Below are 54,972 nucleotides of genomic sequence, written 5' to 3' on the forward strand. Positions count from 1 at the left end.
GCGGCCAGGCCCTCGTGCAGGCGCACGTACCCCCAGTCGGCGGTGCGCCACAGCGGCGTCAGCGGCCGGCCGAGCCGGTCGGCCCAGCACAGCGCCGCGCCCCGCGCGAGCAGCACCTCGCGCACCTCGCCGGTCCACCAGGAGTCGTGCCGCGGCTCCACCGCCACCCGCACGCCGGCGGGGAAGCAGCCCAGGCAGCGGTCCAGCAGGGCGGGGTCGGCGCGCAGCGTGGGCGGCAGTTGCAGCAGGACGGGCCCCAGCTTCTCCTTGAGCGCCCCGGCGGCGGCCATCAGCCAGGCGACCGGCTCCTCGGGCTCGGTCAGCCGCCTGATGTGGGTGAGGTAGCGGCTGGCCTTGACCGCCATCACGAACCCGCCGGGAGTGCGCTCGCGCCAGGCGGCGAACGTCTCCGGCGAGGGCAGGCGGTAGAAGGCGTTGTTGCTCTCGACCGTGGGGAACTCGGCCGCGTACGTCTCCAGCCACAGCCGCTGCGGGACCCCCTCGGGGTACAGCACGCCGCGCCAGTCCTTGTACTGCCATCCGGAGGTGCCCACCAGCGTCGCCACACCCGGCTCCTACCCTGCGCCGGGTGCGTTACTGTCGCAGTCCCGGAAGCCTAGGAGGAGCTTTCACGCGATGGGCGCCGATCATTTCCACGGCCACGGTCACGGCCACTCCCACGGCGTGGCCGCCGCGCCGCCGTCGCGCGGCGCGGTGGTGGCGAGCCTGGCCGTGCTGGTGCCGCTGGCCCTGGCGACGCTGGCCTGCCTGGTGTGGCTCTGGCCCGCGGGGCAGGCGGCGCCGGACGGCCAGGACGGGCGGGAGGGTCCGGCGGTCGAGCGGGTCGAGGGCACGGTCGTCTCTGTCGCGCTCAGGCGCTGCCCGGCCGTCCAGGAGGGCATGCCGGTGCCCGACCCGGCCACCTGCGGCAACGCCACCGTACGGGTCGGCTCGGGGCCCGACCTCGGCCGCGACGTCACGCTGCGGCTGCCGGGCGGGCCGGGCGCCCAGCGGTTCACGGCGGGCGACGACGTGCTGCTGCTGCGGGACGGCGACGGGAAGTACCAGCTCTCCGACCACGACCGGTCCACGACGTTGTGGCTGCTGGGCGGCGCGTTCGCGCTGGCGGTCATCGCGTTCGGGCGGTGGCGGGGGGTGACGGCGCTGGTGGGGCTGGCGGTGACGTTCGGGCTGCTGCTGACGTTCGTCATCCCGGCCGTCCTGGCGGGCGAGCCGCCGATGCTGGTCGCCGTCGTCGGCTCGGCCGCGATCATGCTGACGGTGCTCTACCTCACCCACGGCTTCTCCCTGACCACGTCGATGGCCGTGCTGGGCACTCTGGCCAGCCTCGCGCTCACCGGGCTGCTGTCGTACGCGGCGCTCGGCCTGGCCCGGCTCAACGGCGTCACCGACGACACCGCGCTGACCCTGGGCATGAGCCTGTCGATCGACACCGAGGGGCTGCTGCTGGCCAGCATCATCATCGGGGCGCTCGGCGTGCTCGACGACGTCACCGTCACCCAGGCGGTGACGGTGGGCGAGCTGGCCGCGGCCAACCCCTCCTACGGCTTCGCCCGCCTGTACCGGGCGGCGGGACGCGTCGGGCGGGCCCACATCGCCTCGGTGATCAACACCATCATCCTGGCGTACGCGGGGGCGTCGCTGCCGCTGCTGCTGCTGTTCAGCATCGGCGCTCAGCCGCTCGGCGACGTGCTGACCACGCCGGTCGTGACCCAGGAGATCGTCCGCAGCGTCGTGGGCACGCTCGGGCTGATCGCCGCCGTGCCGATCACGACCGCGCTGTCGGCCCTGGTCGCCGCGCGCGGCGCGCGGCCGGTGGAGGCGCTGGAGGACGAGCCGTCCGCCCGGCCCGTGCGGGCCGGCGGGCCGCTCACCAGGCCCGCCCGGCACCGCCGCTGAGCGGGGTCAGCCGACCTCGGCGCTGCCGTCCACCCGCAGCTTGCGGCGGGCGCGCTCGTAGAAGGTGGTGCCGAGGCGGACCACCTTCGCCGCCCCCGGCCAGGCGGTGACCGTGACGGTGTCGCCGGGGCACAGGTGGCCGACCACCCGTCCGTCCACCTCGACGGCGAGCCTGCCGCTCGTGGGCAGCACCTCCAGCGTCACCTCCTCGTCGGCGGGCAGCACGAGCGCCCGGTTGAAGGAGGAGTGGGCGGCGGCGGGCACCACGAGGACGGCCTCCACGCGGGGCGAGACGATCGGGCCGCCGGCCGAGAAGCTGTAGGCGGTGGAGCCGGTGGAGGTGGCCACGATCACCGCGTCGGCGGACAGGCTCACGAACGGGCTGCCCGACGGGGTGACCGACACCGCGGCCAGCCCCTCGCCGGGGATGCGGACCAGCGCGATGTCGTTGAACGCCGTCACCGCGACGCCCGCGACCACGCTCCTGATGGCCATCCGCGGCTCGATCGTGTACTCGTGGCGGTCGATGGCCGACAGCGTGCCGGCCAGCTCGTCCACGTCGATCTCGGCCAGGAAGCCGAGCTTGCCGAGGTTCACGCCCAGGATGGGCGTGGGCCGGCCGGCCAGCAGCCGCATGGTGCGCAGCATCGTGCCGTCGCCGCCGAGCCCCACCAGCAGGTCGGCCCGCTCGACCAGGGCGACCGCGTCGACCGGCACCGCGCTGCAGTCGATGCGCCCGACCTCCTCGGGCAGCCCGAGGACGGTGGCCCCCTTGTCCGCGGCCCAGCGCAGGATGGTGTCGATCGCCTTCTTGGAGTCGCGCTGGGGGTGCAGCACCAGCCCGACCGTCCCGACCATGCCCATGCGACCAGCCTAAACGGTGGCGTTCCCCGACATCCCCGGCGGCCCCGGGCGCCCGGCGGCTCCGCTAACGTCGGAGCCATGCGGCTTCATGTGGGATGCGCGATGTGGACGCACACACCGTGGAACGGACGTTTCCTGCCCCATCCGCTCCCGCCGGGAGAGCGCCTGCGCGCCTACGCCACCTGGTGCGACGCGGTCGAGGGCAACACCACGTTCTACGCCACCCCCGCCCGCGCCACGGTGGAGTCGTGGGCCCGGCAGCTCGACCCCGACTTCCGCTTCGTGGTCAAGCTGCCCAAGACCGTCACCCACCACCACCGGCTGATCGGCGCCGAGCAGGAGCTGCACGCCTTCCTCGACGCCATCGAGCCGCTCGGGCCGCGCGCGCACGCCCTGTGGGTGCAGTTGCCGCCCGCCTTCGGCCCCGCCGACCTCGGCACGCTGGCGGCCTTCCTGCACCGGCTGCCCCGCTCCCACCGCTACGCCGTGGAGGTCCGCCACCGCGCCTTCTTCGACGACGCCCGCCAGGCCGGGCAGCTCGAACGGGTGCTGGCCGCCGCCGGCGCCGAATGGGTGCCCTTCGACACGGTGACGCTGTTCCGCACCCCGCCGACCAGCGACGCCGAGCGCGACGCGTGGACGAAGAAGCCGCGCGTGCCGCGCCGCACCCGCGCGCTCACCGGCCACCCGATCGTCCGCTACCTGGGCCGCGACTCCGTCGAGGCCACGGTGGAGGGCTGGCGGGAGTGGGTGGACACCGTCGCCGGATGGCTGCGCGAGGGCCGCTCCCCCACGGTGTTCGTCCACACGCCCGACAACGCCGACGCGCCGATGCTCGCCCGCCGCTTCCACGACGAGGTGCGCGCCCTGGTGCCGGAGCTGCGCCCGCTGCCCGAGCCGATGCCCGCCGAGCCCCCGACGCTGTTCTGACCGGCCGCCGGGGCCGCGGGCGGGTTCACGTCCCGGCCGGGCGGTCGCGCAGCGTGTAGCGGATCGGCAGGTGCTTGAGCCCACCCACGAACGTGGTGGCCACCCAGGCGGGCTCGCCGTCGAACTCGACGCTCTCCAGCCGGGGCAGCAGCTCGGCGAACAGCGCCCGGATCTCCATGCGGGCGAGCGCGGCCCCGAGGCAGAAGTGCACGCCCGAGCCGAAGGCCAGGTGCCGGTTGGGGTCGCGGCCGGCGTCGAAGCGGAACGGCTCGGCGAACACCTCCTCGTCCCGGTTGGCCGACGGGTACGACAGCAGCACCGACTCCCCCCGTCTGACCGGCGTGCCGCGTACGGCGGTGTCGGCGGCGGCGGTGCGCATGAACTCCTTCACCGGGCTCACCCACCGGATCATCTCCTCGGCCGCCGACGGCAGCAGCCCGGGATCCCGGCGCAGCCGCCGCAGCTCGCCGGGGTGCCGGATGAGCGCCTCCAGGCCGCCGGCGATGGTGGAGCTGGTGGTGTCGTGCCCGGCGGTGGCGATGATGACGTAGTAGGAGGCGGCGTCGAGGTCGCTCAGCGGGCGGCCGTCCACGCGGGCGTTGGCGATCTCCGAGGCGAGGTCGCCGGTGGGCCTGGCCCGGCGCGCGGCGGTCAGCTCGCGGAAGTACTCCAGCAGGTCGGCCAGCACGGCGGTGTGGTCCTGGGCGGTGCCGCCGCGCCGGTTGTCGCGGTCGTCCTGGCCGAACAGCTCCTGGGTGAGCCGCAGCATGCGCGGGAAGTCGGACTCGGGCAGGCCCAGCAGCGACAGGATGACGTAGAGCGGGTAGTGCACGGCGACCTGCCGGGCGAAGTCGCAGGAGCCGCCGTGGGCGGTCATCCGGTCGACGTAACGCCGGGCCAGGTCGCGGACGCGCACCTCCAGGGCGCGCATGGCCCTCGGCCGGAACCAGTCGGCGGCTATGGCGCGCACGACGCGGTGCTCGGGGTCGTCCATGTGGACGAGCGTCTTCAGGCCGGTGCCGCGGGCCCGCTGCTCGGCCAGGCGGGCGTCGATCTCCGCGCTGCGCAGCACCGGGCGCGGGGCGCTCAGCCACAGGGCGTGGTTCCGCTCGATCTCCAGCAGGTCGGCGTGCCGGGTGACGGCCCAGAAGGGGTTGTAGCCGGGCACCTCCACGCGGTGCACCGGGGACTCGCGGCGCAGCACCGCCAGGGCCTCGTGCAGCCGGGTCTCGTCGGCGTACGCGGCGGGCGTGGCGAACACGTGCCCGGCCTCCTCCACGGACATGGTCGCGGTCACGGGCGGGCCCTCCTGTCGGATGCGGGGGTGATGCGGCCAGGAGAGCCATTCCCCCGGGGCGTGTGCGCCATTCGGCCCTGCGGCGGCCCCGGGCAGGGCAAGATCGGATGGCAGCGTCCGCGCAGTGTCGCCGCAGCGTCGCCGCAGTGTCCCCGCAGTCGAGTCGAGCAGTGGAGTGGAGCGCACATGACGGCTACCGCCGAGTCGTTACGGCAGACCTCCGGCGGCGTGACCGCCCGCCTGATGGGCGTCGAGGAGGAGTACCTGGTCGTCGATCCGGTCACCCGCGCCGTGGCCCCCGGGGCGGCGGCCGTCGTCGGGCGCGCCGCGGCCGGGCTGGGCGACCGGGTCTGCACGGAGATCACGCAGTTCCAGGTGGAGGCCAAGACGGCGCCCTGCGCGAGCGGGGCCGAGCTGGAGGCGGAGCTGCGGCGGATGCGCGAGGTCGTGGCCGCCGCCGCACGCGCCGAAGGGCTGGCCGTGGTCGCCTCCGGCACGCCGGTGATCGGCGACGTCGTCCCGCCGCCGATCACCGAGCACCCGCGCTACGGCGTCGGCATCGACAACTACCGCGCCCTGCACGACGAGCAGGCCATCTGCGCCGGTCACGTGCACATCCACGTGCCCGACCGGGAGCAGGCCGTGCTGGTCTGCAACCACGTGCGGCCGTGGCTGCCGGTGCTGCTCGCGCTCATGGCCAACTCGCCCTTCTGGGCCGGCCGCGACACCGGTTACGCGGGCTGGCGGGTGCTGGCCTGGGGCAAGTGGCCGGTGGCCGGGCCGCCGCCGTACTTCGGGTCGCTGGAGCACTTCGAGCGCACGGTCGCGGCGCTGACCGACAGCGGCGCGCTGGTCGACCCCGGGACGCTGTTCTGGGACGTGCGCCCGTCGGCCCGGCTGCCCACGGTGGAGGTGCGGGTGGCCGACGTCCCCGCCGCCACGCGCGAGTCGCTGTTCCTCGCACTGGTGGTGCGGGCACTGGTCACCACGTCGCTGGACAGGGTGCGGGACGGCGATCCGGGCCCCGACGTGCCTGCCGAGCTGCTGCGGGTGGCCTACTGGCGGGCCGCCAGGGACGGGCTGGGCGGGGCGGGCGTCGATCCCTTCACGGGGGCGGCGCGGCCGGTCGCCGAGCTGGTGGCGCGGCTGCTGGAGCACGTCGGGCCCGCGCTGGCCGCGGCCGGCGACCTGGAAGCGGCCGAGCAGGGCTGGCGGCTGCTGCGCGAGCACGGCGGCGGCGCCGAGCGCCAGCGGGCCGCGCACGCCCGGCGCGGGGCGCTCGCCGACGTGGTCGACGACCTCGTGGCCCGCTTCGCCTCCCACGACTGAAGCCGGTGACTTCCTCCTACGACTGAAGCCGGTCGGCTCCTCCTATGGCTGAAGCCGGTCGGCTCCTCCTACGACTGCAGCCGGTCGGCCAGGAAGGCCCGCAGCGGCTCGACGTGGCGTACCGGGTCGCGCCAGCGGGCCTGGAGGTCCTCCAGGAGGTGCCGCTCGGCGACCGGCTCGCCGTGCCGCCAGGCCCGGACGACGGGATGCAGGAAGGCGCACTCGTCGGCCCGCTCGGGCGTGGGGTGGCGCTGGATGGCGAACACGTCGGCGCGGTCGCGCGGCCCCCAGCGCAGGGTCAGCGTGAGGCACAACCCGGCGGCGGCGAAGCGCTCGCGGGCGTAGTCCTCCGGCAGGTCCTCGTAGTGGCGCACGACGCCGTCCGGGCCGATCACGTACGCGTCGGACAGGTACTCGAACTGGGTCCACAGCGCCGAGCTGTGGTTGACCCGGTCGAGCATCGACCCGGTGAGCACGTCGGCGTCGGCGGGCAGCTCGCGGACCGGCAGCGGCCGGCCCTCGTAGCGTTCGAGCAGCAGGGCGGTCAGGGAGCGCAGGTTGTAGCGGAAGCCGTCGATGAACGCCGAGGAGGCCCGTTTGAAGTCGCGGGCCTGCATGAGGGTGCCGGCGAAGTACAGGCCGTCGACGTCGGCCGACTGGAAGTCGGGGCGGATCGCCGGCATCCGGCCGCCCGGGGTCAGCGCGGGCCGGCAGGAGTCGCCGAACAGTCCGGTGTCCATGGTGAAGCCGGTGCAGCGCAGGACGGCGTCGTAGTCGAGCAGCGCCTGCTCGCCGTCGGCCAGCGTGTAGGTGATCGCGGCCCTGATCCCGCCGTTCTCGCGCCAGAGGCGGTCGACGGTGCACTCCAGGACGCCGTGCAGGGTCTTGAACCAGTAGCTGTCCAGGAAGGCGCCGTACTGGCCGCGGACGTGGCCGGGGTGCTTGCTCGTCCAGGTCAGGCGGACGGGGCTGGGGCTGGCCAGGTGGATGACCGCGGCGTACGGGAGCAGCGCCTGCGCGGTCTCGAACGCCGAGTTGCCCTTGCCGATGACCAGGACGCGCTGGTCGGCGAAGTCCTCGCCGTTGACGGGGACGTCCTCGTAGCCGGTGGCCAGCTCGATGCCCGGGATGTCGGGGATGTGCGGGCCGCCCCACCCGGTGGCGACGATCAGGCAGTCGGCGCGGAGAACCCGGTCACCGGCGTGGACGACGAAGCCCGCGCCGTCCTTCTCGACGCGCTGGACGGCCGTCGAGTACCGCACGCGCAGCCCGTGGACGCGCTGGAAGTCGGCGAGGTAGCGGACCAGGTCGTCGGCGTGCGGGAAGTACTCGCGCGAGTAGTTCGGGAACATCAGGTCGGGCTCGTCGTTGAGCAGGGAGTTCCAGTCCCAGCGGAGCTGGATCTCGCGCTCCTTCTCGCCGGTGTGCACCTTGTTCAGCGAGATGAGCCGGCGGTGGCGCGGGAAGCTGCGGAAGAAGCCGCCGGGCGCGTCCTCGCGTTCCAGGGTGACGTAGTCGGCCCCGGCGCGCTGCAGGAAGTAGCTGAGCTGCAGCCCGCCGGGTCCGGCGCCGATGATGACGAACCGGTGGTGTTCCGCGTCCATCAGTCCTGCTGTCCCGCCGCCGGTGGGACGGTCGTGTAGCCGTGCGTGAGGATGCGCTGCGCGGCCAGGTCGTACCCGGCGGGGTCGTCGGGGGCGTGGGTGCCCAGGCCGTCGACGTACCGGTTGAACATGCAGAACGCGGCCGCGATCAGCACGGTGTGGTGCAGTTCCTTGTCGGTTGCCCCCTCCGCCCTGGCCGCGGCCACCAGCTTGTCGGTGACGTCGCGGCCGCTCTGCTGCACCGCGGCGGCGATGGCGAGCAGGGCGCGGAGCTTGGGCGTGACGGGCGCCGTGGCGGGGTCGGCGCGGACCTGGTCCACCAGCGCCATCCCCTCGGGGAGCTGGGCGGCGGCGAACGCGGCGTGCGAGGCCGTGCAGAACCGGCACTCGTTGAGCCCCGACACGTAGGCCGCGATCAGCTCCCGCTCGCCGCGGCTCAGTGTGCTGTCGCCACGCAGGAGGACCTCGGCCAGCGCGTTCATCGGAGCGGCCGTCTCCGGGCTGAACTGGAAAAGTCCGCGGATTCCGGGTTCGTCGGAATCGAGGGCAATATGGGGCACGCAAGCTCCCATCGATGCGGTTTTCTCCTAGTCTGCACACTCTCGCAAATTGCGCAAGATCTCGTTAATTGTGCCTCCTTCTTGTCTCCTGCAACTGACGCGCGTAATGTCACGGACGCCACCTAAACCCCGTTTGTGACTGGCGGTCGTCATGGATGAGCATCCCCACATCACCGTTGCCGGCAACACCTACGACGCCATTGCCAAGGGCGACCTGGAGGACCTTCGCCGGCTGCTCGCCGACGACGTGATCTTCCACGTCCCCGGTCGCGGACCGATGGCCCGCGACTACTCCGGCAAGGAAGCCGTGCTCGGCTACCTGGCCGAGCTGCTGAAGTCCACCACCGGCACGCTGCGCCTGGAGCCGGAGTCCTACCTCGTCGGCGGCGACCAGGTCGCCGCCGTCCTGCGCATCCGCGGTGAGCGCGACGGCCGCTCGCTCGACGACCGCGGCATGCAGTTGTTCCGGATCACCGACGGGAAGATCAGCGAGCGCTGGAGCTTCCCGCTCGACCCCTATTCGGTGGACGAGTTCTTCGGCTGATCAGGCCCCGGCGGACGGGGCCGCTCAGCCGGCCTCGTCCAGCGCCTCGTCGTTCCACACCTTCACGTATCCGCTGGTCAGACGGGCCCTGTCGGCGTAGTGGCCGGGGTCGTCGGTGGCCAGCGTGGCCAGGCCGTCCACGTACCGGTTGTACATGCAGAAGGCCGCCGCGATCAGCACCGTGTCGTGGATCTCCAGATCCGTGGCGCCCTCGGCCCTGGCCGCGCGCACGTGCTCGTCGGTGACCTCCCGCCCGCCGCGCTGCACCGCCCCGGCGATGCCCAGCAGGGCCTTGAGCTTGCCGGAGAGAGGGGCCGCCGCCGGGTCGGCGCAGGTCTCGTCGACCAGCGTCATGCCCTCCGGCACGCGGACGGCGGCGAAGGCCGCGTGGGTGTGGAAGCAGAACCGGCACCGGTTGAGCGAGGACACGTACGCGGCGATCAGCTCGCGCTCGCCCCGGGTCAGCGGGCTGTCCCCGCACAGCAGCACCTCGGAGAGCAGGGTCAGCGGTTCGGCCGCCTCGGGACGGTAACGGAACAACCCCCGGATTCCGGGCTCGTCGGACACCAGCTGGATATGCGGACGCGTCCCGCCCGCGTGATTAACGAATTCACGCCGCCCGGCGTCGCGCGAGACGGAACGTAATGCTGAATTTCCCATTCGGCCCTCCAACGTCCGTTTGCCTGCCTATGGGATCTAGTGTGCGGGTTCGTCGTGCGCAGATTCCGTCGCGGAACGACCAGGAAGTTGCGCGCCGGTGACCACTTGATGCCAGCGGCGCCGCTGGAACCGTCCGCCCGGAATCGGGTTCGGGTACCGTCCGGCGCGCCGACAGTGCCTCCGACCAGCGATAACGCATTGTGACGATATCCTGGCGAGCAGTAGCTGAGGCGCACAACCGGGGGCGGAGCATGAAGATCGGCATCATCGGCGCGGGGAACATCGGCGGCACGCTCACCCGGCGCCTGACCGAGCTGGGGCACGAAGTGGCGGTGGCCAACTCCCGGGGCCCTCAGACGCTCACCGACCTGGCCGCCGAGACCGGCGCGACCCCCGTCGCCGTCGAGGAGGCGCCCCAGGGAGCCGACCTGGTCGTGGTCACGATCCCGCAGGGCAAGGTGCCCGACCTGCCCGACGGCCTGTTCGACGACGTCACCGGCGGCCTGACCGTCGTGGACACCGGCAACTACTACCCCCAGCGCGACGGCCGGATCGACGAGATCGAGGCCGGGATGCCGGAGAGCCGCTGGGTCGAGCAGCAGCTCGGCCATCCGGTGGTGAAGGCGTTCAACAACATCTTCGCCGACCACCTCGGCCACGGCGGCCGCCCGTCCGGCACCCCCGGGCGGATCGCCCTGCCCGTGGCCGCCGACGACGAGCGCGGCAAGAAGATCGTGATGGGCCTGGTGGACGCGCTCGGCTTCGACCCCGTCGACGCCGGCGGCCTGGACGAGTCGTGGCGGCAGCAGCCCGGCAGTCCCGTCTACACCACCGACAAGGACGCCGAGGGCGTCCGGGAGGCCCTGGCCCAGGCCCGCCAGGAACGCACGCCGGAGTGGCGCGCCTGACCCACCGGCGGCGCTCAGGCCGGGTCGGTGCGCAGGAGCAGCATGGCGATGTCGTCGGCGCGGTGCTCGACGGCCGCCGCGGCCGCGATCATGTCCTCGGCCACGTCGGCGAGCGGCTGGTCCGGCGCGGGGGCGAACCCGGCGGCCAGGCCGCCGATGGCCTCGCCGAGGTCCTGTCCGGGAACCTCGATGAGCCCGTCGGTGTAGAGGGCCAGCACCGAGCCGGGCGGCAGGGCGACCTGGGTGGTGGCGTACTCGGTGCCGGGTTCGATGCCGAGCAGCAGCCCGGGGGCGGGCTCCACCACCTGGGCGGGCTCGCCGGGCCGGCGCAGCAGCGCCGGCAGGTGGCCCGCGCTGGCCACGCACGCCGTGTTCCGCCCCAGGTCGACGCTGATGTACAGGCAGCTCGTGAACCGGTCCGGGGCCAGCTCGTTGAGCAGGCGGTTGGTGTGCGCGAGCACCTCGCCGGGGTTGGCGCCCGCGCTCGCGTGGGCGTGGATGGCCGTGCGCACCTGGCCCATCAGCGCGGCTGCGGTGACGTCGTGCCCCTGGACGTCGCCGATGACGGCGGCGGCCACCTTCTCCTCCAGCCGGATCAGGTCGTAGAAGTCGCCGCCGATGTCCATGCCGGGCGTGGCGGGCAGGTAGCGCGCGACCACCTCCAGCCCGGGGACGCCGGGCAGCGTGCGCGGCAGCAGGCTCGCCTGCAGCGACTGCGCGAACTGGTGCTTGACGTCGTAGAGGCGGGCGCGCTCGAACGCCTGGGCGATGAGCCCGCTGAGGGCCGTCAGGCTGGCCCGCTCGTCGGTGGTGAAGCGGTGGGGACGGTCGTAGGCCAGGATGCACATGCCGGCCGTCCGCCCGCCGGCCGTCAGCGGCAGGAACGCCCAGGCCGACATGTCGTCCGACCTGATCGCCTCCGGGTACGTCGCGCGCAGCTCGGCCCAGGTGCCGAAGAAGGCCGGCGCGCCGGCGGCCAGGGGGTGGCCGGGCGACAGGTGCAGCATGGGCTGGCCGTCGTACTCCTCGATCGCCTGCTCGCTGTACCCGCGCGAGGCGGCCACCTGCATGCGCCCGCCCCTGGAGGTGAGGATGGCCAGCGCCTGCACGTGGTAGGCGGGCATCACGTGGTCGGCGACCAGGTTGATCACCTCCTGGGCGGTGACGGCCCGCGCCAGGGTGGTGGCCAGGTGCAGCATCTCGTGCAGCGCGACCAGGCGCGCCGGACGGTCGGCGGCGACGAGCTGGTCCGGCATGACCGGACGCGGGTCGCGGGCCATCGTGCTCGGCGTGACCCGCATGGTCAGACCGGCCAGGCCCGGATAGAGATGGAAGGCCAGCCACTGGCCGCCCGGGTTGCGGGTGGTGAAGTAGGTGACCTCCTGGCTGACCACCGCGGCGCGGTAACGGTCTTCGTAGGCGGGCTCGCCCAGCCAGGGCAGGGCGTCCCAGGGGCGCTTGCCGGTCAGCTCGCCCGCCTCGGCCTGCAGCAGCTCCTCGGCGGGGGCGGTGACCAGGGTGAGCCGCCCCTCGACGTCGAGCATGCAGTAGCCCTCGGGCAGCCGGTTGAGGCAGGTCAGCAGCAGGTCCTCGCCGCCGGGCGGCTCCCTGGTCAGCACGCGCGGCTGGTGCCCCGGCGGCACCGGCCGGCTCCCCCTCGGGACGATCTCCGCCAGGTCGGCGCAGGTGGCGGTCAGGACGTCGAGCCGGCGCCGGGTGGGACGGCGGCCCGGGGCGGGCGGCCAGAGCAGCATCATGGCCCCCCGCACCTCGCCGTCGCGGTCGACCAGGGGCGCGACGGCCAGCGCGAACCCGTAGGGGAAGGCGAGCGCCACGAGCGGGAACTCGCGGGCCATGGCCTCCCGGTCGGGCACCCACACCAGCCGCCGCTGCCGCACCGCCACCGCGACCGGCGACTGGTCGGTGGATCGGATCAGGACCCAGGAGCGCGAGAAGGGCTCCGGGAGTCCTGATTCGGCCTCCATCATCAGCACGCGCCCGTCCTCGGCCAGGACGAACAGTACGCACACGTGTGCCTGCGTGCTGGTGGCCGCGCCGAGCAGCAGCCTGTCGACGTGCGCGTCGCGCGCCAGGCCGCCGTCGTCGGCCCGCGGGGCCCGCGCCTCGTCGGGGGCCGGGCCGCCGTCCGGCGGGCCGGGGGGTGGTGGCGGCGTTTGGGGGACATCTCCCATGAAATCAGGCTATGCAAGCTCCCTGTACGGGAATATGCACTGTCCGTAATGGATGGGCAAAGTGTTCCAAGGCCCGTTCAGGCGAGCGGCCCGAGGTACGTGCCACCCGAGACGTCGATGGTCTGGCCGGTCACCCATCGGCCAGCGGGACCGGCCAGGAAGCCGACCACGTCCGCGACGTCCTCGGGCTCGCCGAGCCGGCCGAGCGCGGTGATGGACTCCAGCGCGGCCACCACCTCGGGGATCGAGGTGTAGCCCGCGGTCATGTCGGTCCGGACGGCGCCGGGCGCGACCGTGTTCACGGTGATGCCGCGCCGTCCCAGCTCGTTGGCGAGCGTCGGGGCCATCGCCTCCAGCGCCGCCTTGCTGATCGTGTAGCCGATCTGCGTGGTGACGGCGAACCGGCTGGCCGTCGAGCCCATGTTGATGATGCGGCCGCCGTCGTTCAGCAGCGGCAGGGCGCGCTGGATCACGAAGAACGGGGTGGTGACGTTGATCGTCATCACGCGTTCGAACTCGGCGGGGGTCAGGTGCGCGATCGGGACGGTCGAGGCGATGCCGGCGTTGTTGACCAGAATGTCCAGGCCACGCCCGGCCAACCCACCGACCACCCCTTCGAACAGCCGCTCCACCGCCGCCTCTGCGCCCTCTGCGCCGTGCGCGCCCTTCGCGTCCTCTGCGCCCTCTGCGCCGTGCGCGCCCTTCGCGTCCTCTGCGCCCTTGGCGCTGTGCTGGGAGTTCGCGCCGAAGCGGGCCTGCACGGCGAACGCCTGGCCGCCGCGCTCCTCGATCAGGGCGACGGTCTGCTTGGCCGCCTCGTCGTCGCCGCCGTAGTGCACCGCCACCAGCGCGCCTTCGGCGGCCAGCCGCAGCGACACCGCCCGGCCGATCCCCCGAGAACCGCCCGTCACCAGCGCCGTCTTGCCGGTCAGCATGCCCATTGTCCGCTCCCCACGTGTGTGGCTCTCTGCTCCGCGGTCGCGGAGACAGGCCAACAGTGGCGGGGCCGGCTCACCGCGCCCTCACCGGCCGCTCACCAGCCGCTCGGACGGGCAGGCGGATCATTGGCCGGGCGGGCGGATCACCCTGGCTAGCTGGCCGCGGGCGAGGAGTCGCCGCCCTGCCAGGGACGCAGGCGGGTGGCGAGCGGCAGACGCATGCGCAGCCGCAGCCTGCTGCCTCCTTGCGGATGGTCGATGCCGACCTCGTCGCACAGACGATGGATCAGCCACAGGCCGAGGCGCCGCGCCGAGGGCGAGGGGCGGGTGAGCCGGGCGTCGGCCAGATGCTCGGCCCGCAGGCGTCCGGCCGCGTCGCAGACATCGACCGTGAGGACGGCGGCGTCGGTGTAGGCCGTCACCGTGCCGCGACCGCCACCGTGCTCCAGGACGTTCGCAGCGGCCTCGTTGACGGCGAGCACCAGGTGGTCGAGCCGGGCTCCGGACAGCCCCGCGTGACTGGCGTAGACGCGCACCAGATCGCGGGTGAGCGCGAGATTGTTGGTGATGGTGCACCGCAGGTGGAAGGGTGCTTGCATGGCTTGCCCCTACCGAGTACGGGGGTTACGGCGGCGTAAAGCGCTCGATCGAGGGCAGAGAGTAAGGCGACCGAGTAAACGAGCCGAGCCGGGCGCGCCACGGGCGCACCTGTCCAGTTCACCGGCGGCCGAAGCCGTGGTGACCTGGACGATGCCTGGCGGAAAGGGTTGATCGCCCGACATCTGCCTCTCCCTCTGCCCGATGTGCCGACGCTGTATGGACGCGCGGCGCGCCGGGCCCTCTTGTTTTCGGCGATCCGTCAGGGGCGCCCGCACCTTCCCTGGACAGGGAACGTGGCGCGGCTCGGCTCTGCCCTAGACGACCGCATTGGTGTGATTTCAATGACCGACCATACCGGCGACCCCGCCGATGTGCTGCCCATGGTGCACCCGTTCGGCCTGCGCGTACGCGGCGAGATCGACCACCATGGACGGCCCGCGCTGGCCCGAGCGCTGGCGTGGGCGTTACGCATCGGCGAGACCGACGTCCATCTGGACCTGTCCGAGCTTACCTTCATCGACGCCGGCGGGCTGCGGCTGATCATCAGCACGGCCACCGACCTGCCGCCGCCGCGCAGGCTGGTGCTCCAGCACGCCTCGCCGACGGTGCGCGAGCTCCTGGAACTGCTCGGCTGGCGACTGGGCCCGGAGGGCCGGCTGTACCAGGTGATCAACGCCTCCCACCCCCACGACCCCGACCCGACCCCCTCCCCACCATCCTGACCTGGCCCCTGGCCCACTCACGGGCCCGCCCCGGGCCCTCGCCCGCACCCCCCGGTGCCCTCACCCCGGGCCCTCGCCCGCACCCCCCGGTGCCCTCACCCCGGGCCCTCGCCCGCACCCCCCGGTGCCCTCGCCCCGGGCCCTCGCCCGCACCCCCCGGTGCCCTCACCGGCCTCGACCGCCTTACCGGGCCCCGCTGACTCGCCCACCTCCCCGGCCCTCGGCCCCGCCCTCACTGCCGGGGCCCCTCCCGATCCCGCTGCGGCCTCGACGCCGCGCTCCGGCCCTTCATCCGGCACACACCCGGTCTGGGCGCCCGCCGCGATCCCGCCGCCCCGAAGGGCCGTCCCCTTGCTTCTGGCCTGGAGCCCTCGCCGCGCCCCTGACCCGGCTGCCCGCTACTGGGTCCGGACCCGCGCATGTCGTCGCTGAGCGGCCGTGGCCGCCGCACCTCGCCGTCCGTCCAGGGTCAGGACGGCCAGCCGCGCGGCTTGGCCCAGCTCGCGGCCTCGGCCGGACCGTCGTCCGGAGGGAACAGGCGCGACAGACGGGTGATGTCCAGCAGGCGGGCCAGCGGCCCGTGCACCCCGACCAGCCGGACGGTCCCGCCGCGCCGCTCGGCCTGCCGCTGGCCGACGATGAGAGCCCACAGCCCGCACGAGTCGCAGAAGGCCAGGTCGGTGACATCGATCACGACTCTCGGCCGCTCCGCCTCCAGGAGTTTCGCGAGCGTACGGGCCAGCGGCATGCGGGTCACCCGGTCGAGCTCGCCGTCGAGGTGCACCACATGGCAGCCCGGCATACGTTGGACGTTGATCGCTAACTCTGTCATGAGGGGATCCAGAGCTCAGCGCCACCCTTGAAATCCGCATCCGGCACATCGGCGGCGACATCGGACATCGCCCGCCCCTACCCCTAAGCGGCAGCCTTGCTCCTCCACGCGTACCCAGGTAAGCACGATGTGGCTCAGCCGCCACAACCCGCCCCCCTCAGCCTTGCCGCGCGTTGGTCGTACGCCTCCTGGCCCCTTCGCCGCGCCCTCACAACCCCGCGAGGCCTCGATCGGGCGGGGGGAAAGCACTCGCCCCGGACGTTCCCGACGTATACTAAGTTGGGTGACTGACTCAACGAGGACACGGGCCCGGGGGGCCGACAAGCGGCGCAGGCTGATGGCCGCCGCCGCCCGCGTCCTGCACGAGCAGGGCGTCGAGCGGACGACCATCGCCGACATCGCCGAGGCCGCCGGCGTGCCCGTGGGAAACGTGTACTACTACTTCAAGACCAAGGACGAACTGGTCCTGGCCGCGCTGTCCGAGCACGCCGGGCACCTGGCCGAGCTCACCGCCGAGCTCGACCGGCTCCCCGACCCGCGCGCCCGCCTCAAGGCCATGGTGGACGCCTGGGTGAGCCAGCGGGACCTCGCCGCCCGCTACGGCTGCCCCACCGGCACCCTCGCCGTCGAGCTCGACAAACGGGACGAGGGCGGCCTCGACGTCGAGGCGGGCCGGGTCGTACGGCTGCTCCTGGACTGGTCGGAGCGCCAGTTCCGCGACCTCGGCCTGCCGGACGCCGACGATCTCGCGCTCACCTTCGTCGGGGCGTACCAGGGGATGTCGCTCCTGGCCAACGCCCTCCGCGACCCCGAGATCATGACGCGCCAGGGCACCCGCCTGACCCACTGGCTCGACTCCCTCCCCACCAACCCCCCGAACTGACCTCACTGTCCTCCCCCCACGAAGACCCCCGCCGTCCAGACCACCACCTGGACGGCCCGCCCCCCCTCGGGAAGCTGCACCGCGACACCCCGAGCCGCGCACACCCTCCATCCCCGTTCACCGCCCTCCACCCTGAAGCGATCAACATCGCGCCCCTCCTTGGCTCGCCGCCTGACCGCCGTCACCCGGGTGACCGGGGTCAGGAGCCTGCCGGACGGGCTGGAGCTCTCCGCCGAAGCGCGTGACGTGCCCATTCGTGGATGAGGTTGAGCCGCTTCGCTTCGTCGTCCGCCCGAGGCTTACCCCTCGCCCTCATCCATCCGATGGCGCATGGCCTTCCGCCTGACGTTCGCCCCCATCCGGCCCGTACGGCTCCCCGCCGAAGCCTGTGCCCCTCCGCACGCGAGCCCCCGTGCGGTGGCCTGGCAAAGAGGGAGGCTGGGGCGGCGTGTCGGGGCGGTTAGCAGGGCGCGGGACGCTGATCCTTGCCTAAGGCGGGCAAAGAGGGTGGTCATGGACTTCGCGCGGATCGTGGAGGCGATCGGCCAGGCTGTCGATCTCGCAGGCGTGGCGATCATCGTGCTGGGCGCGCTGACGGCCACCGTGTCCTTCGTGCTGCGGCTACGCGAAAGAGAGACCCCGCACGGCGTCTACCGCGCCTACCGCCAGGGCCTCGGGCGGGCGATCCTGCTCGGGCTGGAGTTCCTGGTGGCCGGGGACATCATCCGCACGGTGGCGGTGGCTCCCACGTTCGTGAGCGTCGGCGTGCTGGCGCTCATCGTGCTCGTCCGGACCTTCCTCAGCTTCTCGCTGGAGGTCGAGCTGGAGAACCGCCTGCCCTGGCAGCCACGACGCAGCCCCGACACCCCCGGCTGACCTCGCCACCCCACCCGAACCCGGCAGATCCCACGGCTCGACATCGCACACGCCTCGAAGGCATCGCCCGATTCGGAGCGACACAAACCGTCCACTCCAAGGCGTCCGGCCGCCCGAGGAGGACAGGATCCCCTCGGGCGACCGGATCGCCGCGGTCATCTGAAGATGCAGGGCCGCCCGTTACGATCCACCCCGCTGGACTCGTTGAGGGTCACCGCCGAACCGCGCGGCACGGTCGCCCCCGCCGCCGGGGTGCTGAACAGCACGGTCCCGCGAACGTCGACGCAGTTGTTGTCGAACGTGACTCCGCTGACCGTCAGGCCCGCCGCGGCGATGGAGTTCCGCGCGCTGCCGTCGTCGAAGCTCTGCACGTTCGGCACGGTGGTGAGGTTGCACTGCACCCGGAACAGCTCCCACGACCGCACCTGGGCCGCGTCGCTGTGCACCACGTCGGTCGTGCGGTTGCCGCCGCCCACGGCGGTCAGGAAGTGGCCGTCGACCGTCTGGATCGCGAAGCCGTCGCCGCCCTGGCGCACCAGCGCGAACTTCTCCCACGCCTGCAGCAGCGTGGCGTTGGAGTGGATGACGTCGGTCTGCAGGCCGCCGCCGTTCACGGCGGTGAGGTAGTTGCCGGTCAGCGTCCTGATGCCGACGTGTACGCCGTCGCCGGCGTCCACGAGGGTGAAGCGTTCCCACGAGCGGGCCACGGTCGCGTCGCTGTGGATCACATCGGTCGTACGGCCGCCGCCGCCCACCGCGGTCAGGTAGTTCCCGGTGTTGAACGTCTGGAACGTACAGGTGGTCGGGGTGGGGAAGGGCAGCGCCGCCCACGCGGGCCCGCTCAGCCCCACCATCCCCGCGGCGGCCAGCGCCAGCCCCGCCACCGTGCCGAACGCGCGTCTCAGGTTCATGCGTCTCTCCCTGCTCCCGGCTCCTCGGTCGGAGCCCTCGTCCTGAGGGCGTTCCAGACCGTGCCGCCCCCGTTCCACCGGCATCGGGGGCGGGGGCGGGGGCGGCGCCGGAGCGGCGAGTGACGCCTACTTCCGGCAGACCCGGGCGTCCCGGATGTCGACCGGCAGGACGGGCTTGCCGTCTACAGGCGGCGTGGGCCCGTCGGGCTCCGGCTGGATGCCGCCGGCGGCGATGCGGTCGAGCGCGGCGAGCCCGGCGGCGTCGACCGTGCCGAAGACCGTGTAGTTGGGCGCCAGGCCCGAGTCACCGTAGACCAGGAAGAACTGGCTGCCGTTGGTGTCGGGCCCGGCGTTGGCCATGGCCAGCACGCCCCGCGCGTACGTCTTGCGCACCCCGGTCGGGTCGCCGGGCCACGGCGGCAGGTCGGTGGGCAGTTCGTCCTTGTACCGGTAGCCGGGCCCGCCCTCGCCGGTGAAGCTGGGGTCGCCGCACTGCAGCACCTTCAGCCGGTCGTACGCGGTGAGCCGGTGGCAGGAGGTGACGTCGTAGAAACGATGACGGATCAGGTGCACGAAACTTTGCACGGTGCACGGCGCCTTGGCCGGGTCGAGGGTGAGCCCGATGTCGCCGTGGTTGGTCCTGAGCACCGCCGAGACCGGACGGGTGGGGGTGTGGCGCGGGTCCGGCGGCAGCGGCACCTTGCGCACGGCCGGGTCGTCGGGGGTCTCGGTGTACGCGCACGGCCCCTTGGTCGTCCTCGGCGGCCGGTCCAGGACCGTCGCGGAGGCCGGCATCGCGGCGGCCGCGACCAGCGCGCCCGTCGTGACTGCGGAGAACGCGGCGCGGGCCGCGAGTCGTACCAACGCTCTGCCGGACATCGTGTCCTCCACTGCGTGATGATCGCCGGGCTTCCTGTGGTCTAGTCGATCTGACCCGCCCAGTCAAGACCGCGGCCGCCCGAGGTCGGCGCCCGCTTACGCGACGTCTGCGACAGCCGGAATCCACCCCTGGTCGGCGCACTGGGGCCAGGCCGAGGTCGGCGTGACAGTCGCCCCTCACCACCTCGCCCTTCGTCTGATGGATTTCGCCGTCGTGTGCTGCTCCACAACTGACACTGGTCCTCGGCACCCGTGGTTCGAACCGGACACAAGGGGCCTCTCGGTACCCCTTCGAGGCGGCACGGAACGGGCTGAGGGTTCGTGCAAGGGCGGCTCGCGGAGATCATCCGGGCGGGCCGGGACGCGGCGACCGTGGCCGAGACCCACCGAACGATCTGGGTGGACACGGTCCGCGACGTCGCGGAGGGCTGCTCGGCGCTCCTGGTCGGGCATGGAGGGGCGATCGAGTTGGCGTTGGCGGCGTGCTTTCCGGACGCTTCACACGATTCCTGGGGGACGCCGTTCGCGCACTGCGACGGTGCACGCCTCGGCTTCGCCGACGGTCGGTTCGTGAGCATCGAGTTCCACCGGGCGCCGCAGAGCCCCATCCAGCCGAGTTGAGGATCGCCGCCTGCGGCTGGCGTGCTGGCCGAGCAAGTCACGGTCCTGCCCCTCACGCTCGGGCCTCCCCCTCACGCTCGCGCGCCCCCCTCTGCTCGGGCCTATCGCGCTCGGGCTTCCCACGCTCGGCCTACTCACGCTCAGAAGCCGGACCGCTCGGGCTGAAGCGTGGGATGAGGACGTTGCCGTTCGTCCGGGTGGCTGCCTGGCGGCGGGTTCGAGGTGGTCAGCATTGGGTGTTCGGCGGTGGCAGGGTCAGGTCGGTGAAGTAGCGGTTCATCAGGTCGCGGGCGCAGGGGTTGAAGCCGTAGAGGGTGTGGCCGGGGCCGTCGTGGTGGATGGTGACGCTGCCCGGGACGGTGGCCAGGGCGCGTTCGACCGCGTCCGATTCGCCCCAGGCGCCTGCGCCCAGGACGGGAGGCACGCCCTTCGGGAGGGGAGCGGGTGGATTGGTCACCGGGACGGGCCAGCCGATGCAGGTGAGGGTGGCCGAGGCCAGCGTGTTGGCGGTGCCGGTGAGAGGAGCGATCCTGCGGAGGCGGGCGTCGGTGGTGGCCAGTTCTTTGAGGGTCGTGTAGCGCGGCCAGTCGAGGCATTCGGTGACGGGGGTGGACTGGTCGGGGTAGCGGACTCCACCGGCTGGGACGAAGTCGGAGGCGTCGCCCTGGCCGGCCGCCTTGCGAATAGCACGTGTCAGGGCGGGCCAGGCGGGGGCTCCTTGACGGGCCATGAAGAGGGCGAGGGACTGCAGGTCGCGGGCCTTGTAGGCCATGTCGGCCGTCGTGGTGGGGATGGGCTTACGGCGGGCTCGTTCCATCAGCTCGCGCCAGAGGCCGGGTATGTCCTGGCAGTCGTGGGTGGCGCACCAGGTGAAGAAGCGCCGCATGGACTGCTCGTTGGACTTCGCCATCTCCTCCAGTTCGCGCTTCCAGTCGGCGGGGCTGTGGTTCCAGGTGCCGTCGAGGACCATCGTGCGGATCTGGCCGGGGAAGAGGCGGGCGTAGTCCTGGCCGTAGAAGCCTGCGTAGGAGGCGCCGTAGTAGTTGAGCTTCGCGCCGCCCAGGGCCTTTCTGATCGCCTCCATGTCTCTGGCCTGGTCGGCCGAGCTCATGTTGGCGAACAGTTGGGGGTCTTCGTGGCGGCATGCCTCGGCGAAGCCGCGGTTGGTGTCGGACAGACGGCCGAAGTCGGCGTCGTCACGCGGGGCTTCCGGGATGGGGATGCGGGTCCAGACGCACGCCAGGCCGGTGCTCAGGCCGCCGAACTGCTTGCCGTAGCCGCGGGTGTCCCAGGTGACGATGTCCATGCGCTCGCGCAGCCGGGCCCACCAGTCGGGGACGGCTGCGGTGGCGGCGATGCCGGGGCCTCCTGGGCCGCCGTAGGCGACCAGGACCGACCCTTCGGCGGCGCCGGTCGCTTTCAGCCGGCCCAGCTTCAGTGTGATCTTGCGGTCGTCGGGCTTGCGCCAGTCGACCGGGACCTGAAGGTCGGCGCACTCCATGCCGATCTTGTCGTTGGGGCAGGGCTGCCAGGTCAGTGAGGACGATCCGGTGGTCGTGGCGGATGGGGTGACCGGGGAGGGACGGGCTGTGCTCTCGCTGCCGGGCCGGGGGCTGGCGCTCGCCGTGGCGGTGGCGGTGGCCAGGGCGGGTGGGCCGGTGGTCGCCAGCAGGGCGGCCAGGATCGTGGCGAGGGGTTTCAGCATGCGGTCATGATTGCGGCGCGGGGGTCGGGAGCGCGTCGGACCAGGGGCTGGTCTTGGAGCCGGGAAGTCCTACCACGGGTTGTCAGACCGTGGTCTGGCCAGAGCCATGCAGGCGCTGTGGCCTGGCCGGTGTCACTGCCGGCCCGTGATCCAGCCGGTGTCATGCACGGCCCGTGCCCCAGCCGGTGCACGCACTTTCTGGAGCCTGTATTACTGCTCGTGCAGGCTGCCTTGTCGCCTCTCCGGTCCGGTCAGGACGCTCGGCGAGGGGCAGGTCGGGTCTTTCTTGGTTGGAGGGGATCGACAGGGGCGCGGGATGGCGTCGTGCGCGTTCGAATGGCCTGGAAGCAGCGCCGCCCAGCAGGAGCGGCGGGTACGGCTGCGCTAGCCTGCCCGGATGCGGCGGATTCTGGTGGCGGGCATCAGCGGGGCGGGCAAGTCGACGCTCGCGCGCGCACTGAGCAGCCGGATCGCCGTCCCCTGTCACGAGATGGACGGCCTGTACTTCGCCGGACCCGGCTGGGCCGTGGACGAGGCGTTCCCGGAGCGGGTCGCCGAGATCGCCGGTACCCCGGCGTGGATCTTCGACTCATTCGGCTACCCGGAGGTGCGCGACCTGCTGTGGGAACGCGCCGACACCGTCGTCTGGCTGGACTATCCGCGCCGGGTCGTCATGCCGCGGGTCCTGCGGCGTTCGCTGCGCAGGACGGTTCTGCGCGAGCCGGTCTTCAACGGCAACCGGGAGACGGTCGCCGGATGGTTCCAGCGCGACCATCCGGCGTGGTGGGCCTGGTCGCAGCATGCGGCGCGACGGGCGGAGATCCGGCGGCGCACTCGTGATCCGCGTTTCGCTCCCTTGCGCGTGCTCCGCTTCACCAGCCCGTACTCGGCGGCGGTCTGGTTGCGGTCGGTCGGGCCGGCCTGACGGCGGCCCGCCTCCCCCCTCACAGGCATGCGTCACCTCAGGGCCGAAGTGATGGCGGAACGTGGGGTGAACGGACCGGGATCGCAGGATTCTGGACGTCCGGGGTGTTCGGCCTCATGGTGGGCGGAGGTGGCGCGGGAGAGTCGGGGCATGGTTGAGATGTCGTCCGCGCGAAGCGGCTCACGAGGGCACTCCCCCACCGGCCGGGTGCTCATGGCCCTGGCACGTCGCTGGCCCGCGGGGCTGGGCGTGGCCTTCATGGTCTTCAATGTCCTGGGGCTGCAGGACGGGCGGGACGCGGCCCTTGTGGTGTTCCTCGCCGCGCTCATCTACCTCGCCGCGGCGGTGACCGGCAGGCCGGGGGTGGTCTGGCCGTTGTTCGGGACGTCCGTGGTGGCGGTGACGGTGCTGCGGCTGCTCGGGCTGGAGCCGTGGCCGGGGCTGGTCGGGGGTGCGGTGTGCGTCGCCGTCGTCGGCCTGGCGGGCGGGCTGGCGAGGAGGCCGGCGCTGGACGCGGCGCAGGCTCCGGCGATGCTGGTCTTCGGGGCGGTGTCGGTGGCCGCGCTGTCCCTGTCGCCTGTGGTCGGGGGCTGCCTGGTCGCCGCGGCCCTGGTCGGGCACGCCGTTCTGGACGTGGTCCTCTGGCGCAGGAACAAGGTGGTGCCCCGGTCGATGGCCGAGTTCTGCGCCGTACTCGACCTGACGCTCGGGGTGGCGATCGTGGTGCTGACGTTCTCGGCCTAGACGGCGGGGCGCGGCCGGCGTCGAGGGCCGCAGGGGGAAACCCAGCACTACGGGTGGGATTACCTTCATCCGGAGCCGAGAATTCCGACCTCGTGACCTGCGACAGCCACCTCGCACCGGGGCGGCGGCACGAGAAGAGGAACTCGACCATGCCCAAATATCTGATCCAGTCCACGTACACCGCGGACGGTATCCGCGGGGTGCTCCGGGACGGTGGCACCGGACGCCGGCAAGCGGTGGATCGCCTGGTGGAAAGCCTGGGCGGGCGGGTCGAGCAGATGTACTTCGCGTTCGGCGAGACGGACACGTTCGTGGTCGTCGACTTGCCGAGCAACGCGGCGTCGGCGGCGTTGGCGATGGCGGTGTCGGCGTCCGGGGCGGTGCGGACGACCACGGTCGCCCTGCTGACGGCGGAGGAGGTCGACGAAGCCGCGCGGATGGAGGTGGCTTACCGGGCTCCTGGCGCGTGACAGCCAGGCGCAGATGCAGGCCCGTCCCTCGGTTCGCGGGATGTCGGCGAAGGCCGCCGCGCTCCACTCCGTCGGGTGCGGCGGTGAGGAGCGACCCGCCGTTCTCAGCTGCGTGGTGCGCGGCGTGTGCGGCTGACCCGGGACGGTCAGGCGCGCTTGTCCTCCAACGCTGAGACGCGGTCGGCGATCTTCCCCAGCTTCGCCTCGAACGCAGCCCGCGGGTCGTCGACGACGGAGGCGAGCGCCACCATTGCCGTCACGATCACGTCGCACAGCTCGTCGGCGAGGTCCTGGCGGGTGTGGGAGGCGGGCTTGCGCGGGTTCTGGCCGAGCTCCCCGATGCGGGCCTCGACCGCCTCGCCGAACTCCTCGCCGATCTTCATGACGCGCAGCGTGAGCTCGTGCGGGCCCCGGCCGTTGTTACGGTCCAGCCAGGCCGTCAGCTCGCCGATCGTGGACCACAGGTCTGTCGGGGTGGGATCGGGCATCGGGCTCCTCCTCCATGTCGGCGTCTGACGAGTGTGCTCGTACAGGCGGTGGGCGGCCGCCTCACGGACGGCAGCGTTCGATGGACTCAGAGTGTTGTGCTCGGAGCGCCCGGCGCAATGATCGGCGCCGCTGAGGGGCCCGTGGCGGGCGCGGGCATGCGGGTGCCGTGCGTCCGGCGGGCCCGGGGGTCGCCGCCCTCGGGCCCACCGGGTGACGTACGCCGGTGTGGGGAGCGTGCTGCTAGACGTGGGCGAGCAGCACGGCGGGGTTCTCCACGCAGTCGGCGACGAAGCGCAGGAAGCCGCCCGCGGCGCCGCCGTCGCAGACGCGGTGGTCGAAGGTGAGGGACAGCTGGGTGATCTTGCGGGGCACCACCGCGCCGTCGTGCACCCAGGGGCGGTCGATGACGCGGCCCACGCCCAGGAGCGCCGCCTCAGGGTGGTTGATGATGGGGGTGGAGCCGTCCACGCCGAAGACGCCGTAGTTGTTGAGGGTGAACGTGCCTCCCGTCAGCGCGGACGGGGGCAGGCTGCCGGAGCGGGCCAGCGCGGTCAGGCGGGACAGTTCGGCGGCCAGGCCGGCGGTGGTCATGAGGTGGGCGTCGCGGACCACCGGCACGACGAGGCCGCGTTCGGTCTGGGCGGCGAAGCCCAGGTTGATGTGGCCGTGGCGGACGATCTCGGCCCGGTCGGTGTCGACCGAGGAGTTCAGCTCGGGGAAGCGGAGCAGGCCGGCCACGCAGGCTCGGGCCAGGAGCGCCAGCAGGCCGATGCCGAGGTCCGGGCTGGTCCGGCGGAGGGTGTCGCGGATGGCCAGCAGGTCGGTGGCGTCCGCGTCCACCCAGGTGGTGGCGTCGGGGATCTCGGTGCGGCTGCGGGCCAGCTTGTCGGCCACCGTACGGCGCAGGCCGCGCAGGGGGATGCGCTCGGCCACCGGGGCCCCGGGAGCCGCCGGGGCCGCCGTCCTGTCGGCGGACGGGGTGTCAGGGGTCGCGTCGGGGGTGGCGATGGCGTGTTCGACGTCCCGGCGGAGGATGACGCCGTGCGGCCCGGTGGGGAGGACGGCGGCGAGGTCCACGCCGTGCTCGCGCGCCATCCGCCGGACCAGCGGCGAGATCACGCGCGGCGCGCGCTCCGGCTCGGCCGGGGACGGAGAGGCAGGCTCAGGCCCGGACGCACGCTCCAGCGCGGACGTGGACCCCGATGCCGGTCCCCGTGTGGGTGCGGAGGCCGCAGCGGGGGCGGGGGCTGGGGTGGGTGCGGGGGCCGCAGCGGGGGCGGGGGCTGGGGTGGAGGGGGTGGGGTTGGCGGGGCGGGGGCGGCGGCGGCTCTTGTGGGGGGCGCCGGTGGTGCCGTAGCCGATCAGGACGTTGCCCGATCCCGCGCGTTCCTCCTCCCGGTACCGCGCCGCCGCCGGGTCCTCGCGCCCGCTCCCGACCTCGCCTCCGACGTCGCCTCCGACCGCGCGCCCGGCCTCGCTTCCAACCGCTACTCCGACCGCGCGCCCGGCCTCGCTTCCAACCGCTACTCCGACCGCGTGCACGGGCTCGTCGCCGACCTCGATGAGGGGTTCGCCCACCGCCACGACCGTGCCCGCCTCCGCGTGCAGCCGCAGGACGGTTCCCGCGTACGGCACCGGCACCTCCACCGCCGCCTTGGCGGTCTCCACCTCCACCACGATCTGGTCGATCTCCACCGTGTCCCCCACGGCCACCTTCCACTCGACGATCTCGGCCTCGGTCAGGCCCTCGCCGAGGTCCGGCAGCCGGAACACCTGCCGCGCGGCGGTCGCCGTCATGACGCCTCCCGGGTGAGGTGCAGCAGGTCGGGCTGGTCGTCGAACTGGAGCCGGTCCACCGCGTCGAGGACGCGGTCGACGTCCGGGAGGTGGGAGTGCTCGAGTATCGGCGGCGGGTACGGGATGTCGAACCCGGTGACGCGCAGCACCGGCGCGGCCAGCGAGTGGAAGCACCGCTCCTGCACGCGGGCGGCGATCTCCGCCCCCACCCCGGCGAACCCCTGGGCCTCCTGGATCACCACGCAGCGCCCGGTCCTGCGCACCGAGGCCACCACGGTCTCGTCGTCGAACGGGACGATCGTCCGCAGGTCGACCACCTCCAGCGAGAGGCCGTCCTGGGCCGCGGCCTCGGCGGCCTGGAGCGCCACGGGCACGCTGGGCCCGTAGGCGACGAGCGTCGCGTCGCGGCCCTCGCGGCGGACGGCCGCCCGGCCGAACCCGGCGGCGCGGCGGTCCGCGACGGAGGTCTCCTCCTTGGACCAGTACAGCCGCTTGGGCTCCATGAAGATCACCGGGTCGGGGTCGGCGATGGCGTCGCGCAGCAGCCAGTAGGCGTCGTCGGCCGTCGCGGGCGTCACGACCTTGAGCCCCGGGGTGTGGGCGTAGTACGCCTCGCTGGAGTCGCAGTGGTGCTCGACGCCGCCGATGCCGCCCGCGTACGGGATCCGGATCACCAGCGGCAGGGACAGCCGCCCGCGGGTTCGGTTGCGCAGTTTGGCCACGTGCGAGGCGATCTGCTCGAAGGCCGGGTAGGCGAAGGCGTCGAACTGCATCTCGATCACCGGGCGGAAGCCGCCCATGGCCAGGCCCACGGCCAGGCCCACGATCCCGGCCTCGGCCAGCGGCGTGTCGAAGCAGCGCTCCTCGCCGAACTCCTTGGTGAGCCCGTCGGTGACGCGGAAGACGCCGCCGAGCGGGCCGACGTCCTCGCCGAAGACGAGCACGCGCTCGTCCTCGCGCAGGGCGTCCCGCAGGGCGGCGTTCAACGCCTGGGCCATGGTCATCGTCGCGGTCATGTCAGTCCTCCCGCGCGGTCAGCTCGGACGCCAGCAGGGCCCGCTGCTCGTGCAGCTGGGGCGTCGGCTCGGCGAAGACGTGGTCGAACAGCTCGAAGGGGTCGGCCTCGGGGTCGGCGTTCATCGCCTCGCGCAGGCGCGCGGCGTACTCCTCGGCGGCCTGGTGCGCGGCGGCGACGTCCTCGGCGCCGAGCAGGCCGCGCCCGCGCAGGTACGTCTCCAGCCGGGCCAGCGGGTCGGCCGACTCCCACTGCTCGACCTCCTGGCTCTCGCGGTAGCGGGTGGGGTCGTCGGCGTTGGTGTGGGGGTCCATGCGGTAGGTGTGCGCCTCGACGAGGAACGGGCCGCCGCCGGTCCTGGCGTGCGTCACGGCGGCGCTCAGGACGGACAGCACGGCGACGAGGTCGTTGCCGTCCACCTGCTCGGAGGGGATGCCGTAGCCGATGCCCTTGTAGGCCAGCGCCGGGGCCGCGCTCTGCTTGGCCAGCGGCACGGAGATGGCGTACTTGTTGTTCTGGACGAGGAACACGACGGGGGCGCGCAGCACCGCGGCGTAGTTGAGCGCCTCGTGGAAGTCGCCCTCGCTGGTGCCGCCGTCGCCGATGAAGGCCATGACGACGCCGTCCTCGCCCTTGCGGCGCATGGCCTCGGCCATGCCGACGGCGTGGATCGTCTGGGTGGCCAGCGGCGTGCACTGGGGGGCGACGCGCGTGGCGGCGGGGTCGTAACCGCAGTGCCAGCCGCCGCGCAGCAGCGTGAGCACCTCGACCGGGTCGAGGCCGCGGGAGACGAGCGCGACCGAGTCGCGGTAGGTGGGGAACAGCCAGTCGTCCTCGCGCAGCGCGAGCACGCCGGCGATCTGGCAGGCCTCCTGGCCGCGGCTGGAGGGGTAGACGGCCAGCCGGCCCTGCTTGGTCAGGGCGGTCGCCTGGCGGTCGAAGCGGCGGCCCAGGACCATCCGCCGGTACGCCTCCACCAGGTGCTCCCCGGCGGGCTCGGCGTACCCGGCGGGCGGCTCGACGGCGGTGCCGTCCTCGGCGACGAAGCGCACCGGCTCTGGTGAGGGCAGCAGGCCGTCGACCGTCTGGGGACTCCTCCTCACGGACATGGCGACGCTCACTTTCTCTGGACGTTTGTGAGGGAAAGCGTCCGCTTCCGGGGCCATACGTTCAAGACATCAGGCATGATGAGCGACAAACGGCTTTAAATGGGATTAGTGGAGGGCCAATTGTCAGCCAACGAGGGCGTCGAGGGCGGCTGGCCGGGACGTTCGGCCGCAAACCTGGACGGAGTGGACCGGGCGATCATCGCCGAGCTGCTGCGCGACGGCCGCATGTCGATGCGCACGCTGGCCGAGCGCGTGCACGTCTCGCGCGCCAACGTCTACGCCCGGCTCACCCGGCTGATGGACGACGGCGTGATCACCGGCTTCACCGCCGAGCTGGCGCCGCACCGGGCGGGCCTGGGCACCAGCGCGTACGTGTCGGTGACGATCGAGCAGAACTCCTGGCGCCAGGTCACGGCACGGCTGCGCGAGACGCCGTACGTGGAGCACTTCGCCATGGTCGGCGGCGACTACGACGTCCTGGTGCTGGTCAGGACGCCGGACAACGCCGCGCTGCGGCACGTCGTGCTGGAACGCATCCAGGACATCCCGGGGGTGCGGGCCACCCGGACCTGGCTGGTGTTCGAGGAGGCCCGCGGCCGGGGCGCGGAATGGGGCGCCCACGAGACGTGAGCCCCCACCCCGAGCCTTACCCCGAGCCCTCGTTCAGCGCCCCCGGTCAGCGCTCTCGGTCAGCGCCCTTCGAAGGTCGGCCTGCGCTTGGCGAGGAACGCCTCCACCGCGCCCGCGTGGTCGGTGGTCAGGCCGAGGCGGGCCTGCGCGCGGGCCTCCTCGGCGAGCACCGCCCCGAGGCCCTGCTCCCACCCCTGCGCGATGAGCCGCTTGGACTCGGCGTAGGCCGCCGTCGGCCCGGCCGCCAGCCGGGCGGCGAGCTCGCGTCCCGCCATGCACACCTCGGCCCCCGGCACCACCCGCCCCGACACGCCCCACGCGACCGCCTGCGCGGCCCCGAACGGCTCGCCGAGCAGCACCAGCTCCTTGGCCCTGGACTCGCCGACCGCCCGCGTCAGCGTCGCGGAGAGGCCGGAGTCGCAGGTGAGCCCGATCCCCGTGAACGCCGTGGCCAGCTTGGCGTCCTCGGCCAGGACCCGCAGGTCGCAGGCGAGCGCGAGGGCCAGCCCCGCGCCGACGCAGGCGCCGTTGACGGCTGCGACGACCGGCTTCGGCATCGTGGCCAGCAGCCGGACGACCGGCGCGTAGTCCGCCTCGACGGTGTCGAAGGCGTGGCCGGGGTCGGCGCGCAGGGCCTCGGCGTGCTCGGCGAGGTCCTGGCCGACGCAGAACGCGCGGCCGGCGCCGGTCAGCAGCACGGCCCTGACCGAGTCGTCGGCGGCGACCTCCTCCAGCGCCCGGCGCAGCGCCTGCTTGAGCCCGTCGTCCAGCGCGTTGCGGTGGTCGGGACGGTTGAGCGTCACGACGGCCACGGCGCCCTCGCGTTCGAGCAGGACCGGGGTGTCGTCCACGTCAGCCCTCCGGCCAGGTCTTGGCCACCAGGGTCAGCACGTCGTACGTGGCGACCGGGACGCCGTCCTGGTTGGTCACGGTGGCGTCCCAGCGCACCTCGCCGTAGTCGGCGCCGCTGCGCGGCGTGATCTGCTTGACGGTCAGCGCGACGGCGATGGCGTCGCCGGCCTTGACCGGGGTGAGGAAGCGCAGCCCGTCGACGCCGAAGTTGGCCAGCACCGGGCCGGGCGCCGGGTCCACGAACAGCCCGGCGGCCAGGGACACCACCAGGTAGCCGTGCGCGACGATGCCGCCGAACAGCGGGTTGCGGGCGGCGGCCGCGGGGTCGGTGTGGGCGTAGAAGGTGTCGCCGGTGAACTCGGCGAAGTGCTCGATGTCGGCGAGCGAGACCGTGCGCGGCGCGGAGGCGATCGTGTCGCCCACCCGCAGCTCGGCCAGCGACTTGCGGAAGGGGTGGACGCCGGACTCGGCGCGGGCCGAGCCGGTCGTCCAGCGGCCGGTGATCGCGGTGAGCTGGTCCGGCGAGCCCTGGACGGCGGTGCGCTGCATGTGGTGCAGGACGCCGCGCACGCCGCCCAGCTCCTCGCCGCCGCCGGCCCGCCCGGGGCCGCCGTGGACGAGGACCGGCAGCGGCGAGCCGTGCCCGGTGGACTCCTTGGCGTCGTCGCGGTCGAGGACCAGGACCCGGCCGTGCCAGGGTGCGAGGCCGAGCACGACGGACCGCGCGACCTGCGGGTCGTGGGTGGCGACGGAGGCGACCAGGCTGCCCTTGCCGCGCGCGGCCAGGGCGACCGCCTCCTCGACGCCGTCGTAGGCGAGCACGGTCGCGACCGGCCCGAACGGCTCCACGTCGTGCGGCTCGGCGGCGCCGGGGCGGGCGCGCAGCAGCAGCGGGGTCATGAACGCGCCGCGCTCGGGGTCGCCCTCCAGCAGGGACGCGCCGCGCGGGTCGCCGTGGACGACCTCCGCCCCGGCCCGCAGCGCCTCGACCGCCTTGCGCACCTCCTCGCGCTGGGCCAGGCTGGCCAGCGGGCCCATGCGCACCTCGGGGTTGCGCGGGTCGCCGACGGTGATCGAGGACAGGCGTGCGGCCAGCGCCTCGGTCACCTGGTCCGCCAGGTTCGCCGGCACGAGCACGCGGCGGATGGCCGTGCACTTCTGGCCCGCCTTGACCGTCATCTCGGTGACGACGCCCTTGACGAACAGGTCGAACTCCGGATCGTCCGGGCGCACGTCGGGGCCGAGGATCGAGCAGTTGAGCGAGTCGGCCTCGACGCCGAGGACGACGCCGCCGTCGAGCACGTTCGGGTGGCGGCGCAGGATGCCCGCGGTGTGGGCCGAGCCGGTGAAGGCGACGGAGTCCTGGACGGTCAGCTCGTCGAGCAGCCCGGCAGGGCTGCCGGCCAGGAGCTGGAGCGTCCCCTCCGGCAGGATGCCGGACTCGATGATCTGCCGGACGGCCAGCTCGGTGAGGTAGGCGGTCTGGGCGGCGGGCTTGACGATCGAGGGGAGCCCGGCGAGGAAGGCCGGGGCCAGCTTCTCCAGCATGCCCCAGACGGGGAAGTTGAAGGCGTTGATCTGCACCGCGACGCCCGGCCGCGAGGTGTAGAGGTGCTGGCCGGCGAAGGTGCCGCCCTTGCCCAGGCGCTCCAGGCCGCCGTCGAGGAAGACGGTGTCGTTGGGCAGCTCGCGCACGCCCTTGCTCGCGTAGCTGAACAGGGTGCCGATGCCGCCGTCGACGTCGACCATGGTGTCGCGGGAGGTGGCGCCGGTGCGCGTGGACAGGGCGTACAGGGCGTCCTTGCGCTCGATCAGGTGCTTGGCCAGCGCCTTGAGCAGGGCGGCCCGCTCGTGGAAGGTCAGGGCCCGCAGCGCCGGGCCGCCGGTGTCCCTGGCGTGCCTGACCATGGCGGCGACGTCCAGCCCCCGGCTGGAGATCCGCGCGACCTCCTCGCCCGTCGCGGCGTCGAGCAAGGGTTCCCCGTCGTCCGACGCGCGGAACCATCGTCCGGCGGCGTAGCTCTCCAGCAGCGCGCTCACGCTGTCTCCTCTCTTGCGCGGAAGCCCCGACTCATGCAACCGTATTACTGACCGAGCGATAAGTAAATAAGACCGACGTCTCGGAGGGACGATGACCACCACGCCGGCGGAGCCGGACCTGGAGGAGCGGCTGCAGTCCGCCTTCGACGCGACCATCGCGGGTCACGACCGGATCGAGCCCCGCGACTGGATGCCGGAGGCGTACCGCAGGACGCTCGTCCGCCAGATCGCCCAGCACGCGCACTCCGAGATCATCGGCATGCAGCCGGAGGGCGAGTGGATCGGGCGTGCCCCGTCGCTGCGCCGCAAGGCGATCCTGCTGGCCAAGGTGCAGGACGAAGCCGGGCACGGCCTCTATTTGTACTCCGCGTGCGAGACGTTGGGCGTCTCCCGCGCCGAGCTGACCGAACTCCTTCTGACGGGGAAGCAGAAATACTCCTCGATCTTCAACTACCCGACGCTGTCCTACGCCGACGTCGGCACCATCGGCTGGCTCGTGGACGGCGCCGCGATCTGCAACCAGGTGCCGCTGTGCCGCACCTCCTACGGCCCGTACGGCCGGGCCATGATCCGCATCTGCAAGGAGGAGTCCTTCCACCAGCGGCAGGGCTACGAGCTGCTGATGACGATGATGCGCGGCACCGAGGCCCAGCGGGAGATGGTCCAGGACTCGGTCAACCGGTTCTGGTGGCCCTCCCTCATGATGTTCGGCCCGCCCGACGACCGCTCACCCAACAGCGAACGCTCGATGGCCTGGGGCATCAAGCGCAACTCCAACGACGAGCTGCGCCAGAAGTTCGTCGACATGACGGTCCCGCAGGCCAAGGCGCTCGGCGTCACGCTGCCCGACCCCGGCCTGCGCTGGAACGAGGAGCGCGGGCACCACGACTTCGGGCAGCCGGACTGGTCGGAGCTGGCCGCGGTGATCCGCGGCGACGGGCCGTGCAACGCCCAGCGGATGCGCCACCGCCGCGCCGCCCACGAGGACGGCGCCTGGGTGCGCGAGGCCGCGTCGGCGTTCGCCAGCCGCACGGCGGCCGGGGCGGGCGCCCGATGAGCGCCGACCGGCGGGAATGGCCGCTGTACGAGGTGTTCGTCCGGGTCAAGCGCGGCCTCAACCACGTGCACGTCGGGTCGCTGCACGCCCCCGACGACGCGATGGCCCTGCGGCACGCCCGTGACGTCTACACCCGGCGCAACGAGGGCGTGAGCATCTGGGTCGTGCGCTCCGACGCCATCACGGCCTCCAGCCCGGACGAGAAGGACCCGCTGTTCGCGCCGAGCGGCGACAAGGTCTACCGGCACCCGACGTTCTACGACATCCCGGGCGACGTCCCGCACATGTGAGAGGGGGTCCAGGGTGAGCGATGACCACGAGAGCATCTTCGACGGCCTGACCGGCGGGGACTCCGCGCAGTGGGCGTTCGGCACGGACTTCGAGGACCCGCTGGCGGGCGTGGACACCACCGTGCCCGACGGGGTCGGCCATGCCGAGCTGGCCGCGTACTGCCTCATGCTCGGCGACGACGCGCTGGTCCTGTCGCAGCGGCTCACCGAGTGGTGCAGCCGCGCCCCCGACCTGGAGGAGGACATCGCGCTCGCCAACGTGGCGCTCGACCTGCTCGGGCAGGCGCGGCTGCTGCTGGCGCGGGCGGCCGCGGCCGACCCCGGCGTGGTGCCCGCGCTGCCCGAGGGCTCGCCGGTGCCGCCGGAGGACGCGCTGGCGTTCTTCCGCGACGCCGGGCAGTTCAGGAACGTGTGGCTGGCCGAGGTCGCGAACGGCGACTTCGCGCACGTCGTCGTGCGCCTGCTGCTGTTCTCGACGGCCCGGCTGGCGCTGCTGGAGCGGCTGTCGGCGAGCGCGGACACGGTGCTGGCCGCCGTGGCGGCCAAGGGCGTCAAGGAGGTCGCCTACCACCGGGACTGGGCCGGGCGCTGGTTCCTCACCCTGGCCCAGGGCACCGAGGAGTCGCGCCGCCGGCTCGACGCCGCGCTCGCCGAGCTGTGGCCGCTGCTGGCCGAGCTGGTCACCGCGCATCCCGTCGAGTCGGCGCTCGCCCGCTCGGGCGTCGCCGTCGAGGCCGCCGCGCTGCGCGCCGACGTGGACGCCGTGCTCGGCCAGGTGCTGACGGTGAGCGACGTCCCCCGCCCGGCCCTGGAGGAGCGGCCGGACGAGGACAGGCCGGGCAGCGGCCGGGACGGCGTGCACACCCCGGCGCTGGCCGGCCTGCTCGCCGACATGCAGTCCGTCGCCCGCGCCCACCCGGCAGGCCGCTGGTGACCGCCGCCGGGCACACCGGCCCCCCGCCCGGGGACGCCCGCGAGCGCGCCGCCCGGGTCGCCGAGCGGGTGCGGGATCCGGAGATGCCGATGCTCACCCTGGCCGACCTCGGCGTGCTGCGCGGCGTCGAGCTGCGGCCGGACCCGGACGGCGAGGTCGTGGTCGCCTCGATCACCCCGACCTACACCGGCTGCCCGGCCATGGCGACCATGCGCGACGACCTCGTCCACGGGCTGCGGGAGGCGGGTTTCCCGCGGGTCGAGGTGCGGGTCGTGCTCGATCCGCCGTGGTCGAGCGACTGGATCTCCGAGCGCGGCCGGGCCGCGCTGCGGGAGGCCGGGCTGTCGGCGCCCGGACCGGCCCGGCGGGCGTCCGGGCCGGTGCCGCTGACGCTCGGCCCGGCCAGGCCCGCCCCGGCCTGCCCGCGCTGCGGCTCCCGGGCCACCCGGCTGACCTCCGAGTTCGGCGCCACCGCCTGCAAGGCCCTCTACGCCTGCGCCGACTGCCTGGAACCGTTCGAGCATGTCAAGGAGATATGAGATGACCACGCTCGCGCCCGCGCCGGCCCGGGCGCACGCCGCCTTCCACGAGCTGACGGTGGCGGCGGTCGACCACCTGTGCGAGGACGCCGCCGCGATCACCTTCGCCGTGCCCGGCGAGCTGCGCGAGGCGTACGCCTTCCGCGCGGGCCAGTCGCTCACCCTGCGCCGCTTCGTGGACGGGCGGGAGGAGCGGCGGTCGTACTCGATCTGCGCCCCGGCCGGGGACGCGCCGCGCATCGGCGTCCGGGAGATCCCGGACGGGCTGTTCTCCTCCTGGCTGGTCCGCGACGTGCGGCCGGGCACGCGGATCGAGGTGCAGACCCCCACCGGCTCCTGGCAGGCCGACCCCGGCGCGGGCGAGCGGCACCTGTGCGTGGCCGCCGGGTCGGGCATCACCCCCATGATGTCGGTCGCCTCGACGGTGCTCACCCACCCCGGCGCGCGGGTGTCGCTGCTGTACGGCAACCGCAGCAGCCGCACCGTGATGTTCGCCGAGGAGCTCGGCGACCTGAAGAACCGGTACGGCCCCCGCTTCCAGCTCGTCCACGTGCTCTCCCGGGAGCCGCGCGACGTCGAGCTGTTCTCCGGCCGGCTGGACGGCGACCGGCTGCGGCGGCTGTTCACCGAGCTGGTGCCGATCGAGACGTTCGACCACGTCTGGCTGTGCGGGCCGCTGCGCATGGTCGAGGACGCCCGCCAGGTTCTGGCCGAGCTCGGCGTCCCGGCCGCGAAGGTGCACGTCGAGCTCTTCTACGTCGACGCTCCCCCGCCGGTGCCGAGGCGGCCCGAGGGCGTGCCGGCGGGCGCGACGACCGTGCTGACGACGGTGCTCGACGGAAGGCGCACGACCGCCACCGTCTCGCGCGAGTCCACCCTGCTCGACGGCGCCCAGCAGACCCGCTCGGACCTGCCGTTCGCCTGCAAGGGCGGCGTCTGCGGCACCTGCCGGGCGGTGGTCCGCGAGGGCGCGGCGGACATGCGCCGCAACTACGCGCTCGAACCGGCCGAGGTGGAGGCCGGTTTCGTGCTCACCTGCCAGACGTTCCCGGCCGGCGACCGTGTCACCGTGGACTACGACGCCTGACCCCGACGCAGAGGAGTTATCCGTGACGAAAGCCCGCGCTCCCCAGGCAGCTCCCCGGGCGGAGCGCCCATGACCCTCATCGTCGAGGAGGGCGCCGACCGGGTGGTGTGGCGGCTCAACCGGCCGCAGGTGCGCAACGCCATCGACCGGGAGCTGGTCGCCGCGCTGCACGAGGCGTGCGCCGCCGTCGAGGACGAGCCGCGCGTCGTGCTGCTCACCGGCGAGGGCACGACCTTCGCCGCCGGGGCGGACATCGCCCAGCTCCGCGACCGGGACCGGGGCGACGCGCTGCGGGGCATCAACTCCAGGATCTTCGACCGCATCCACCGGCTGCCGATGCCGACCATCGCCCTCGTGGACGGTTACGCCCTGGGCGGCGGGGCCGAGCTGGCCTACGCCTGCGACTTCCGGATCGGCACGCCGCGCACCAGGATCGGCAACCCGGAGACCGACCTCGGCATCCTGGCCGCCGCCGGGGCCGCCTGGCGGCTTGCCGAGCTGGTCGGGGAGCCGCTGGCCAAGGAGATCCTGCTGGCCGGCCGGGTGCTGACGGCCGAGGAGGCGCGGGCGGTGCACCTGCTCAACGACGTCGTGGAGCCGCAGGACCTGCTCGCCGCCGGTCACCGGCTCGCCGACCGCATCGCGGCGCGGGCGCCGCTGGCCACCCGGCTGACCAAGGCCGTCTTCCACGCCCCGCGCGCCGCGCACCCGTTCGTGGACGACCTGGCCCAGGCCGTCCTGTTCGAGACCGAGGAGAAGCACGCGCGCATGACGGCGTTCCTCGACCGGCGGAAGGAGCCGCGCTCATGACCTACCCGCTGACGTTGCCGCACGTCGTCGGCGTCTTCGGCGGCGGGCGGATGGGGTCGGGCATCGCGCACGCCTTCCTCGCCGCCGGCAGCCGGGTCGTCGTCGTGGAGAGCGACCCGCCGGCCGCCGCCCAGGCCCTGGAACGGGTGACCGGCAGCCTGGCCAAGGCCGAGGAGAAGGGCAGGCTGGGCAGCCCGCTCAAGGACGTCCTGGCCCGGCTGCGCACGACGGCCGACCCGGCCGAGCTGGCCCCGTGCGAGCTGGTCGTGGAGGCGGTGCCGGAGGACGCGGCGCTCAAGGCCCGGGTGTTCGCCCTGGTCGAGCGGCAGGCGCCGGGCGCGTTGCTGGCCACGAACACCAGCAGCCTGTCGATCGGCGGGCTCGCGGCCGGCCTGGCCGCGCCGGAGCGCTTCATCGGGCTGCACTTCTTCAACCCCGTCCCGGTCAGCGACCTCATCGAGGTCGTCGTCGGCCCGCGGACGGACCCCGAGCTGGTCGAGCGGGCCCAGGAGTGGACGCGGGCGCTCGGCAGGACGCCGGTCACGGTGGCCGACTCGCCGGGCTTCGCCAGCAGCCGGCTCGGCGTCTGCCTGGCCCTGGAGGCGATGCGGATGCTGGAGGAGGGCGTGGCGAGCGCGGCCGACATCGACACGGCCATGACCCTCGGCTACCGCCACCCGACGGGCCCGCTGCGCACCACCGACGTGGTGGGCCTGGACGTGCGGCTCGCGATCGCCGAGCACCTGGCCCGCGAGCTCGGCCCCCGGTTCGAGCCGCCGCGGATCCTGCGCGACCTGGTGGCCGCCGGGCATCTCGGCCGCAAGACGGGCCAGGGCTTCTACACCTGGTGAGCCCCCGGCGCGTGCCGGGCCAGGCCGTCGAAGGCGATCGCGGTGACGGCGTCGGCGACCATCGCCCGGTCGTAGGCGCCGTCCGGGCGGTACCACTCCACCAGCGAGTTGACCATGCCGAACAGCAGCCGGCTGACCAGCGCGGGCGGCACGTCGTCGCGCAGCGCGCCCTCGGCGACGGCGTCGGCGACCAGCGCGGCGAGGCGGTCGTCGAGCCAGCGGCGGCGTTCGAGGGCGGCCAGCTCGACCGGGCTGTTGCCGCGCACCCGCAGCAGGAGCGTGACGCTCGGCTGGTGGGCGACCAGCACCTCGACGCTGCGCCGCACGACCTCGCGCAGGCGTTCGTAGGCCGTGCGGCCGGCGGCGTCGCGGGTGGCGGCGGTCACGGCGGCCGTGAGCTCGTCGAGGGCGTCGTCGAGGGCCTGGCCGAGCAGTTGCTCCTTGCCCGTGACGTGGTGGTAGATGGCCGGCTTGGTCAGGCCGAGCTCCTTGGCCAGGTCTCCCATGCTGGTGGCGTCGTAACCCCTGCGGTTGAACAGCGCCACCGCGGCGCGCAGGATCGCGGCCTGGTCGTAGCCGGGTCGGCCGCGCCCGCGGCGCGGGGCGGGCCCGGCGGGCTCGGTCGTCGTCACGAAAGCCAGCATCTCACGGCAGATCAGACCTCTTCCCCGAGGCGGTCACACCCCCGGGACGCCGGGACGCTCCCGGGGTACAGTCGGGACGATCTTCTCCTACCCTCCGAGGAGTGAGCCCCGTGACGTTGCCCGCCGACAGCCATGTGCACAGCGAATGGTCCTGGGACGCCCCGAAGGGCGACATGGAGCGTTCCTGCGCGCGGGCGGTGGAGCTCGGCCTGCCCGCCATCGCCTTCACCGAGCACGTCGACCACACCGTCTGGACGGTCGACCCCGGCGCCCTCGACGGCCACGACCACCTGCTCGCGCTGACGACGCCGGACGGGCGCCTGGCTCCCCCGGCCTTCGACGCCGCCGGCTACCTGGAGGCGGTCGAGCGGTGCCGCGGGCGTTTCCCTGAGCTGCGCATCCTGAGCGGCCTGGAGGTGGGCGAGCCCCACCGGCACGCCGGGGACGTCGCCCGCGTGCTCGCCGCCGGCCGGTTCGACCGGGTGCTCGGCTCCCTGCACTGCCTGCCCGCCGGCGACGGGTTCTGCGAGCCGCCCGGCCTGTTCGCCCGCGGCGCCGCCGCCCAGGTGGTCCGGGACTACCTGGCCGAGATCCCCGAGCTGGTCGCGGGCAGCGACGTGTTCTCCGTGCTGGCCCACGTCGACTACCCGGTGCGCTACTGGCCGCGGGCGGCCGGGCCGTTCGACCCGGCCGACTTCGAGGAGGAGTTCCGGCACGCGCTGCGGGTGACCGCAGGGTCGGGCCGGGCGCTGGAGATCAACACGGTCCTGCCGCTGCACGCGACGCTGCTCGGGTGGTGGCGGGAGGAGGGCGGGCAGGCCGTGACGTTCGGCAGCGACGCCCACGAGCCGTCCGTCGTGGCGCGCCGGTTCCGGGAGGCGGCGGAGCTGGCCCGGGCGCACGGCTTCCGCCCGGGCCGGGACCCGTACGACTTCTGGGGCCGTACGGGCTGACCCCCGTCGTCCGGTCTCCTCAGCGGTCCACCAGGCGGGCACGGAGCAGGGCCAGGTCGCCTGGTGGCAGGCCGCCGGCCAGCAGGTACGCCTGCGCGCCGCCGTGCCGGTCGTCCAGGTGGGCCAGGGCGGCCAGCATGGTGTCCGCGGTGACCTCGGCGAACAGGCGCAGTGCCCTGGCCCGTCCCGAGTCGCCGTCCAGGGCGGCCAGGTGGTCGTCGAGGCGCAGGCAGACCGCCGTCATGGCGTAGTCGGCGGCGATCTCCTCCCGGGAGACGCCGGCCAGCGAGAGGGCCAGCGCGACCGCCAGCCCGGTTCTGTCCTTGCCGGAGTGGCAGTGCAGCAGGACGCCCCCGTCCGGCGCGTGCGCGATGGCCGACAGGACGGCGGCGAAGCGGGCGGCGCCCCGGTCGAGGATCACCCGGTAGATGCCGGGCAGGGTCTCGTCCAGCGCCTCCAGCACGGTGTCCTCGTCCCGCAGCACGGGCAGGTGGCGGCGGCCCGGCACGTCGGGACCGGGGTCGGCCAGGCACTCGGCGGCCAGCCGGAGGTCGGCGACGAGCCGGATCCCGTGCGCCCGCAGCGCCGGGACGGCCGTGCTCCTCGGACGGTCGCCGCGCACCAGCGCGCCCCACCGGATCCGCCCGCCGTCCTGCGTCGGCAAGCCGCCGAGGTCGCGCACGTTCTCGCAGCCCGGCCAGCTCAGCACCCGTCCGCCCGGCGAGGGCACCGGGGGCCTCACGCGAGGTCCCGCAGGTTGCTGGTCCAGGCGTCGATGGTGGCCTGCCACTCCTTCGGGTCCTCCGGCCGTCCCGGCACGCCGGGCCTGGTCTGCCAGGGCAGCGGCCCGGACTCCGGCCGGTACTCCACCCCGATCGCCGCCAGCCGCGGCAGGTGGCCCGCCAGCCGCGCGCGGAAGTCCTCCAGGTCGCGGCCGGGCGGCCCCCAGACGGTCTCGGCGAAGGCCGCCAGCCGGGGGAAGACCATGTAGTCGACCCGCCGGTTGGAGTCGATCAGCTCCGTCCAGACCCCGCACTGCGCGCCGAGGACCCGGGCCGCCGCCGGGTCGTCGCGCAGCTGCGCGGGCACGGGCTCGAAGGCGTAGACGTCCTCCAGCGCCAGCACGGTCCCGAACGGCACCGGCTCGTCCTCCCCCGGCCCCTGGCGGTAGTCGAAGTAGACCTGGGTGTTGGAGCAGTTGATGACGTCGTGGCCGCGCCGGGCGGCGGCCACCGCCCCGAGGTCGCCGCGCCAGGACGCCACCACCGCCCCGGGCGCCAGCCCGCCCTCCAGGATCTCGTCCCAGCCGACCAGGCGGCGTCCGCGGGCGGTGAGGAAGTCGTCGAACTGGTGGATGAACCAGCTCTGCAGCTCCTCCTCGTCCCGCAGGCCCAGCTCCCTGATCCGGCGCTGGGCCGACGGGCTCTCCCGCCACTGCTCCTTGCGGCACTCGTCGCCGCCCACGCACACGTACGGGCTGGGGAACAGCTCCAGCACCTCGTCGAGCACGTTCTTGAAGAAGTCGATGGTGGCGTCCTCGGCGTTGAGCACGTTCCTGCCGATGCCCCAGGTCGTGCGGACCTCCAGCGGCGTGCCGAGGTTGCCCAGCTCGGGGTGGGCGGCGATGGCGGCCTGGGTGTGGCCGGGCAGGTCGATCTCCGGCACGACGGTGACGTGCCTGGCTGCGGCGTAGGCGACGATCTCCCTGAGGTCGTCCTGGGTGTAGTAGCCGCCGTGGGGGCGGCCGTCCATGGCGCCGTTCCAGCCGGTCTGGCTCTCCCGCCGCCACGCGCCGACCTCGGTCAGGCGCGGGTAACGCCTGATCTCGACGCGCCAGCCCTGGTCGTCGGTCAGGTGCAGGTGCAGGACGTTGAGCTTGTGCAGGGCCATCAGGTCGATGAACCGCAGCAGGTCATGCTTGGTCATGAAATGCCGGGCGACGTCGAGGAGGCAGCCGCGCCAGCCGAAGCGCGGCTCGTCCTCGATGTGCACGCCCGGCGCGACCAGGGGCTCGGCGGCCGGCGACCGGCGGTAGGCGGCGGCGGGCAGGAGCTGGCGGAAGGTCTGCGCGCCGTAGAAGGCGCCGGCCGGGCCGCCCGCGTCGATGGCGACGCCGTCGTCGCCCACGCTCAGCCGGTACGCCTCCGGGCCGAGGCCGTCGGCCAGCCCGAGGGTGATCGTCCCCGGGCCCGGCGTGCCGGGCAGCAGCTCACCTCCGGTGACCTGGCTGAGCTCGGCGCGCAGCCAGGCGGCCACCCCGGCGAGCGCCGGGTCGGCGGTGAGCGCCGTGCGCCCGTCGAGGACGAACCTCCCGCGCCTGGTCCCGTGGCTGACGGGCCTGGGAACGATCTTCAAGTGCATCTCCTCACTGGCAGGTGACGGTGGCGTCGGCGAAGTCGGCGTGGTCGGAGGTGGCGTTGTCCCCGCCGTTGGTCGCGACCAGCCGGACGAACCGGGCGCCCGCGACGGACGCCGTGACCTTCCTGGCGGGCATGGCGCCGGTCAGCACGCCGGAGTGCGCGACCCGGCCGCCGTCGGCCCACACCTCGAAGTCGGCCGATCCGGCCTGGCCGACCTCGTCGTCGATGCCGGCCTGGAACTCGACCGTCGTGCACCGGCCGGCGGTGTGGAACTCGATGTCGGCGGGGGCGTGCGTGCCCAGGCCCTTGGCGTACCGGACGCCCTCGACGGTGATCGGGCGGCCGTCGCCGGCGGCCCGCTCGCCGTTGCTGGTGTCCTTCTCGACCGGGCCGAAGTAGTTGACAGCCCTGGTCCAGGCCAGGTCGCTCAGGTAGGTGCGGCCCGAGCCCGGCGCCCTGGCCACGATGACGACCGCGACGGCGCGCCGGTCGCCCTGGGTGAAGGCGACCTCGTAGGCGCCGGGCGCGGCGTCGGCGGGCGGGGTGACCGTCCAGGTCACGGTGAACGTCTCGGCGGCGCCGAGCCGGGCGGTCCTGGCCGGCGTGCGGGCCTCGGCGCGCCAGCCGCCCGGCGCGGCCGCCCTGACCTCGACGTCCCGCAGCGGGGCGGTGGCCCCGGTGTTGGTGACGCGGGTGACCAGCTCGCCGGGCATGCCGGGCTCCAGCACCGACGGCCGGTCCTCGCCGAGGAAGCGCGGCGGGTCGGCCTCGAACGTCACCAGCGGCGGCGCCTGCTCCCGGCTCTGCGAGACCCGGTAGAGCACCGCAGCGTGCGCCGGGACCTGCGCCGACAGCACGTCCTTCGTCGAGCTGACCGCGCCGGACCACAGCTCCTCGACCCGGTGGCGGGAGCCCGCGCCGAGCCGGGTGGAGATCACCGCCGCCCGGTCGCTCTCGTTGAACAGCGCGATCGCCCGGTCGCCGCCGTCCAGGGGCTTGGCCAGGACGTGGTACCAGCCGTCGGAGGAGACGAGCCGGCCGTGCGCGCCCAGCCGGTCCTGGTCCACCGCGATCACCTTGGGGTTGGCGACGACGGCCGCCGGCGCCTTGGCCGGGTCGGCCTGCAGGACGAGCGGCGCGGCCCCCATGGCCCACAGCGTGAACTGGGCGCGGTACTCGGTCTCGGTCATCCCGCCGCGCCCGGCCTGGATCAGGTCGGGGTCGGCCCAGCTGCCCGGCCCGGCGTACTCGGCTCTGAGCTGGTTGGTCTCCCAGACGTCGACCATGCTGGGGTAGCTGTCGGGGATGGGCTTGTTGTAGACGTTCGTCCGCCAGGTGGTGGCGCCGGCGTCCTTGCCCCACAGCCAGGGCACGGTGCTGCCGTCCTCGTTGTTCATGGCGAACACCACGCCGTCGCCGAGGGCCTGGCGCATGCGCGGGTAGAGGGTCTGGGCGATCTGCTGCACGTTCTGGCCGGGGAAGTCGGCCGTCGGGACGTTGCACCAGTCGTACTTGACGTAGTCGGCGCCCCAGGCCCTGAGCTGGGCGGCGTCGGCGGCCTCCTGCTTGTAGGAGCCGGGGCCGCCGCCGGTGCACGCCTTGGCGCCGGCCGACACGCTCAGGCCGAGCTTGAGCCCCTTGGCGTGCAGTTCGTCGGCCAGCGCCTTGACGCCGCCGGGGAAGCGGGCCGGGTCGGGGGCCAGGGCGCCGCCGCTGCGCTGGGCGGCCAGCCAGCAGTCGTCGAGGACGACGTACCGGTAGCCGAGCGGCGCGAGCGGGGCGAGGGCGCCGGCGGCCTGGCGGACGGCCGCCTCGGAGACCGAGCAGCCCAGGGAGCGGCTGCTCCAGCCCATCGGCGGCGCCGCGACGGTCGCAGCCGTCGCGGCCGTCGCCGCGGAACCGGGTAAGGGCGCGAAGGGCAGGGTGAGGAGGGCCGCCGCGGCGGCGGCCGTGATCGTGCGCATGGGGATCCCGTCAGGCTGGGTGGAGGCTCGGGTCGCCCGGCTCGACGACGAACGAGCCGGAGGTGTAGGCGGGCGCGTACGGCTCGGTCACCCGGGACAGCGAGCGGAAGTCGACCTTCATCTCCTGCTGGGTGAGCTTGGCGCGGACGTAGCCGCGGCGGCCGTTGAAGAACTTCACGTGCGGGTTCTCGGCGAGCAGGGTCTGGGTGTTGGGGTACTCGTCGAGGCCGTTGCCGGCGCTGGTGACCGACGTGGTGACCAGCTCGACCGCGACGGACTTCGACTCGGGGTCCTGGAAGTCGCGCTTGACCTCCCCGGCCCAGTGGGAGTGCACGTCGCCGGTGAGGACGACCGCGTTGCGCCGGTGGTCGTCGATGGCGGCGGTCAGCCGGTTGCGGGAGGCGACGTAGCCGTCCCAGCCCTCGTTGGAGTAGCCCTTGCCCTCGCCGTTGGTCCAGTCCATCTCCATGAGGAAGACCTGCTGGCCGAGCAGGTCCCAGGTGGCCTGGGAACCCTTGAGCTGCCCGTCGAGCCAGGACTCCTGTTCGCCGCCGAGCATCGTGCGGTTGGGGGCCAGCCGCTCGGCGCAGTCGGCGCCGACCGTGCCGCTCTTGCCGGTGCAGGCGTACAGGTCGCGATACTGGCGGGTGTCGAGCATGTGCAGGTTGGCGACCGCGCCCCAGCGGATCGTGCGGTAGAGCCGCAGGGCCGGGCCGTCGGGGCGCTGGGCGCGGCGCAGCGGCATGTTCTCGTAGTACGCCTGGAAGGCCGCGGCCCGGCGGGCGAGGAAGGGCGGGTCGGGCTGCTCGGGCACGTCGCCCGCCCAGGCGTTCTCGATGTCGTGGTCGTCCCACACGACCACCCAGGGGGCGATGGCGTGGGCCAGCCGCGACTCGGGGTCGGCCTTGTGCTGGGCGTGCCGCAGCCGGTATCCGGCCAGGTCGAGGCATTCGCCGCCGGCCTGGTCGCGGACGGGGTACTTGTAGTCGCCGTACTCGTAGATGTAGTCGCCGAGGAAGGCGATGAGGTCGGGGTGGTCCTCGGCCATCCGGCGGTAGGGGGTGAACCAGCCGGTCTGGTAGTCGGCGCAGGAGGTGAAGGACAGGTTCAGGGGGCGGGAGCGGGCGCCGGGGGCGGGGGCGGTCAGGGTGCGGCCGGTCTCGCTGATCTCGCCCTCGGCGCGGAAGCGGTAGAAGTACTCCGCGCCCGGGCGCAGGCCGTCCAGCTCGACGTGCACGCTGTGGGCCGACTCGCGGCGGGCCTGCTCGACGCCCTGGCGCACGACGTGGCGGAAGTTCTCGTCGGAGGCGAGCTGCCAGTGCACCGGCACGACGCGGTCCGGCATGCCGCCGAGCCCGTCGAGCGCGACCGGGTCCATGGCGAGCCGGGTCCAGAGGACGACGCCGTCCGGCGTGGGCTCGCCGGAGGCGACGCCCAGCTGGAACGGGTCGGACAGGGGGGCACGCCGGGCCGCCGCGCGCACGGGTGAGGCACCCAGTGCGGCGGCGAGGCCCAGGCTCGCGCCCCCGGCGAACAACGATCGCCGGGTGATCAATGGAGCTCCTACTTGATGGAGGCGTTGCCGGCGGCCACGGCCTGGTCGGCGGCCTGCTGGGGGGTGAGCTTGCCGAGGTACATCTCGTTGAGGATCTGGTTGAGCTTGTTCTCGAAGCCGGTGAAGCCGGTGGTGACCGGCAGCGGGAAGGTCTGGCCCTCCGACTCCTCCTGGAACGGCGAGACGTCGAGCTTCTTGGACTTCCAGTAGTCGACGTAGCCCTGCGACAGCCCGTTGAGCGCGGGGAAGACGTAGCCGCCGTCGGCCATCATCTTCTGCGGCTCCTCGGTGCCGAGCCAGGTGGCCAGCTTCATCGCCTCGGCCGGGTGGGCGCTCTTGGCCGAGACGGCCTCGGACAGGCCGTTGAGGTTCACCGAACGGCCCTGCGGGCCCTCGGGCATGGCGGCGACGCCGATCTCGAAGTTGGCCTCCGGCGCGACGAACGGCAGCAGCGCGTTGTTCGCCGGGAACATGGCGACCTTCCCGGCCTTGAACATGTCGGTGACCTTGCCGGTGGGCGGGTTGGTCTGGGTGGCCGGCGGCGAGACGTGGTGCTTGTTGACCAGGTCCACGCCGAACTGCAGCCCCTGGACGGAGGCGGCGTCGTTGAAGGTGTAGCTGCCGAAGGGCTTGTCCAGCAGCTTGCCGCCGTTGGAGCTGACCCAGTTCATCCACTGCGTCTGGTAGTGGTTCCAGGAGGCGAAGCCGTACGTGGTGACCTTGGCGGGGTCGAAGCCGGCGTCGCCGGGATGCTTGCCGGCCTCGTCCACGGTGAGCTTGCGGGCCGTGTCGAGCAGGGTGCCCGAGCCGTCGGCCGCCCAGGTGAGCTTGTCCGGCATGGTGACGCCGGCCTTGGCGAACAGGTCCTTGTTGTAGAGCAGGCCGACGATCCCCCAGTCCTTCGGCACGCCGTACAGCTTGCCCTGGTAGGTGAACGAGCCGACCACGGTCTGGTGGTACTTGGAGCCGTCCACCTGGACGGGCGCCAGCACGCCCTTGGTGACGAACTCGGGGAACTGGGTGGGGCTCATCCAGAAGACGTCCGGCGCGGTCCCGGCGACGGCGTCGGCGGTGAGCTTGGTCCAGTACTGGTCGTAGGGCAGCAGTTCTATCTTGACGTCGATGCCCGGGTTGGCCTTCTCGAAGGCGGCCATCACCTTCTCGTAGCCGACCTTCTGCTGGTCGTCCCAGAGCCGGTAGGTGAGCGTGACCTTGCCGGAGTCTCCGGAGCCCGACCCGCAGCCGGACAGGATGAGCGTGGCGGCGCAGAGCAGCGCCCCGGCCCAGCGAATCGGGGGGGATTGCAACATTCGCTGACCTCTTGTTCGTGTGCTACTTGAGGCCGGTGAGGACCACCGACCGGACGATGTGCCTTTGGAAGAAGACGAAGACGGCCACCATCGGCACGAGCGCGATCAGCCCGCCGGCCATCATCAGGTTGTAGTCGACGCCGATGCCGACCTTGAGGGTGGCGAGCGCCACCGTCATCACCCTGGTCTCGTCGCCGCTGGTGATGATCAGCGGCCAGATGAAGCTGTTCCACGACGAGATCACGGTGATGATCGTCAGGGTGCCGAGCGCCGGGCGGCACAGCGGCAGCAGGATGCGCAGCAGGACGGTCATCGCCCCGGCCCCGTCGATCCGGGCGGCCTCCTCCAGCCCGGCGGGCAGGGACTTGAAGAACTGGCGCATCAGGAAGATGCCGTACGGGGTGCCCAGCACGTACGGGATGAGCAGGCCGTACCAGGTGTTGACCAGGCCGAGCTCGCGCATGATGAGGAACAGGGGGATCATCGTGACCGCGCCCGGCACCATCATGGTGGCGACGTACAGCCAGAACAGGGCCTCCCTGCCCCGGAAGCGGAGCCGCGCGAAGGCGTAGGCGGCGAAGGTGGTGAAGACGAGCTGCCCGAGGGTGAGCACGACGGTCATCAGCAGCGTGTTGAGCACGTACCGGGGGAAGTCGCCGCTCAGCAGGCGGGTCAGGTTGGCGGTGGTCGGCGGCAGGCCGGGCAGCCACGGCTCGGTGGAGCTGAGCTGCGACTGCGTCTTGAAGGCGGTCAGCACGACCAGCAGGTACGGGAAGACGGAGACGAACGCGCCGGCCGCGAGCACGACGTGGAGCAGGGTGCGCTTGATCATGGGGGGCCTCAGCTCAGGTCGTAGGTGGTGCGCTTGCCGAAGAACCTGACCTGCGCCAGCGTCACCAGCAGGATGACCCCGAACAGCAGCATCGACAGGGTCGAGGCGTAGCCGAAGTCGAACTGCTTGAACGCCGTCTCGTAGATGCGGAAGTTGAGCACTTCGGTGCTCTGGCTGGGGCCGCCGTTGGTCATGACGTAGACGGTGTCGAACACCTGGAAGGCGCCGATGAGGTTGGTCACCATGACGAAGAACATCGTGGGGTTGAGCAGCGGCAGCGTGATGCGCCAGAACCGCTGGGCGGGGGTGGCGCCGTCGGTGGCGGCGGCGTCGTACAGCTCCTTGGGGATGCCCTGGAGGCCGGCCAGGAAGAACAGCATGGTGTAGCCGGTGTGCTGCCAGACGTTGACCAGCGCGATCGCGGGCAGCGCCCAGGCGGGGTCGGACAGCCAGTCGGGGCCGGTGACGCCGGCCAGGCCGAGCAGGCTGTTGAGCGCGCCGTCGCGCGGGTCGAAGATCCAGTTCCACACCAGGCCGAGGACGATCGGGGTGGCCATCCACGGGATCAGGTACAACGAGCGGTACAGCCGCAGGCCCTTGACCCTGCGGTCCAGCAGCAGCGCCAGCACCAGGGCCAGCACGGTCTGCAGCGGGATGCACAGGACGACGTACAGGAGGGTGACGCCCAGGGCGTGCCAGGTCTCGCCGTCGGCGGCCAGCCGGCGGTAGTTGTCCAGCCCGGCGAACGCGGGCTCCGACAGCAGCTCCCAGTCGAAGAAGCTGAGCACCAGGACGATGACGACCGGCAGCAGCAGGAACGCCACGACCCCGAACAGGCTGGGCCCGACGAACAGGTAGGCGTGCCAGTCGCGGGCCCGCCTGCGCGGCGGCCGCCGCGGGGCCGTCTCGGCGGCGGCCCGGACGGTCTCGGTGATCACGACGGGTCCGTGGCGGTGGGGACCAGCAGGCGGCGGGTGGTCTCCAGCCCCCAGTCGTCGAGGGCGGCGATCGGGTCGCTGGAGCCGCGCAGGCCGCCGGTGCCCTCGATGTGCGCCGCCCACTCCTGCCGGGCCTCCACCTCGGGCCGCACGATGAGGCAGTCGGGGTCGTTGACCCACCAGCGGGCGTGCAGGAACTCGCGGGCCGCGCCGGTCAGCCGGGCGCCGAGCTGGGAGGGCTGGCTGATGTCGCCCGACCGGGGGTGCAGGGTGGGCGCGATGTCGGGGCTGACCCGCATGATGTCGACCAGGCCGATGCTGGGCAGCATGGGCGCGCCGCAGCCGTGCAGGGTGGCCTCGGGGCCCGCGCCGCGCCGTACGAGCTCCAGCCCGCGCCGGTAGGCGGCGATCGGGTCGAGGTGCTCGTGGCGGCGGCCTTCCAGGGCGCCGGCGTAGAGGTAGTCGAGCTTGAAGTGCGTGACGCCCATGGCGGCGAAGGCGGCGAACACGCCGACCAGGTGCTCGGCCGCGCCGGGGTGGGTGACGTCGAGGACGGCCAGGTCCTGGTTCCACATGCGGCCCGCGTACGCGCCGTCCACCAGCCAGTCGGGGTGCTCGTGGAACAGGCGGCTGTCGTGGCCGACCAGGAAGGGGGCGGTCCAGATGCCGGCGCGGCGGCCGGAGCCGGTGACGGCGTCCAGGGCGCGGGCGAGGGAGCCGAAGCCGGGCCTGGGGTCCAGCCAGTCGCCGATGCCGGCCTCGTAGCCGTCGTCGAGGAGGAACATGTCGGCGGTCAGGCCGTGCCGGTCGGCCAGCGCCAGGTTCTCCAGGACGTCGGCGTCGGTGACCTTGTCCCAGTAGCCGTACCAGGTGCACCACATGGGCGGGACGGCGGGGAACGTCCTGGGCTCTGCCATGCCGTCGGCCCAGGTGCGCAGGGCCCGGCCGAGGTCGCCCTCGGCGCGGTGGTGGCGTACCGGGCCGTCGGCGGAGATCACCAGGCGGTCGCCCTCCCGGCGGGCCCGGACGGAGGGCACCTGGAGCGGTCCGGGCGCGCTCCACAGCTCGACCGCGCCGTCGCCGGTCTCGACGGCCAGCAGCCCCTCGCCCTGGAAGACGCCGTCGGGGACGGGCGTCCCGGGCCGGTAGCAGAGGATCTGGATGGTCTGGTCGGCGGGTCTGGGCGGAACGTCCCCGAGGCCGTAGGCGCCGGTGGGGCTCCACGACTGCCAGCCGTGCTCGAACACCCGGGTCCGGGCCTGGTCGCACCTGATCTCGCCGACGTCAACGAATGACATCAGACCTCATCTCTCTCAACTTACGAAGGAGCGCTTCATTAGTAGCACCGTCGGTTTCGGAGGGTCAACGCCCAATTTGGAGGGGTTCGTGGGTGGTGCGCCGCCGAGCGGGGCCCTGGCATAATCTCTGCTTACAGAGGAGACCTACGTTAAGGACGGCGATGGCGGATCTACGCGGCGGCGACCTGTCACGGCTGCGACAGCTCAACTCGCTGACCGCCATCCGGGCCTTGCGCCGGGCCGGCCCGCTCACCCTGTCGGCGCTGGCCGAGCGCACGGGGCTGTCGCGGCCGTCCATGAAGGAGGTCGCCGGCGAGCTGATGGAGCTGGGCTGGGTGGAGGAGGTGCCGCCGAGCCCCGGCTCGATGGGCCGGCCGGCCCGCCGCTACCGCTTCCGCGCCGACAGCGGCTACCTGGTCGGCGTCGACGTGGGCGGCCACAACATCCGCGCCGCCCTGTCCGACCTCGACGGCGAGATCCTGGCCGAGACCCGCCAGCCGGTGCTGCCGGACGCGCCGCTGGAGGAGCGCCTGGCCGCCATCGAGCGGGCCGTCTCCGGCTGCCTGTCGCTCGGCCGCGTCGCGGTCTCCGACCTGTGGACGATCGCCGTCGGCACCATCGGCATCATCGACATCGAGGGGCGGGTCATCTACTCGGCCGCCGTCCCGTCCTGGCGCGACCTCGACCTGGCGGGCCGGCTGCGGGAGATGTTCCCCTGCCAGGTGCTGATCGAGAACGACAGCCGCCTGGCCGCCATGGCCGAGACCCGGCGCGGCGTCGCCCAGGGCGCCAAGGACGTGGTGTTCCTGCACGTCGGCAGGCGCATGGGCGCCGGGCTGATCATCGGCGGCCGGGTCCACCGGGGGTTCGGGGCGGCGGCCGGGGAGATCTCCATGCTGCCCGAGGCCCGCTGGTTCGACGCGCCCGAGCACCTCAACTCGTGCGCGGCCGTCCCCGAGGGCACGCCGCCGGAGGACGCGGCGGGCTTCACGCTGGCCGCCGCCAGGAACGGCGACCCGGTGGCGCTGGAGGCGGTCGGGCGCTATCTCGACGATCTGGCCGTGGGCGCGGCCGCCATGGTGCTCGTCCTCGATCCGCAGGTCGTGGTGCTGGGCGGCGGGTTCTCCAGGTCGGCCGACGTGCTGCTCGGGCCGCTGCGCGAACGGCTGGAGCGGCGGTGCATGCGCATGCCGGAGGTGCGGGCGTCCACGCTGGGCGACGAGTGCGTGGTGGCGGGCGCGATCGACTACGCCGTCGACCACCTCGACGAGCAGCTGTTCACCCCCGAGAGCGGCCCGCTGCCCCTCACCCGCTGATTCCAGGTTTTCTGCAATCGGTTGTTGCAGAAATAGCGACGTCACCAGGCACAACGCTCGAAGCGTTTGCAGTTTTACCTGGACGTATTGACCTTTCCTCGGCACGAAGCCACTGTTACTGCAACCGGTTGGCAAGGCTCGCGCGGCACCCCCCTTCCACTCCTCCACCGAAACGGAGCTGGACGTGCGTAAGAACCAACCCTTGGCGACGAGACTGGCGGTCGTGCTGGCCACCGGCCTGCTCACCGCCGGCGGCCTGGTCGCCGTGCTGAACACGCCCGCCTCTGCGGCGCCGGCCGGCGGGAACTACACGCTGGTCAACGGCGGCAGCGGCCTGTGCGCCACCGTGCCGGGGCAGAGCACCGGCGACGGCGTGCAACTGGCGCAGAACGCCTGCGCCGAGGCCGCCGGGCAGGTCTTCACCCTCACCGCCGCCGGGAGCGGCTTCCAGGTCAAGGCGGCGCACAGCGGCAAGTGCGCCGGCGTCCGCGACGCCTCCACCAGCGCGGGCAAGCCCGTGCAGCAGGAGACCTGCACGGGCGCCGCGTCGCAGACCTGGCAGCTCACCGCCGCCGGCGACGCGTACCGGATCGTCAACGCCAACGGCGGCAAGTGCCTCAACGTCAAGGACGGCTCCACCGCCCCGGGCGCGCTCCTGCAGCAGAACTCCTGCGACTCGGCCGCCACCAAGCAGTGGACCCTGAAGCCCGCCGGCGGCGGCCCGACCACCAGCCCCACGCCGACCCCCACCGTCACGCCCACCGTGACGCCGACCGTCACCCCGCCCACCGACGCGCTGTACGTCTCCCCCACCGGCAGGGACGGCGCGACCGGCACCCGGTCCGACCCGACGACGCTCACCTCCGCCATCACCCGCGTCGCGGCGGGCGGCACGATCTACCTGCGCGGCGGCACGTACGCCTTCAGCCAGACGGTCACCATCGCCCCGGGCAACGACGGCACCGCCGCGGCCCGCAAGACGTTGTCGGCCTACCCCGGCGAGACGCCGGTGCTGAACTTCGCGGCCCAGAGCGAGGACCCGGCCAACCGCGGGCTCGCCGTCAACGGCTCGTACTGGCACCTGTACGGCATCACCGTCGAGCGCGCCGGCGACAACGGCATCTTCGTCGGCGGCAGCGGCAACATCATCGAACGGTCGGTGACCCGGTACAACCGCGACACCGGCCTGCAGCTCTCCCGGATCGCCTCCGACACGCCGCAGAGCCGGTGGCCGTCCGGCAACCTCGTCCTGAGCACGGTCTCGCACGACAACGCCGACTCCGACGGCGAGGACGCCGACGGCTTCGCCGCCAAGCTGACCGTCGGCCCCGGCAACGTCTTCCGGTACGCGGTGTCCCGCAACAACATCGACGACGGCTGGGACCTGTACACCAAGACTGAGACCGGCCCGATCGGCCCGGTCACCGTCGAGGACTCCCTGGCCTACGGCAACGGCACGCTCAGCGACGGCAGCCAGGCCGGCAACGGCGACCGCAACGGCTACAAGCTGGGCGGCGAGGACATCAAGGTGGACCACGTCATCCGGCGCAACATCGCCTACCGCAACGGCAAGCACGGCTTCACCTACAACCGCAACCTCGGCACGATGTCGATCACCGGGAACGTCGCCGTCGACAACGCCGAGCGCAACTTCTCCTTCGACGGCGGCACCTCGGTGTTCCGCGACAACACCTCGTGCCGCTCCGGCAGCGGCGCCAACGACAAGATCGTCGGCACCGCGGACGCGTCCAACCAGTTCTGGTCCGGCTCGAACGGCTCCCGCTGCTCGGCCTACGGCGGCGCCCTGAACTGGTCCTTCGCCGCGGACGGCCGCCTGGTGGTGACCTTCGGCGGCGTCCCGGTCGTCCCCGCGGGCTGACCGGCGGCCCCTCCGGGCCCGGGACCCGCGCCAGGGTCCCGGGCCTTCGCGCGCGCCGGTGGGGTAAACGAGGCGGAAGTGGAAAAGGTGCCCTTGTGAGGGTCTCCCGGTGAGGCCGCCGCATCCCGTACGAAGAAAGCGCGGACGCCATGCCGTCTTCTGCCCTGCACCGTTCCATCCAGGTCGCCGAGCCAGGCGGCGCCATGGCCCAGGCCCCCGCGCAGACCCGCGAACCCGGCCCCGGCCAGGTGCGGATCACCGTCGAGGCGTGCGGGGTGTGCCACTCCGACGCGCTGATCATCGGCGGCGCGCTCCCGGGCACCGCCTTCCCGGTCACGCCGGGGCACGAGATCGCCGGACGCGTCGACGCGATCGGCGACGGCGTCGCGGGCTGGTCCGTGGGCGACCGGGTGGCGGTCGGCTGGTACGGCGGGAGCTGCGGCCACTGCGACGCCTGCCGGGAGGGCGACGGCGTGCTCTGCCCCGAGCTCCAGGTGCCGGGCGCCGCCTACCCGGGCGGGTTCGCCGACTCGGTCGTGGCGCCGGCCGTCGCCCTGGCGGCGATCCCCGACGAGCTGACCGCGGTGCAGGCGGCGCCCCTGGCCTGCGCGGGCGTGACCGTGTTCAACGCGCTGCGGCGCAGCTCGGCGCGGCCGGGCGACACCGTCGCGATCCTCGGGCTGGGCGGCCTCGGCCATCTGGGCGTGCAGTTCGCCGCGCGGATGGGCTTCGACACGGTCGCGATCGCGCGCGGGCGCGACAAGGAGCCGCTGGCCCGCGAGCTCGGCGCCGCCCACTACATCGACGGCGCCGCCGAGCAGGCCGCCGACGCGCTGCTGGCGCGCGGCGGGGCCAAGGTGGTGCTGGCGACGGTGACCAGCTCGGCGGCGATGTCCGGCACGATCGACGGGCTGGGCCGGCGGGGTGAGCTCATCACCGTCGGCATCGACACCGATCCGCTCGCCGTCACTCCGTTGCAGCTCGTCGGCGGCGCCCGCCGGGTCTACGGGCACGCCTCCGGCATCGCCGTGGACACCCAGGACACCATGCGGTTCGCCGCGCGGAGCGGCGTGCGGGCCTGGACGGAGGAGGCGCCGCTGGAGGAGGCCGCGGCGGCGTACCAGCGGATGCTGGCCGGGCAGGCCCGCTTCCGCATGGTCCTGACCACCGGCAACTGAGGGGGGCGGCCGTGACCGAGTCCTACGATCCGCGCCGCACGGCGGTGCTGCTGGTCGATCCGTACAACGACTTCATCTCCGAGGGCGGCAAGGTGTGGCCGCGGCTCGGGCCGGTGGCGCAGGCGATCGGCCTGCTGGACAACCTGCGGGCGGTGATCGCCGCGGCGCGGGCGGCCGGCGTGCGGGTGGTGTTCGTCCCGCACCGCCGCTGGGAGCCTGGCGACTACGAGAGCTGGGACCATCCGAACCCGACGCAGCACGGCATCCAGGAACGGCACACCTTCGCCCGCGGGTCGTGGGGCGGGGAGTTCCATCCCGACCTCCAGCCGGAGGAGGGCGACGTCGTCGCCGCCGAGCACTGGGCGCAGAGCGGGTTCGCCAACACCGACCTGGACCTCCAGCTCCGGCAGCGCGGCGTCACGCACGTGGTGGCCGTGGGCGTGCTGGCCAACACGTGCGTCGAGTCCACCGGGCGGTTCGCCATGGAGCTGGGCTACCACGTGACGCTGGTGCGCGACGCGACCGCGGCGTACCTGCCGGAGATGCTGCACGCCGCGCACGAGCTCAACGGCCCCACCTTCGCCCACGCCATCCTGACCACGGAGAAGCTGGTCGCGGCCTTCTCACGGGGCTGACCGGGCCGAGCCGGGGCTCGGGCGGGCGGGGCGGGTGGCCGTCCAGTAGGAGCGGGTCATCTCGGCGGCCAGGCCGGCCACGACGAGCCCGACGATCCCGTGGTACCAGCGCCAGCCGACGCCGAGGCCGACGAACCCGTCGAGGATCATGATGCCCGCGCCCCCGCCGAGCGCCGCCAGCATCACCGCCAGCACGGCGAGCATCGCGCCCCTGCGCAGCCGGCGGCCCGCGGCGGTGACGGTGGCCACGGCGACGCAGGCCCCCAGCACCCCGGAGGCCGCCGCGAACCCCTGCGCGAGTGACGGGTCCAGGAAGTAGCCCGCGGCCTCGGCCGCCGGCACGGGCGGCCCGCCGGGGAAACCGAGCCTGCCCTGGACTGCGAAGGCGGCCTTGCCCGCCGCGTACCCGAGCATCAGCGCCGCCAGCCCGTACGCCGGCCAGCGCCGCGGGCGATGAGAGTCGACCATGCCCGCAACGCTAGGGACCGCCCGGCGGCCGCCCCTCCCCATCGCGCGCGAACCTCCTCCCCCGCCAGGGGGATCCCGGCCGCTTTCTGCGCCGTCGGGCGGAGCCCTTGGGGACGCCCGCGATCAGGTGGCCGGAATTCATGCCATTCTTCTTCCGGAAATTCGGGGCTATCGTTTCGCCATCTCATGGATTCAATGTCCGGACATATCCGTTTCCGGCGTTGATTC

At 73.2% G+C, this 54,972-nt stretch carries 54 protein-coding genes (1 of these 54 only partly in view); 25 read left to right on the forward strand and 29 right to left on the reverse strand.

Translation table 11 applies throughout. The features are described 5' to 3' along the window. On the reverse strand, positions 1 to 566 hold the 5' portion of the coding sequence (locus ACIBQ8_RS01570) for a DUF72 domain-containing protein (protein WP_397190679.1). Its footprint begins 148 nt before the window's first position; 566 of the gene's 714 nt are visible here — the first part of the coding sequence; the start codon lies at positions 564 to 566; its stop codon lies beyond the left edge, outside the window. Positions 567 to 636: 70 nt separating this feature from the next. Between ACIBQ8_RS01570 and ACIBQ8_RS01575 the strand changes: the two genes are divergently transcribed. Then, positions 637 to 1,920 carry a YibE/F family protein gene (locus tag ACIBQ8_RS01575; RefSeq protein WP_397190680.1) on the forward strand — a complete coding sequence of 428 codons (1,284 nt, stop codon included), beginning with the start codon at positions 637 to 639 and terminating at the stop codon, positions 1,918 to 1,920. Positions 1,921 to 1,926: 6 nt separating this feature from the next. On the opposite strand, the gene ACIBQ8_RS01580 is transcribed toward ACIBQ8_RS01575, so the two are convergent. After that, positions 1,927 to 2,784 (reverse strand): NAD(+)/NADH kinase, encoded by an 858-nt coding sequence (locus ACIBQ8_RS01580; protein ID WP_397168137.1) that lies wholly within the window; start codon positions 2,782 to 2,784, stop codon positions 1,927 to 1,929. Between the two features lie 78 nt (positions 2,785 to 2,862). Between ACIBQ8_RS01580 and ACIBQ8_RS01585 the strand changes: the two genes are divergently transcribed. Beyond that, positions 2,863 to 3,714, forward strand: a complete 852-nt coding sequence (locus ACIBQ8_RS01585) for a DUF72 domain-containing protein (protein WP_397190681.1) — start codon at positions 2,863 to 2,865, stop codon at positions 3,712 to 3,714. Between the two features lie 25 nt (positions 3,715 to 3,739). Here ACIBQ8_RS01585 and ACIBQ8_RS01590 read toward each other — a convergent pair whose 3' ends face one another. Beyond that, the gene (locus tag ACIBQ8_RS01590; RefSeq protein ID WP_397190682.1) at positions 3,740 to 5,011 is read right to left on the reverse strand and encodes a cytochrome P450; all 1,272 of its coding nucleotides are present in this window, start codon (positions 5,009 to 5,011) and stop codon (positions 3,740 to 3,742) included. Positions 5,012 to 5,197: 186 nt separating this feature from the next. Between ACIBQ8_RS01590 and ACIBQ8_RS01595 the strand changes: the two genes are divergently transcribed. After that, positions 5,198 to 6,340 (forward strand): glutamate--cysteine ligase, encoded by a 1,143-nt coding sequence (locus tag ACIBQ8_RS01595; protein WP_397190683.1) that lies wholly within the window; start codon positions 5,198 to 5,200, stop codon positions 6,338 to 6,340. A gap of 68 nt (positions 6,341 to 6,408) precedes the next feature. On the opposite strand, the gene ACIBQ8_RS01600 is transcribed toward ACIBQ8_RS01595, so the two are convergent. Both ACIBQ8_RS01600 and ACIBQ8_RS01605 read right to left on the reverse strand, forming a co-directional pair. Further along, positions 6,409 to 7,944, reverse strand: coding sequence for an NAD(P)-binding domain-containing protein (locus tag ACIBQ8_RS01600; RefSeq protein WP_397190684.1), 1,536 nt, complete (start codon positions 7,942 to 7,944; stop codon positions 6,409 to 6,411). Further along, positions 7,944 to 8,516: a carboxymuconolactone decarboxylase family protein gene (locus tag ACIBQ8_RS01605; RefSeq protein WP_397168147.1), complete on the reverse strand. Its 573-nt coding sequence runs from the start codon at positions 8,514 to 8,516 to the stop codon at positions 7,944 to 7,946. The genes ACIBQ8_RS01600 and ACIBQ8_RS01605 overlap by 1 nt, the downstream gene beginning before the upstream one ends. Before the next feature lie 139 nt (positions 8,517 to 8,655). On the opposite strand from ACIBQ8_RS01605, the gene ACIBQ8_RS01610 reads away from it, so the two are divergent. Then, positions 8,656 to 9,048: a nuclear transport factor 2 family protein gene (locus ACIBQ8_RS01610; RefSeq protein ID WP_352330337.1), complete on the forward strand. Its 393-nt coding sequence runs from the start codon at positions 8,656 to 8,658 to the stop codon at positions 9,046 to 9,048. A 24-nt stretch (positions 9,049 to 9,072) separates the two neighbouring features. Here the strand turns inward: ACIBQ8_RS01610 and ACIBQ8_RS01615 are convergent, their stop codons facing one another. Further along, on the reverse strand, positions 9,073 to 9,588 hold the full coding sequence (locus ACIBQ8_RS01615; protein ID WP_397168149.1) for a carboxymuconolactone decarboxylase family protein: 516 nt from the start codon (positions 9,586 to 9,588) through the stop codon (positions 9,073 to 9,075). Between the two features lie 320 nt (positions 9,589 to 9,908). On the opposite strand from ACIBQ8_RS01615, the gene ACIBQ8_RS01620 reads away from it, so the two are divergent. Further along, positions 9,909 to 10,616: an NADPH-dependent F420 reductase gene (locus ACIBQ8_RS01620; protein ID WP_397190685.1), complete on the forward strand. Its 708-nt coding sequence runs from the start codon at positions 9,909 to 9,911 to the stop codon at positions 10,614 to 10,616. 14 nt (positions 10,617 to 10,630) lie between these two features. Here the strand turns inward: ACIBQ8_RS01620 and ACIBQ8_RS01625 are convergent, their stop codons facing one another. From ACIBQ8_RS01625 to ACIBQ8_RS01635, 3 genes are all read right to left on the reverse strand, one after another. After that, positions 10,631 to 12,808 carry a SpoIIE family protein phosphatase gene (locus ACIBQ8_RS01625; protein WP_397168152.1) on the reverse strand — a complete coding sequence of 726 codons (2,178 nt, stop codon included), beginning with the start codon at positions 12,806 to 12,808 and terminating at the stop codon, positions 10,631 to 10,633. Positions 12,809 to 12,885: 77 nt separating this feature from the next. Further along, positions 12,886 to 13,749 (reverse strand): SDR family NAD(P)-dependent oxidoreductase, encoded by an 864-nt coding sequence (locus ACIBQ8_RS01630; RefSeq protein ID WP_397190686.1) that lies wholly within the window; start codon positions 13,747 to 13,749, stop codon positions 12,886 to 12,888. Between the two features lie 149 nt (positions 13,750 to 13,898). Next, the gene (locus ACIBQ8_RS01635) at positions 13,899 to 14,345 is read right to left on the reverse strand and encodes an ATP-binding protein (protein ID WP_397168155.1); all 447 of its coding nucleotides are present in this window, start codon (positions 14,343 to 14,345) and stop codon (positions 13,899 to 13,901) included. Positions 14,346 to 14,687: 342 nt separating this feature from the next. On the opposite strand from ACIBQ8_RS01635, the gene ACIBQ8_RS01640 reads away from it, so the two are divergent. Further along, on the forward strand, positions 14,688 to 15,068 hold the full coding sequence (locus ACIBQ8_RS01640; RefSeq protein ID WP_397168157.1) for an STAS domain-containing protein: 381 nt from the start codon (positions 14,688 to 14,690) through the stop codon (positions 15,066 to 15,068). Positions 15,069 to 15,537: 469 nt separating this feature from the next. On the opposite strand, the gene ACIBQ8_RS01645 is transcribed toward ACIBQ8_RS01640, so the two are convergent. Continuing rightward, positions 15,538 to 15,900, reverse strand: coding sequence for an STAS domain-containing protein (locus ACIBQ8_RS01645; protein ID WP_397190687.1), 363 nt, complete (start codon positions 15,898 to 15,900; stop codon positions 15,538 to 15,540). 283 nt (positions 15,901 to 16,183) lie between these two features. Between ACIBQ8_RS01645 and ACIBQ8_RS01650 the strand changes: the two genes are divergently transcribed. Both ACIBQ8_RS01650 and ACIBQ8_RS01655 read left to right on the forward strand, forming a co-directional pair. Then, positions 16,184 to 16,783, forward strand: coding sequence for a TetR/AcrR family transcriptional regulator (locus tag ACIBQ8_RS01650; protein ID WP_397168160.1), 600 nt, complete (start codon positions 16,184 to 16,186; stop codon positions 16,781 to 16,783). 513 nt (positions 16,784 to 17,296) lie between these two features. Further along, the gene (locus ACIBQ8_RS01655; RefSeq protein ID WP_397168162.1) at positions 17,297 to 17,659 is read left to right on the forward strand and encodes a DUF1622 domain-containing protein; all 363 of its coding nucleotides are present in this window, start codon (positions 17,297 to 17,299) and stop codon (positions 17,657 to 17,659) included. Positions 17,660 to 17,814: 155 nt separating this feature from the next. On the opposite strand, the gene ACIBQ8_RS01660 is transcribed toward ACIBQ8_RS01655, so the two are convergent. Together ACIBQ8_RS01660 and ACIBQ8_RS01665 are read right to left on the reverse strand one after the other, a co-directional pair. Beyond that, complete coding sequence (locus ACIBQ8_RS01660; RefSeq protein ID WP_397190688.1) at positions 17,815 to 18,570, reverse strand: PASTA domain-containing protein; 756 nt, start codon at positions 18,568 to 18,570, stop codon at positions 17,815 to 17,817. Between the two features lie 126 nt (positions 18,571 to 18,696). Next, entirely contained in the window at positions 18,697 to 19,449 is a 753-nt protein-coding gene (locus ACIBQ8_RS01665; protein WP_397190689.1) for a peptidylprolyl isomerase, read from the reverse strand. Positions 19,450 to 19,770: 321 nt separating this feature from the next. On the opposite strand from ACIBQ8_RS01665, the gene ACIBQ8_RS01670 reads away from it, so the two are divergent. Further along, entirely contained in the window at positions 19,771 to 20,070 is a 300-nt protein-coding gene (locus ACIBQ8_RS01670; RefSeq protein ID WP_397190690.1) for a hypothetical protein, read from the forward strand. Between the two features lie 226 nt (positions 20,071 to 20,296). Here the strand turns inward: ACIBQ8_RS01670 and ACIBQ8_RS01675 are convergent, their stop codons facing one another. Further along, positions 20,297 to 21,775 (reverse strand): alpha/beta fold hydrolase, encoded by a 1,479-nt coding sequence (locus tag ACIBQ8_RS01675; protein ID WP_397168168.1) that lies wholly within the window; start codon positions 21,773 to 21,775, stop codon positions 20,297 to 20,299. A 397-nt stretch (positions 21,776 to 22,172) separates the two neighbouring features. On the opposite strand from ACIBQ8_RS01675, the gene ACIBQ8_RS01680 reads away from it, so the two are divergent. The 3 genes from ACIBQ8_RS01680 (at position 22,173) to ACIBQ8_RS01690 (ending at position 23,914) form a co-directional block, all read left to right on the forward strand. Continuing rightward, on the forward strand, positions 22,173 to 22,700 hold the full coding sequence (locus ACIBQ8_RS01680; RefSeq protein ID WP_397190691.1) for a hypothetical protein: 528 nt from the start codon (positions 22,173 to 22,175) through the stop codon (positions 22,698 to 22,700). Between the two features lie 150 nt (positions 22,701 to 22,850). Then, complete coding sequence (locus tag ACIBQ8_RS01685) at positions 22,851 to 23,444, forward strand: hypothetical protein (RefSeq protein ID WP_397190693.1); 594 nt, start codon at positions 22,851 to 22,853, stop codon at positions 23,442 to 23,444. A gap of 149 nt (positions 23,445 to 23,593) precedes the next feature. Next, positions 23,594 to 23,914: a GYD domain-containing protein gene (locus tag ACIBQ8_RS01690; RefSeq protein ID WP_397168171.1), complete on the forward strand. Its 321-nt coding sequence runs from the start codon at positions 23,594 to 23,596 to the stop codon at positions 23,912 to 23,914. Positions 23,915 to 24,060: 146 nt separating this feature from the next. Here the strand turns inward: ACIBQ8_RS01690 and ACIBQ8_RS01695 are convergent, their stop codons facing one another. The 4 genes from ACIBQ8_RS01695 to pdhA form a co-directional block, all read right to left on the reverse strand. Next, positions 24,061 to 24,402: a MazG-like family protein gene (locus tag ACIBQ8_RS01695; RefSeq protein WP_397190694.1), complete on the reverse strand. Its 342-nt coding sequence runs from the start codon at positions 24,400 to 24,402 to the stop codon at positions 24,061 to 24,063. Between the two features lie 241 nt (positions 24,403 to 24,643). After that, a complete protein-coding gene (locus tag ACIBQ8_RS01700; RefSeq protein WP_397190696.1) occupies positions 24,644 to 26,200 on the reverse strand; it encodes a dihydrolipoamide acetyltransferase family protein in 1,557 nt (518 codons plus the stop codon). Beyond that, entirely contained in the window at positions 26,197 to 27,216 is a 1,020-nt protein-coding gene (locus ACIBQ8_RS01705; protein ID WP_397168174.1) for an alpha-ketoacid dehydrogenase subunit beta, read from the reverse strand. Before ACIBQ8_RS01705 ends, ACIBQ8_RS01700 begins: the two co-directional genes overlap by 4 nt. Position 27,217: 1 nt before the next feature. Next, positions 27,218 to 28,318, reverse strand: a complete 1,101-nt coding sequence (gene pdhA / locus ACIBQ8_RS01710) for a pyruvate dehydrogenase (acetyl-transferring) E1 component subunit alpha (RefSeq protein WP_397190697.1) — start codon at positions 28,316 to 28,318, stop codon at positions 27,218 to 27,220. Positions 28,319 to 28,444: 126 nt separating this feature from the next. Between pdhA and ACIBQ8_RS01715 the strand changes: the two genes are divergently transcribed. Beyond that, entirely contained in the window at positions 28,445 to 28,954 is a 510-nt protein-coding gene (locus tag ACIBQ8_RS01715; RefSeq protein WP_397168176.1) for an Lrp/AsnC family transcriptional regulator, read from the forward strand. Between the two features lie 59 nt (positions 28,955 to 29,013). On the opposite strand, the gene ACIBQ8_RS01720 is transcribed toward ACIBQ8_RS01715, so the two are convergent. Both ACIBQ8_RS01720 and paaZ read right to left on the reverse strand, forming a co-directional pair. After that, positions 29,014 to 29,805 carry an enoyl-CoA hydratase/isomerase family protein gene (locus tag ACIBQ8_RS01720; RefSeq protein ID WP_397190698.1) on the reverse strand — a complete coding sequence of 264 codons (792 nt, stop codon included), beginning with the start codon at positions 29,803 to 29,805 and terminating at the stop codon, positions 29,014 to 29,016. A 1-nt stretch (position 29,806) separates the two neighbouring features. Further along, positions 29,807 to 31,846, reverse strand: a complete 2,040-nt coding sequence (gene paaZ, locus ACIBQ8_RS01725; protein ID WP_397190699.1) for a phenylacetic acid degradation bifunctional protein PaaZ — start codon at positions 31,844 to 31,846, stop codon at positions 29,807 to 29,809. A 91-nt stretch (positions 31,847 to 31,937) separates the two neighbouring features. On the opposite strand from paaZ, the gene paaA reads away from it, so the two are divergent. The 7 genes from paaA to ACIBQ8_RS01760 all read left to right on the forward strand — a co-directional run bounded on the left by paaA (position 31,938) and on the right by ACIBQ8_RS01760 (position 37,414). Then, a complete protein-coding gene (gene paaA / locus ACIBQ8_RS01730) occupies positions 31,938 to 32,903 on the forward strand; it encodes a 1,2-phenylacetyl-CoA epoxidase subunit PaaA (RefSeq protein WP_397190700.1) in 966 nt (321 codons plus the stop codon). Next, positions 32,900 to 33,193 carry a 1,2-phenylacetyl-CoA epoxidase subunit PaaB gene (gene paaB, locus ACIBQ8_RS01735; RefSeq protein WP_352324188.1) on the forward strand — a complete coding sequence of 98 codons (294 nt, stop codon included), beginning with the start codon at positions 32,900 to 32,902 and terminating at the stop codon, positions 33,191 to 33,193. Before paaA ends, paaB begins: the two co-directional genes overlap by 4 nt. Positions 33,194 to 33,206: 13 nt before the next feature. Further along, entirely contained in the window at positions 33,207 to 34,127 is a 921-nt protein-coding gene (gene paaC / locus ACIBQ8_RS01740; RefSeq protein ID WP_397190701.1) for a 1,2-phenylacetyl-CoA epoxidase subunit PaaC, read from the forward strand. Then, positions 34,124 to 34,666, forward strand: a complete 543-nt coding sequence (paaD, locus tag ACIBQ8_RS01745; protein ID WP_397190702.1) for a 1,2-phenylacetyl-CoA epoxidase subunit PaaD — start codon at positions 34,124 to 34,126, stop codon at positions 34,664 to 34,666. Before paaC ends, paaD begins: the two co-directional genes overlap by 4 nt. 1 nt (position 34,667) lies before the next feature. Next, positions 34,668 to 35,753 (forward strand): 1,2-phenylacetyl-CoA epoxidase subunit PaaE, encoded by a 1,086-nt coding sequence (gene paaE / locus ACIBQ8_RS01750; RefSeq protein ID WP_397168183.1) that lies wholly within the window; start codon positions 34,668 to 34,670, stop codon positions 35,751 to 35,753. Between the two features lie 69 nt (positions 35,754 to 35,822). Further along, entirely contained in the window at positions 35,823 to 36,563 is a 741-nt protein-coding gene (locus ACIBQ8_RS01755; RefSeq protein ID WP_397168184.1) for an enoyl-CoA hydratase/isomerase family protein, read from the forward strand. After that, positions 36,560 to 37,414 (forward strand): 3-hydroxyacyl-CoA dehydrogenase family protein, encoded by an 855-nt coding sequence (locus tag ACIBQ8_RS01760; protein ID WP_397190703.1) that lies wholly within the window; start codon positions 36,560 to 36,562, stop codon positions 37,412 to 37,414. The genes ACIBQ8_RS01755 and ACIBQ8_RS01760 overlap by 4 nt, the downstream gene beginning before the upstream one ends. On the opposite strand, the gene ACIBQ8_RS01765 is transcribed toward ACIBQ8_RS01760, so the two are convergent. Next, positions 37,402 to 38,046 (reverse strand): TetR/AcrR family transcriptional regulator, encoded by a 645-nt coding sequence (locus ACIBQ8_RS01765; RefSeq protein ID WP_397168186.1) that lies wholly within the window; start codon positions 38,044 to 38,046, stop codon positions 37,402 to 37,404. The genes ACIBQ8_RS01760 and ACIBQ8_RS01765 overlap by 13 nt on opposite strands. 122 nt (positions 38,047 to 38,168) lie before the next feature. Here ACIBQ8_RS01765 and ACIBQ8_RS01770 point away from each other — a divergent pair, with 122 nt between their 5' ends. Further along, positions 38,169 to 39,011 (forward strand): PHP domain-containing protein, encoded by an 843-nt coding sequence (locus ACIBQ8_RS01770; RefSeq protein WP_397190704.1) that lies wholly within the window; start codon positions 38,169 to 38,171, stop codon positions 39,009 to 39,011. A 19-nt stretch (positions 39,012 to 39,030) separates the two neighbouring features. Here ACIBQ8_RS01770 and ACIBQ8_RS01775 read toward each other — a convergent pair whose 3' ends face one another. From ACIBQ8_RS01775 to ACIBQ8_RS01810, 8 genes are read right to left on the reverse strand one after another with little or no spacing between them, the layout of a single operon-like run. After that, positions 39,031 to 39,753 carry a tyrosine-protein phosphatase gene (locus ACIBQ8_RS01775; protein WP_397168189.1) on the reverse strand — a complete coding sequence of 241 codons (723 nt, stop codon included), beginning with the start codon at positions 39,751 to 39,753 and terminating at the stop codon, positions 39,031 to 39,033. Further along, positions 39,750 to 41,372 (reverse strand): beta-N-acetylhexosaminidase, encoded by a 1,623-nt coding sequence (locus ACIBQ8_RS01780; protein ID WP_397168190.1) that lies wholly within the window; start codon positions 41,370 to 41,372, stop codon positions 39,750 to 39,752. The genes ACIBQ8_RS01775 and ACIBQ8_RS01780 overlap by 4 nt, the downstream gene beginning before the upstream one ends. Positions 41,373 to 41,376: 4 nt before the next feature. Continuing rightward, a complete protein-coding gene (locus ACIBQ8_RS01785; RefSeq protein WP_397190705.1) occupies positions 41,377 to 43,335 on the reverse strand; it encodes an NPCBM/NEW2 domain-containing protein in 1,959 nt (652 codons plus the stop codon). Between the two features lie 10 nt (positions 43,336 to 43,345). After that, positions 43,346 to 44,890: an alkaline phosphatase D family protein gene (locus tag ACIBQ8_RS01790; RefSeq protein ID WP_397168193.1), complete on the reverse strand. Its 1,545-nt coding sequence runs from the start codon at positions 44,888 to 44,890 to the stop codon at positions 43,346 to 43,348. An 8-nt stretch (positions 44,891 to 44,898) separates the two neighbouring features. Beyond that, positions 44,899 to 46,200: an ABC transporter substrate-binding protein gene (locus ACIBQ8_RS01795; RefSeq protein WP_397190706.1), complete on the reverse strand. Its 1,302-nt coding sequence runs from the start codon at positions 46,198 to 46,200 to the stop codon at positions 44,899 to 44,901. Positions 46,201 to 46,222: 22 nt separating this feature from the next. Next, positions 46,223 to 47,032: a carbohydrate ABC transporter permease gene (locus ACIBQ8_RS01800; protein WP_352353992.1), complete on the reverse strand. Its 810-nt coding sequence runs from the start codon at positions 47,030 to 47,032 to the stop codon at positions 46,223 to 46,225. Positions 47,033 to 47,040: 8 nt separating this feature from the next. After that, positions 47,041 to 47,970 carry a carbohydrate ABC transporter permease gene (locus ACIBQ8_RS01805; RefSeq protein ID WP_397190707.1) on the reverse strand — a complete coding sequence of 310 codons (930 nt, stop codon included), beginning with the start codon at positions 47,968 to 47,970 and terminating at the stop codon, positions 47,041 to 47,043. Next, complete coding sequence (locus ACIBQ8_RS01810) at positions 47,967 to 49,268, reverse strand: glycoside hydrolase family 36 protein (RefSeq protein WP_397190708.1); 1,302 nt, start codon at positions 49,266 to 49,268, stop codon at positions 47,967 to 47,969. Before ACIBQ8_RS01810 ends, ACIBQ8_RS01805 begins: the two co-directional genes overlap by 4 nt. Before the next feature lie 161 nt (positions 49,269 to 49,429). Here ACIBQ8_RS01810 and ACIBQ8_RS01815 point away from each other — a divergent pair, with 161 nt between their 5' ends. From ACIBQ8_RS01815 to ACIBQ8_RS01830, 4 genes are all read left to right on the forward strand, one after another. Then, a complete protein-coding gene (locus ACIBQ8_RS01815; RefSeq protein WP_397168198.1) occupies positions 49,430 to 50,584 on the forward strand; it encodes an ROK family protein in 1,155 nt (384 codons plus the stop codon). A 202-nt stretch (positions 50,585 to 50,786) separates the two neighbouring features. After that, positions 50,787 to 52,463, forward strand: coding sequence for an RICIN domain-containing protein (locus ACIBQ8_RS01820; RefSeq protein ID WP_397190709.1), 1,677 nt, complete (start codon positions 50,787 to 50,789; stop codon positions 52,461 to 52,463). 149 nt (positions 52,464 to 52,612) lie between these two features. Continuing rightward, positions 52,613 to 53,641, forward strand: coding sequence for an alcohol dehydrogenase catalytic domain-containing protein (locus tag ACIBQ8_RS01825; RefSeq protein WP_397190710.1), 1,029 nt, complete (start codon positions 52,613 to 52,615; stop codon positions 53,639 to 53,641). An 11-nt stretch (positions 53,642 to 53,652) separates the two neighbouring features. After that, entirely contained in the window at positions 53,653 to 54,276 is a 624-nt protein-coding gene (locus tag ACIBQ8_RS01830) for a cysteine hydrolase (protein WP_397190711.1), read from the forward strand. On the opposite strand, the gene ACIBQ8_RS01835 is transcribed toward ACIBQ8_RS01830, so the two are convergent. Further along, complete coding sequence (locus ACIBQ8_RS01835) at positions 54,265 to 54,744, reverse strand: hypothetical protein (protein WP_397190712.1); 480 nt, start codon at positions 54,742 to 54,744, stop codon at positions 54,265 to 54,267. The genes ACIBQ8_RS01830 and ACIBQ8_RS01835 overlap by 12 nt on opposite strands. Positions 54,745 to 54,972: the final 228 nt, after the last annotated feature.

Origin of the sequence: Nonomuraea sp. NPDC049646 (assembly GCF_044465525.1) — a bacterium.
GTDB lineage: Bacteria > Actinomycetota > Actinomycetes > Streptosporangiales > Streptosporangiaceae > Nonomuraea.

Coding starts and splice junctions, on each gene's coding strand:
- ACIBQ8_RS01810 (WP_397190708.1), bottom strand. CDS start 49,268: ATGTCATTCGTTGACGTCGGCGAGATCAGGTGCGACCAGGCCCGGACC.
- ACIBQ8_RS01815 (WP_397168198.1), top strand. CDS start 49,430: ATGGCGGATCTACGCGGCGGCGACCTGTCACGGCTGCGACAGCTCAAC.
- ACIBQ8_RS01585 (WP_397190681.1), top strand. CDS start 2,863: ATGCGGCTTCATGTGGGATGCGCGATGTGGACGCACACACCGTGGAAC.
- ACIBQ8_RS01580 (WP_397168137.1), bottom strand. CDS start 2,784: ATGGGCATGGTCGGGACGGTCGGGCTGGTGCTGCACCCCCAGCGCGAC.
- ACIBQ8_RS01800 (WP_352353992.1), bottom strand. CDS start 47,032: ATGATCAAGCGCACCCTGCTCCACGTCGTGCTCGCGGCCGGCGCGTTC.
- ACIBQ8_RS01700 (WP_397190696.1), bottom strand. CDS start 26,200: ATGACGGCGACCGCCGCGCGGCAGGTGTTCCGGCTGCCGGACCTCGGC.
- ACIBQ8_RS01825 (WP_397190710.1), top strand. CDS start 52,613: ATGCCGTCTTCTGCCCTGCACCGTTCCATCCAGGTCGCCGAGCCAGGC.
- ACIBQ8_RS01645 (WP_397190687.1), bottom strand. CDS start 15,900: ATGACAGAGTTAGCGATCAACGTCCAACGTATGCCGGGCTGCCATGTG.
- ACIBQ8_RS01690 (WP_397168171.1), top strand. CDS start 23,594: ATGCCCAAATATCTGATCCAGTCCACGTACACCGCGGACGGTATCCGC.
- ACIBQ8_RS01785 (WP_397190705.1), bottom strand. CDS start 43,335: ATGCGCACGATCACGGCCGCCGCCGCGGCGGCCCTCCTCACCCTGCCC.
- ACIBQ8_RS01835 (WP_397190712.1), bottom strand. CDS start 54,744: ATGGTCGACTCTCATCGCCCGCGGCGCTGGCCGGCGTACGGGCTGGCG.
- ACIBQ8_RS01595 (WP_397190683.1), top strand. CDS start 5,198: ATGACGGCTACCGCCGAGTCGTTACGGCAGACCTCCGGCGGCGTGACC.
- ACIBQ8_RS01755 (WP_397168184.1), top strand. CDS start 35,823: ATGACCCTCATCGTCGAGGAGGGCGCCGACCGGGTGGTGTGGCGGCTC.
- paaA (WP_397190700.1), top strand. CDS start 31,938: ATGACCACCACGCCGGCGGAGCCGGACCTGGAGGAGCGGCTGCAGTCC.
- paaB (WP_352324188.1), top strand. CDS start 32,900: ATGAGCGCCGACCGGCGGGAATGGCCGCTGTACGAGGTGTTCGTCCGG.
- ACIBQ8_RS01675 (WP_397168168.1), bottom strand. CDS start 21,775: ATGCTGAAACCCCTCGCCACGATCCTGGCCGCCCTGCTGGCGACCACC.
- ACIBQ8_RS01780 (WP_397168190.1), bottom strand. CDS start 41,372: ATGCACTTGAAGATCGTTCCCAGGCCCGTCAGCCACGGGACCAGGCGC.
- ACIBQ8_RS01610 (WP_352330337.1), top strand. CDS start 8,656: ATGGATGAGCATCCCCACATCACCGTTGCCGGCAACACCTACGACGCC.
- ACIBQ8_RS01625 (WP_397168152.1), bottom strand. CDS start 12,808: ATGGGAGATGTCCCCCAAACGCCGCCACCACCCCCCGGCCCGCCGGAC.
- paaE (WP_397168183.1), top strand. CDS start 34,668: ATGACCACGCTCGCGCCCGCGCCGGCCCGGGCGCACGCCGCCTTCCAC.
- ACIBQ8_RS01680 (WP_397190691.1), top strand. CDS start 22,173: ATGCGGCGGATTCTGGTGGCGGGCATCAGCGGGGCGGGCAAGTCGACG.
- ACIBQ8_RS01635 (WP_397168155.1), bottom strand. CDS start 14,345: ATGCAAGCACCCTTCCACCTGCGGTGCACCATCACCAACAATCTCGCG.
- ACIBQ8_RS01640 (WP_397168157.1), top strand. CDS start 14,688: ATGACCGACCATACCGGCGACCCCGCCGATGTGCTGCCCATGGTGCAC.
- ACIBQ8_RS01685 (WP_397190693.1), top strand. CDS start 22,851: ATGGTTGAGATGTCGTCCGCGCGAAGCGGCTCACGAGGGCACTCCCCC.
- ACIBQ8_RS01705 (WP_397168174.1), bottom strand. CDS start 27,216: ATGACCGCGACGATGACCATGGCCCAGGCGTTGAACGCCGCCCTGCGG.
- ACIBQ8_RS01795 (WP_397190706.1), bottom strand. CDS start 46,200: ATGTTGCAATCCCCCCCGATTCGCTGGGCCGGGGCGCTGCTCTGCGCC.
- ACIBQ8_RS01575 (WP_397190680.1), top strand. CDS start 637: ATGGGCGCCGATCATTTCCACGGCCACGGTCACGGCCACTCCCACGGC.
- ACIBQ8_RS01605 (WP_397168147.1), bottom strand. CDS start 8,516: ATGGGAGCTTGCGTGCCCCATATTGCCCTCGATTCCGACGAACCCGGA.
- ACIBQ8_RS01760 (WP_397190703.1), top strand. CDS start 36,560: ATGACCTACCCGCTGACGTTGCCGCACGTCGTCGGCGTCTTCGGCGGC.
- ACIBQ8_RS01655 (WP_397168162.1), top strand. CDS start 17,297: ATGGACTTCGCGCGGATCGTGGAGGCGATCGGCCAGGCTGTCGATCTC.
- ACIBQ8_RS01630 (WP_397190686.1), bottom strand. CDS start 13,749: ATGGGCATGCTGACCGGCAAGACGGCGCTGGTGACGGGCGGTTCTCGG.
- ACIBQ8_RS01695 (WP_397190694.1), bottom strand. CDS start 24,402: ATGCCCGATCCCACCCCGACAGACCTGTGGTCCACGATCGGCGAGCTG.
- ACIBQ8_RS01665 (WP_397190689.1), bottom strand. CDS start 19,449: ATGTCCGGCAGAGCGTTGGTACGACTCGCGGCCCGCGCCGCGTTCTCC.
- ACIBQ8_RS01600 (WP_397190684.1), bottom strand. CDS start 7,944: ATGGACGCGGAACACCACCGGTTCGTCATCATCGGCGCCGGACCCGGC.
- ACIBQ8_RS01660 (WP_397190688.1), bottom strand. CDS start 18,570: ATGAACCTGAGACGCGCGTTCGGCACGGTGGCGGGGCTGGCGCTGGCC.